55 protein-coding genes, 3 tRNA genes and 1 pseudogene (1 of these 59 running past the window's edge) are annotated in these 57,671 nt (G+C 35.6%); 10 read left to right on the forward strand and 49 right to left on the reverse strand.

What is annotated here, in order from left to right:
• From FG390_RS15825 to FG390_RS15830, 4 genes and pseudogenes are all read left to right on the forward strand, one after another.
• Positions 1-265: pseudogene (locus FG390_RS15825) on the forward strand (IS110 family transposase); the annotation flags it as partial.
• Between the two features lie 608 nt (positions 266-873).
• On the forward strand, positions 874-1,716 hold the full coding sequence (locus FG390_RS11710; RefSeq protein WP_141191227.1) for a ComEC/Rec2 family competence protein: 843 nt from the start codon (positions 874-876) through the stop codon (positions 1,714-1,716).
• 1 nt (position 1,717) lies between these two features.
• Complete coding sequence (locus tag FG390_RS11715) at positions 1,718-1,939, forward strand: DUF3006 domain-containing protein (protein ID WP_141191228.1); 222 nt, start codon at positions 1,718-1,720, stop codon at positions 1,937-1,939.
• 127 nt (positions 1,940-2,066) lie between these two features.
• On the forward strand, positions 2,067-2,213 hold the full coding sequence (locus tag FG390_RS15830; protein WP_181406484.1) for a hypothetical protein: 147 nt from the start codon (positions 2,067-2,069) through the stop codon (positions 2,211-2,213).
• 464 nt (positions 2,214-2,677) lie between these two features.
• Here the strand turns inward: FG390_RS15830 and FG390_RS11720 are convergent, their stop codons facing one another.
• The 19 genes from FG390_RS11720 to FG390_RS11810 form a co-directional block, all read right to left on the reverse strand.
• Positions 2,678-3,454, reverse strand: coding sequence for a hypothetical protein (locus FG390_RS11720; RefSeq protein ID WP_141191229.1), 777 nt, complete (start codon positions 3,452-3,454; stop codon positions 2,678-2,680).
• Between the two features lie 551 nt (positions 3,455-4,005).
• The gene (locus FG390_RS11725) at positions 4,006-6,195 is read right to left on the reverse strand and encodes a DUF3732 domain-containing protein (RefSeq protein ID WP_141191230.1); all 2,190 of its coding nucleotides are present in this window, start codon (positions 6,193-6,195) and stop codon (positions 4,006-4,008) included.
• Positions 6,192-6,707, reverse strand: a complete 516-nt coding sequence (locus FG390_RS11730; RefSeq protein ID WP_258311663.1) for a three component ABC system middle component — start codon at positions 6,705-6,707, stop codon at positions 6,192-6,194. The genes FG390_RS11725 and FG390_RS11730 overlap by 4 nt, the downstream gene beginning before the upstream one ends.
• Positions 6,704-7,873 carry an ABC-three component system protein gene (locus FG390_RS11735; RefSeq protein ID WP_141191231.1) on the reverse strand — a complete coding sequence of 390 codons (1,170 nt, stop codon included), beginning with the start codon at positions 7,871-7,873 and terminating at the stop codon, positions 6,704-6,706. The genes FG390_RS11730 and FG390_RS11735 overlap by 4 nt, the downstream gene beginning before the upstream one ends.
• 449 nt (positions 7,874-8,322) lie before the next feature.
• Complete coding sequence (locus FG390_RS11740; protein ID WP_141191232.1) at positions 8,323-9,696, reverse strand: restriction endonuclease subunit S; 1,374 nt, start codon at positions 9,694-9,696, stop codon at positions 8,323-8,325.
• Complete coding sequence (locus tag FG390_RS11745) at positions 9,680-11,500, reverse strand: type I restriction-modification system subunit M (protein WP_181406485.1); 1,821 nt, start codon at positions 11,498-11,500, stop codon at positions 9,680-9,682. Before FG390_RS11745 ends, FG390_RS11740 begins: the two co-directional genes overlap by 17 nt.
• 151 nt (positions 11,501-11,651) lie before the next feature.
• Positions 11,652-12,200, reverse strand: coding sequence for a recombinase family protein (locus FG390_RS11750; protein WP_141191234.1), 549 nt, complete (start codon positions 12,198-12,200; stop codon positions 11,652-11,654).
• 553 nt (positions 12,201-12,753) lie between these two features.
• Positions 12,754-13,233, reverse strand: coding sequence for a 23S rRNA (pseudouridine(1915)-N(3))-methyltransferase RlmH (gene rlmH, locus FG390_RS11755; protein WP_141191235.1), 480 nt, complete (start codon positions 13,231-13,233; stop codon positions 12,754-12,756).
• 82 nt (positions 13,234-13,315) lie between these two features.
• Positions 13,316-13,486: a CxxH/CxxC protein gene (locus tag FG390_RS11760; protein ID WP_141191236.1), complete on the reverse strand. Its 171-nt coding sequence runs from the start codon at positions 13,484-13,486 to the stop codon at positions 13,316-13,318.
• A gap of 253 nt (positions 13,487-13,739) precedes the next feature.
• Entirely contained in the window at positions 13,740-14,333 is a 594-nt protein-coding gene (locus FG390_RS11765) for a histidine phosphatase family protein (RefSeq protein ID WP_141191237.1), read from the reverse strand.
• A 238-nt stretch (positions 14,334-14,571) separates the two neighbouring features.
• Positions 14,572-15,813 (reverse strand): S1C family serine protease, encoded by a 1,242-nt coding sequence (locus tag FG390_RS11770; RefSeq protein WP_141191238.1) that lies wholly within the window; start codon positions 15,811-15,813, stop codon positions 14,572-14,574.
• A 609-nt stretch (positions 15,814-16,422) separates the two neighbouring features.
• Positions 16,423-17,217: an MBL fold metallo-hydrolase gene (locus tag FG390_RS11775; protein ID WP_141191239.1), complete on the reverse strand. Its 795-nt coding sequence runs from the start codon at positions 17,215-17,217 to the stop codon at positions 16,423-16,425.
• Between the two features lie 7 nt (positions 17,218-17,224).
• Positions 17,225-18,061, reverse strand: coding sequence for a two-component system regulatory protein YycI (locus FG390_RS11780; RefSeq protein WP_141191240.1), 837 nt, complete (start codon positions 18,059-18,061; stop codon positions 17,225-17,227).
• Positions 18,058-19,380, reverse strand: coding sequence for a YycH family regulatory protein (locus FG390_RS11785; RefSeq protein ID WP_181406486.1), 1,323 nt, complete (start codon positions 19,378-19,380; stop codon positions 18,058-18,060). The genes FG390_RS11780 and FG390_RS11785 overlap by 4 nt, the downstream gene beginning before the upstream one ends.
• Positions 19,373-21,214: a cell wall metabolism sensor histidine kinase WalK gene (gene walK / locus FG390_RS11790; RefSeq protein ID WP_141191242.1), complete on the reverse strand. Its 1,842-nt coding sequence runs from the start codon at positions 21,212-21,214 to the stop codon at positions 19,373-19,375. Before walK ends, FG390_RS11785 begins: the two co-directional genes overlap by 8 nt.
• Before the next feature lie 5 nt (positions 21,215-21,219).
• Positions 21,220-21,921 (reverse strand): response regulator YycF, encoded by a 702-nt coding sequence (gene yycF, locus FG390_RS11795; protein WP_141191243.1) that lies wholly within the window; start codon positions 21,919-21,921, stop codon positions 21,220-21,222.
• A 703-nt stretch (positions 21,922-22,624) separates the two neighbouring features.
• Positions 22,625-22,700 (reverse strand) — tRNA-Phe (locus FG390_RS11800).
• 448 nt (positions 22,701-23,148) lie between these two features.
• Positions 23,149-23,224 (reverse strand) — tRNA-Asp (locus FG390_RS11805).
• 7 nt (positions 23,225-23,231) lie between these two features.
• Positions 23,232-23,308, reverse strand: a tRNA-Met gene (locus FG390_RS11810).
• Between the two features lie 555 nt (positions 23,309-23,863).
• On the opposite strand from FG390_RS11810, the gene FG390_RS11815 reads away from it, so the two are divergent.
• Entirely contained in the window at positions 23,864-24,286 is a 423-nt protein-coding gene (locus tag FG390_RS11815) for a YndA family protein (protein WP_141191244.1), read from the forward strand.
• A 63-nt stretch (positions 24,287-24,349) separates the two neighbouring features.
• Here the strand turns inward: FG390_RS11815 and FG390_RS11820 are convergent, their stop codons facing one another.
• The 5 genes from FG390_RS11820 to FG390_RS11840 all read right to left on the reverse strand — a co-directional run bounded on the left by FG390_RS11820 (position 24,350) and on the right by FG390_RS11840 (position 30,684).
• On the reverse strand, positions 24,350-25,636 hold the full coding sequence (locus FG390_RS11820; protein ID WP_141191245.1) for an adenylosuccinate synthase: 1,287 nt from the start codon (positions 25,634-25,636) through the stop codon (positions 24,350-24,352).
• A 223-nt stretch (positions 25,637-25,859) separates the two neighbouring features.
• Positions 25,860-27,230 carry a replicative DNA helicase gene (gene dnaB / locus FG390_RS11825; protein WP_141191246.1) on the reverse strand — a complete coding sequence of 457 codons (1,371 nt, stop codon included), beginning with the start codon at positions 27,228-27,230 and terminating at the stop codon, positions 25,860-25,862.
• 20 nt (positions 27,231-27,250) lie between these two features.
• A complete protein-coding gene (rplI, locus tag FG390_RS11830; protein WP_141191247.1) occupies positions 27,251-27,694 on the reverse strand; it encodes a 50S ribosomal protein L9 in 444 nt (147 codons plus the stop codon).
• Between the two features lie 2 nt (positions 27,695-27,696).
• Entirely contained in the window at positions 27,697-29,664 is a 1,968-nt protein-coding gene (locus tag FG390_RS11835; protein WP_141191248.1) for a DHH family phosphoesterase, read from the reverse strand.
• Between the two features lie 81 nt (positions 29,665-29,745).
• A complete protein-coding gene (locus FG390_RS11840; RefSeq protein WP_141191249.1) occupies positions 29,746-30,684 on the reverse strand; it encodes a YybS family protein in 939 nt (312 codons plus the stop codon).
• Positions 30,685-31,200: 516 nt separating this feature from the next.
• On the opposite strand from FG390_RS11840, the gene FG390_RS11845 reads away from it, so the two are divergent.
• Entirely contained in the window at positions 31,201-31,689 is a 489-nt protein-coding gene (locus tag FG390_RS11845) for a chemotaxis protein CheW (protein ID WP_141191250.1), read from the forward strand.
• A gap of 248 nt (positions 31,690-31,937) precedes the next feature.
• On the opposite strand, the gene FG390_RS11850 is transcribed toward FG390_RS11845, so the two are convergent.
• The gene (locus FG390_RS11850) at positions 31,938-32,342 is read right to left on the reverse strand and encodes a DUF3021 domain-containing protein (protein ID WP_141191251.1); all 405 of its coding nucleotides are present in this window, start codon (positions 32,340-32,342) and stop codon (positions 31,938-31,940) included.
• Between the two features lie 12 nt (positions 32,343-32,354).
• Positions 32,355-32,789: a LytTR family DNA-binding domain-containing protein gene (locus FG390_RS11855; protein WP_258311667.1), complete on the reverse strand. Its 435-nt coding sequence runs from the start codon at positions 32,787-32,789 to the stop codon at positions 32,355-32,357.
• Positions 32,790-33,231: 442 nt separating this feature from the next.
• Between FG390_RS11855 and FG390_RS11860 the strand changes: the two genes are divergently transcribed.
• Positions 33,232-33,897 (forward strand): HD domain-containing protein, encoded by a 666-nt coding sequence (locus tag FG390_RS11860; RefSeq protein ID WP_141191253.1) that lies wholly within the window; start codon positions 33,232-33,234, stop codon positions 33,895-33,897.
• A gap of 279 nt (positions 33,898-34,176) precedes the next feature.
• Positions 34,177-34,737 (forward strand): DUF420 domain-containing protein, encoded by a 561-nt coding sequence (locus FG390_RS11865; RefSeq protein ID WP_141191254.1) that lies wholly within the window; start codon positions 34,177-34,179, stop codon positions 34,735-34,737.
• 446 nt (positions 34,738-35,183) lie between these two features.
• Here FG390_RS11865 and FG390_RS11870 read toward each other — a convergent pair whose 3' ends face one another.
• The 12 genes from FG390_RS11870 to FG390_RS11925 all read right to left on the reverse strand — a co-directional run bounded on the left by FG390_RS11870 (position 35,184) and on the right by FG390_RS11925 (position 44,874).
• Entirely contained in the window at positions 35,184-36,242 is a 1,059-nt protein-coding gene (locus FG390_RS11870) for an SIS domain-containing protein (protein WP_141191255.1), read from the reverse strand.
• Between the two features lie 18 nt (positions 36,243-36,260).
• Complete coding sequence (locus tag FG390_RS11875) at positions 36,261-37,070, reverse strand: PTS system mannose/fructose/sorbose family transporter subunit IID (protein WP_141191256.1); 810 nt, start codon at positions 37,068-37,070, stop codon at positions 36,261-36,263.
• The gene (locus FG390_RS11880) at positions 37,063-37,857 is read right to left on the reverse strand and encodes a PTS mannose/fructose/sorbose/N-acetylgalactosamine transporter subunit IIC (RefSeq protein WP_141191257.1); all 795 of its coding nucleotides are present in this window, start codon (positions 37,855-37,857) and stop codon (positions 37,063-37,065) included. The genes FG390_RS11875 and FG390_RS11880 overlap by 8 nt, the downstream gene beginning before the upstream one ends.
• 101 nt (positions 37,858-37,958) lie before the next feature.
• Entirely contained in the window at positions 37,959-38,441 is a 483-nt protein-coding gene (locus FG390_RS11885; protein ID WP_141191258.1) for a PTS sugar transporter subunit IIB, read from the reverse strand.
• Entirely contained in the window at positions 38,441-38,857 is a 417-nt protein-coding gene (locus FG390_RS11890) for a PTS sugar transporter subunit IIA (protein WP_181406488.1), read from the reverse strand. The genes FG390_RS11885 and FG390_RS11890 overlap by 1 nt, the downstream gene beginning before the upstream one ends.
• A 43-nt stretch (positions 38,858-38,900) precedes the next feature.
• Entirely contained in the window at positions 38,901-40,019 is a 1,119-nt protein-coding gene (locus FG390_RS11895; RefSeq protein WP_141191260.1) for an ROK family transcriptional regulator, read from the reverse strand.
• A gap of 407 nt (positions 40,020-40,426) precedes the next feature.
• Positions 40,427-40,654 carry a 30S ribosomal protein S18 gene (rpsR, locus tag FG390_RS11900; RefSeq protein ID WP_141191261.1) on the reverse strand — a complete coding sequence of 76 codons (228 nt, stop codon included), beginning with the start codon at positions 40,652-40,654 and terminating at the stop codon, positions 40,427-40,429.
• Between the two features lie 27 nt (positions 40,655-40,681).
• On the reverse strand, positions 40,682-41,179 hold the full coding sequence (ssb, locus tag FG390_RS11905) for a single-stranded DNA-binding protein (protein ID WP_141191262.1): 498 nt from the start codon (positions 41,177-41,179) through the stop codon (positions 40,682-40,684).
• A 22-nt stretch (positions 41,180-41,201) separates the two neighbouring features.
• Positions 41,202-41,492, reverse strand: a complete 291-nt coding sequence (gene rpsF, locus FG390_RS11910; RefSeq protein WP_141191263.1) for a 30S ribosomal protein S6 — start codon at positions 41,490-41,492, stop codon at positions 41,202-41,204.
• A gap of 527 nt (positions 41,493-42,019) precedes the next feature.
• The gene (gene ychF, locus FG390_RS11915) at positions 42,020-43,120 is read right to left on the reverse strand and encodes a redox-regulated ATPase YchF (RefSeq protein WP_141191264.1); all 1,101 of its coding nucleotides are present in this window, start codon (positions 43,118-43,120) and stop codon (positions 42,020-42,022) included.
• A 137-nt stretch (positions 43,121-43,257) separates the two neighbouring features.
• Positions 43,258-43,452, reverse strand: a complete 195-nt coding sequence (locus tag FG390_RS11920; RefSeq protein WP_141191265.1) for a DUF951 domain-containing protein — start codon at positions 43,450-43,452, stop codon at positions 43,258-43,260.
• A 42-nt stretch (positions 43,453-43,494) separates the two neighbouring features.
• Positions 43,495-44,874, reverse strand: coding sequence for a glycine--tRNA ligase (locus FG390_RS11925; RefSeq protein WP_141191266.1), 1,380 nt, complete (start codon positions 44,872-44,874; stop codon positions 43,495-43,497).
• A gap of 538 nt (positions 44,875-45,412) precedes the next feature.
• Here FG390_RS11925 and yyaC point away from each other — a divergent pair.
• Positions 45,413-46,012, forward strand: a complete 600-nt coding sequence (yyaC, locus tag FG390_RS11930) for a spore protease YyaC (RefSeq protein ID WP_141191267.1) — start codon at positions 45,413-45,415, stop codon at positions 46,010-46,012.
• Between the two features lie 392 nt (positions 46,013-46,404).
• Here yyaC and FG390_RS11940 read toward each other — a convergent pair whose 3' ends face one another.
• From FG390_RS11940 to rpmH, 11 genes are all read right to left on the reverse strand, one after another.
• Positions 46,405-47,265: a ParB/RepB/Spo0J family partition protein gene (locus tag FG390_RS11940; protein ID WP_141191268.1), complete on the reverse strand. Its 861-nt coding sequence runs from the start codon at positions 47,263-47,265 to the stop codon at positions 46,405-46,407.
• Positions 47,246-48,019 carry a ParA family protein gene (locus tag FG390_RS11945; protein ID WP_141191269.1) on the reverse strand — a complete coding sequence of 258 codons (774 nt, stop codon included), beginning with the start codon at positions 48,017-48,019 and terminating at the stop codon, positions 47,246-47,248. Before FG390_RS11945 ends, FG390_RS11940 begins: the two co-directional genes overlap by 20 nt.
• Before the next feature lie 649 nt (positions 48,020-48,668).
• Positions 48,669-49,520, reverse strand: a complete 852-nt coding sequence (noc, locus tag FG390_RS11950) for a nucleoid occlusion protein (protein WP_141191270.1) — start codon at positions 49,518-49,520, stop codon at positions 48,669-48,671.
• 83 nt (positions 49,521-49,603) lie between these two features.
• A complete protein-coding gene (rsmG, locus tag FG390_RS11955; RefSeq protein WP_141191271.1) occupies positions 49,604-50,311 on the reverse strand; it encodes a 16S rRNA (guanine(527)-N(7))-methyltransferase RsmG in 708 nt (235 codons plus the stop codon).
• 12 nt (positions 50,312-50,323) lie between these two features.
• Positions 50,324-52,219: a tRNA uridine-5-carboxymethylaminomethyl(34) synthesis enzyme MnmG gene (gene mnmG / locus FG390_RS11960; RefSeq protein ID WP_141191272.1), complete on the reverse strand. Its 1,896-nt coding sequence runs from the start codon at positions 52,217-52,219 to the stop codon at positions 50,324-50,326.
• An 86-nt stretch (positions 52,220-52,305) separates the two neighbouring features.
• Entirely contained in the window at positions 52,306-53,682 is a 1,377-nt protein-coding gene (gene mnmE / locus FG390_RS11965; protein WP_141191273.1) for a tRNA uridine-5-carboxymethylaminomethyl(34) synthesis GTPase MnmE, read from the reverse strand.
• A gap of 653 nt (positions 53,683-54,335) precedes the next feature.
• Positions 54,336-54,518: a Jag N-terminal domain-containing protein gene (locus FG390_RS11970; RefSeq protein WP_141191274.1), complete on the reverse strand. Its 183-nt coding sequence runs from the start codon at positions 54,516-54,518 to the stop codon at positions 54,336-54,338.
• The gene (gene spoIIIJ / locus FG390_RS11975) at positions 54,515-55,288 is read right to left on the reverse strand and encodes a YidC family membrane integrase SpoIIIJ (RefSeq protein WP_141191275.1); all 774 of its coding nucleotides are present in this window, start codon (positions 55,286-55,288) and stop codon (positions 54,515-54,517) included. The genes FG390_RS11970 and spoIIIJ overlap by 4 nt, the downstream gene beginning before the upstream one ends.
• A 110-nt stretch (positions 55,289-55,398) precedes the next feature.
• Positions 55,399-55,653 carry a membrane protein insertion efficiency factor YidD gene (yidD, locus tag FG390_RS11980; protein WP_141191276.1) on the reverse strand — a complete coding sequence of 85 codons (255 nt, stop codon included), beginning with the start codon at positions 55,651-55,653 and terminating at the stop codon, positions 55,399-55,401.
• A 20-nt stretch (positions 55,654-55,673) separates the two neighbouring features.
• Positions 55,674-56,012, reverse strand: coding sequence for a ribonuclease P protein component (rnpA, locus tag FG390_RS11985; protein ID WP_141191277.1), 339 nt, complete (start codon positions 56,010-56,012; stop codon positions 55,674-55,676).
• Positions 56,013-56,387: 375 nt separating this feature from the next.
• On the reverse strand, positions 56,388-56,522 hold the full coding sequence (gene rpmH / locus FG390_RS11990) for a 50S ribosomal protein L34 (protein WP_141191278.1): 135 nt from the start codon (positions 56,520-56,522) through the stop codon (positions 56,388-56,390).
• Positions 56,523-57,081: 559 nt separating this feature from the next.
• Between rpmH and dnaA the strand changes: the two genes are divergently transcribed.
• Positions 57,082-57,671, forward strand: the beginning of a protein-coding gene (dnaA, locus tag FG390_RS11995; RefSeq protein WP_507236253.1) for a chromosomal replication initiator protein DnaA. 793 nt of this gene lie beyond the right edge of the window; the window shows 590 of its 1,383 coding nt (coding positions 1-590); it begins with the start codon at positions 57,082-57,084; the stop codon falls past the right edge of the window.

Here is a 57,671-nt window from a genome sequence, read left to right on the forward strand (position 1 = left end):
GTCTCTAGCTATAAATAATCCAGAAATGAAAAAGAGATATCTCGAATTAAAAGAGCGTGGAAAACATCCTCGCCAGGCCTATGTCGCTTTAGGGAATCGTATGATCCGTCTAGCTTTTGCCATGATACGAAATCAAACATTGTATCAGACCAATCGGGAAGACTATGTGTTGTTAAATGAATTGAAAAAGAAGTTGCACAAGCACAGCGTGCAAAGATTTTACGATCGATATACCTTATTATCAACAATCTGTCCATCAGCTTAAAAAATGTAGATTAATTAGTGAACAAATAGTTGGAAATATAAAGCTTTTGATTTTAAAAATAAGAACGTCCCTAGGACGTTAGATCACATTGTTTCATCGTGCCTGAGGCATATGACCTCGAGTGTCAGCGAAATGGATCTTGTCCTACAAATACGAATAATACGTGAAAATTTAAGTTTATACTTGCTAGGTGGTATCCCTGTAGGATGAAAATCCAAGATCCTTTTCACGTTCTAGAGACGTTCTTTATCCTGTTCTGTGATAGATGTACTCTTCAAAAAAATGGAATTGAGAGTATTAGTTAAGGTCGGTCTTTTTTAAGGGAATTTAACCCTTGACTTATTTACCATTATACGCTGGCACTTCGACAATATTCAACAAACTTCGGGTGGTGACAGTAGATTGCGCCCCTTATAGATTACAGTTTAATTTCAGAAATAGCAAACAACCCCTTCACCATTGACGATAGTCCATACTTCTTGACGTAATTCATTCGTTTGATGATTGATATTATAGGGATACGTATTATTTTTCATAACAAAACTATAATTACCTCCTATCTATTTTTTACAATTAATATAAAATAAGGTTTGGAGGGGAATTTGTTTATGAAACTACAAAAAATATTAATCAGTCTATTTTTATTATTTTCACTGCTTGTAATCCCACAAGCAAGTTTTGCAATCAGTAATTTAACAGTCCATTTTATTAATGTTGGTCAAGGTGACTCTGCCTTAATAAAAACTCCAAGTGGAGAAAATTTTCTTATCGATGGTGGTAAAAAAAGTCAAGGATCAACAGTTATAAATTATTTAAAGAAACAAAAAGTTAAAACATTAAACGCCATAATTGCAACCCATCCTGATGCGGATCATATCGGTGGTTTAGAACAAGTTATACGCTATTTTAATGTAAAAAGTGTTTATGCGCCGAAAGTTTCTAATAATACAATTACATATAAAAACTTTCTCTTAGCAGTTAAGAAAAAACACCTTACCATCAAAACTGCTAAAACTGGAGTAACTATTCCTATTAAAGATAAGAAAACATCAGCTAAATTCATTGCTCCGGTTCGATCATATTCAAAATCAGATACGAATAACTGGAGTGGTGTACTTTTGTTGAAACACAATAAAAAGTCATTCTTATTCACAGGTGATGCTGAAAAAGCTTCTGAAAATGACATGTTATCAAAAAGACTAGTACCTGATATTGATGTACTAAAAGTTGGTCACCATGGTTCTAAATATTCATCTAATACAAATTTTCTAAAGAAAGCACGTCCAAACTATGCGATAATAAGTGTAGGAAAGAATTCTTACGGGCATCCTACTAGTGATGTACTCAAAAGGTTAAATTCAGTTCATGCAAAAATTTATCGTACCGATAAAAGTCATAATATAATTGTAACTTCCACAGGGACGAAATTAAGCATAAGAACGGTGAAATAATATGATTAAGGGAATCGTAGATCGCTTTGAAAAGGATATTGTCGTAGTTGAAATTAAGAATGGTGATGACACTCAAGATTTTCCTCGCTCTATATTTCCAAAAGATATCGAGGTTGGTCATGTTGTCTATATTGACGGTGACAAAGTTAGAATCGATAGAGAAGAAACAGAAAATCTTGAAAGGGAAATAAAAGAATTAATGGATGATGTCTGGGAAGATTAACTAGTTCTCTCTTGTGTCTAGTTTCTTTCTTAAATTCATCAAATTAGTGAACTCTGCTAAATGTAGCAGGGTTTCTTTTTGCATTTACAGAATTATTTATATAATCTAATTATAAGGAGTGATTTGTATGAAAGAAGATTGGTATGAAGAAATTAAGAAGATCATCGAGAATCCAGACATGGTGATTGATTATTTTGCTATGCATTATACAGATGAACGTGGAGAACATAACGAAGTCGCGATTATTAATGAGAGTCTTGAATTACAAGTATAATATAACCTTCTCCCTTCAATAATGAAGGGATTTTTTTATGTAAATAATATAAGGAGTGGTTGCTAACGAAATGATGAAAATTGGTAGGAAATTACCTCCCTATTTGGATAGAATGTAAAAAGCTTCAAATCCCATGAGAAGTATTCTATAAATATTTAAAATCAAAGAAGAAAGAAGAAAAGAAACAAAATGTGTAAAATAATAACTTCGGGTGGTGCCAGGTACGGAAATTACCAAAAAATATAATAATCAAATATAGGAGCTATCTCATAAAGCCAGTTTAATAACAAAGGTAGCAAAAATGAAAACCAAAGAATCTTAATACACATCATTCTTTGGTTTTTATCTCTTCAAGGTTTTGTTAAAAAACTACGCCTTAGACAGTCCCTGTTTAAAAAAACCTCATTTACTTATTATAAGGTTCACCTTAAACCCTACCTCGATAAGTTTAAACCAAAGCCGATTTAGCTAATGGTCCACTTCTTTTTATTGATTATTTCTGCTTTACTATAATCATAATTGTAATGTTCAAAAAGCTCTCTTAAACAAGGATATAAATTGTATTCATATTCGATATCTTCAATAATTGTCGCCAGCACTCTGATAATTTGAAGTAAGTAATAAACGGCATAACCTTGAACCAATTGAGCCTTATCAGTTTCTTCAATTAATTCTTTTGCATCCTTTACTAACTTATTCTTTTCACTATACACAATAACATAACTATTTTCATTCAAAATTTCTTTCAGACAATCATTTTTCTTCTTTCTTTTTTTTATTGTACTTACATACCTATTCAGTAATTCATCTTGGATATTAGCCCATTGAATTAGTGGATCTTCTGTCATTCTCCGTCCTGTTAGATAGTCTATATTATAATAACGATCACTCATGGCAAATTCAGATAAGAATTTCAAAAGTTTCATAGATATTTCAACATTTTTTAGCAACTTTTTGTCTGTCGTAAATTCTACAACAGAATTAAATAGTTCCAACAAATTGTGACTATAGGACCGCATAGTCTTATTATCAGGAAACGTATAATTATTTTTCCCTCTATGATTTTGGATTATTATTAATTTCATCATCCTTTCTAGTCCAATACTTAATAGAAAGAATGCTTGATAATACTCACCCTTTGATTGAATACCCGCCTTTTTTAGAGAAGTGAGACCATATCCAATTGAAGTTGAAGCTAGGTATCCTTCTTTGATTAACAGAGAATCATGTAATGTATTCATTGTATAGTCCTTTCAGGTTTGATGAAAATGAATTACGTTCGAGTAAATCCAAACCATTACCGACATAAAAGTCGCATAACTGGACCATGATGCAAGTTGTGGTGCTGAGTGTTAGTCTGAATTACGCTTTTCCTAAACCGCTTTCTTGCGAAGCGAAGAGTATCAGCCTCGAAATGTGACTACCCTGTTAAGCCATCATTTGGATTACTATGTTGACCCACTTAAACATTGGGATTCCATTATCTAATCGTTAAAAATCATTTTGAAACACTTGAACTATTTAGATTGTATAGCATACAAGCTGCTACTGAACTTGCAGACACTAAACAAATATTTTATAAGCTATATCACTCTGCAGGATCGGTTGCTGTAAGTAAGCAATTTTTGGACAGTGCTTGAAAGCTGTAAACAGAAACACCTTAATTATTGGAAAACTGCGTTGTATCATGCCCTTTCTCAAGACAGCTGGTTCCACAATATTGGTGTCATACAATGAGATAATATCAATATTAACAGTCCACCACTTATTACAGTGACGGACTGTTTTGTTTTTACATTGTTAATTCTAGTTTAACATTTAAATCAAAATCAATGAGTCCTGAAAAAAGCACTTTTTTATCACCTAATAATTGAGCATTAAACGAAAGACCCTTTTCTTCAAAGATAGCATCAATTATTTCTATCTTTCCTTCTTGATACCCAATCTCTCTAACAAATGTTGGTTTAATTATTGTTTCAAGCAAGTCTTCTGCTGCAAATTGTCCATTTGAATTCTCGCCTAGCAATTCAATTGGCATCTCATCATTCCAGTGCCAAGGTATCAATTTCCTTCCATAACGCCATCTCTCTACGATATTCACATTCTCAAGATCACCGATAACATCTTTACCCGCATGCTCACTAACAATTACTTGTAGTTTTCCATTTGTTCTTTTAATACCGGAAGAAAGAGCTTTGAATACCTTATTTACGGCATGAAGCTCTTCATACTCAGAATCTGAATCAGTTCTATCCGGAAAATGAGTTTGACTTGGTTGATCAATTGCTAAAAGACTCGGAACATATGGTATATCCTGACTAATAAACAATTCATGTAACGATAATAATGTCGCAATATGATAACCTAGCCAGTTAGCACCACTACCAATCTCACGCATCCAAGCCGCTCTACCTTTATCATCTATCACTCGTATTGACAATTTGTTGGTATCGAGTTGAATTAAGTCGTCCCCCGTTTCCAAATCCAAAATGTTCCCATAATGACCTGCAAATCTTGAAAACTTAAACAAAGCAGTTTCTTTCCTTTGTGCGAAAGCTTGAAAATTTACAGACTTTAACAACTCAGCCTCCTCCTCTTTCAATGTGGCTATTTCATTTGCAAATGTACCCTCATCATTCAAAGATTCATGTAGGTTAATAAACTCCGTGAGGCGTCCAATGTACATCGCACGTTGTTCCTTTGTGGCTTGCATTTCTTCCGTTTCTTCCTGTAAGTATTCACGTTCAGCCTTTACTTGTCGTAGCTTTAATTCCTTAGCAGATATTTGTTTTCGTAGTTCTACTTCTTCAGCATCTAACATGGGAGGAACAAGCTCAATTGCTTTCCATTGAGCCTCAACTTTTTTAGTTGTTTCAACTAGTTTCGTAAGTTCTTTAGTATGGGTATTGGACTCATTACCACATAATGGGCATTCATGTTGAGATACCAATTTTTCAACAAGCCAAGAGGTAGAAGAAAGCCGATCTTTTTGTCTTAAAATATTTCTTTCTGAGGTGGCTCTAGCTAAGGATAACTCTTTCAATTGAGTGAGCCTAACACGTAAAGTCATTATTTCTGCCTGAAGGGTACTTTCCTCTTCACGCAAAGATGAAAGTCGTCCAGTATTTAAATCATGTCCATCTGCGTCCCAGTAATTGTTGTCAGATTTCCACGTCGAGACCAAATTTTTAAGTCTTTCGAACAAAACCTTTGTATTTGTGTCTTTGATACTTAATGCGGGGATTAGCCCATACTGACTTGCTGCAATGTATCTCCCTCTTACTTCCCCAGAGAAATTTTCAATATTAATTTTCAATGCTTCCAATTGACGCTGTTTACGTTCGATTATTCTTCTTACTTCTTGGAGCAGATGTTGTTTGATCAATGTCTCAGCATCTACAACCCCTAATACAAGAGGAAATATTTCTCTAAGCTTTCTGGCATGCTCTTCAATGTCTGCTTCAAAAAACATAGTCTCATTATTTGCAACAATCCTTTGTGGCTGAAACATAAACGCAGTCATATCCGAAATAGATGCTCTTCCTTTGTAACCACTACCTGATTCGTTAAAGTCTGAATTCGACCGTGGAATCTGGGCAAGTCTTTCTAATATTCCCTTTGCATGATCACGATTAGCATTTTTCTCAGGAATATCCGGAATAGTAATAGGACTTCCTTCTACGATAAAATAATCATCTGTTGAAGCCTGTTCTAGCGGATCTCGTCTTGCGAACAATTTTTCCCCTTCGGCTGTACTTAATAACAGTCCATACCAAGATGAGTATCTCCGTATCGGACCGATTTTAGGAATTGAACAACCTCCTGATCCTAGGCAATAATCTATTACTTCGATAATCGCGGATTTCCCACTGCGACTAGAACCTGTTATATAGTTAATTGCCCCAGGTTTAAATTTTAAAACTCGAGGGGCTTTATCCACTTTTTTCGACCAAATAATTAACTTCAATATTGAAAAGTTCATTTTAAAGGCTCAACCCCTAACACACTCAAATATTCAAAATCAGACATTCCTCCTGCCCATATCCCTAGCTTATATGCTGCCTTCAATACTTCTTTAGTTTCAACTGAAACATTCTTAGGAAGCTTGAATGGTAGTGAGGAAGAGAAATAACCATCTTCAAGAGATATTAACTTAGACGTAATTGCTATATTTAAAGAGCGAAATGTCCTTTCCTCCATAGCCTGCAATCGTGAATTAATATCAAAAACTGCTTCGTTTTGGGCTATAGAATTTTTTATGTCACGATCCAAGATAGATCGCAAACCGGAAGCTTCTCTCCTCTTTAAGATCATTTTCCTGCTAGTTTCTTGATAAACAAGAGGGAGAATACTAACTAAATGCCATAGTGTTAGCAACCTCTTGTTTTCTGACTGCCTAGATAAAAAACCTTGTGAGAATGCCCAAAGTGCATTTGCCCCAAGTGCAGGATTTTGCATTATCTCGTATTCACGAAGTAATGTTCCCATCATCATTCAGATATTCCTTTCGATAATGATTTAAATTGTGGGTGCCAACCAATAGCAGGTTCCTGCTTTTCGGTAAAATGCGCTAGTGCATGAAAGTTACCGCAAGTAATGGTCTTTGGCAAAATTTCATTATGAATATAACTATCCTGCTCCACCGTTAAGTCTAAACATTCCTGGCCTTTAAGTTCATCTGTCTCAAGTGACTGCCTAAGTGCTCTTCTTCGTGCGGTTGCCCATGATTTTTTGAGATCTCTTTCGTATAGCGTAAGTGCAGTTTCCGAAACCACATTTTTATCGGTCCAGATAATCCTTGTATCTTGTGCATGGATATAATCCAAAATAGCTTCCTTTATTGAATCCTCATCAATATTTATCCAATCTAGTTGTTTAACAAAACCATGTGACTCATATTTGCTAATATCAACATTTGAATCAAAAGGTACTACGAGCGCCGATAAACGTGCTACTGACACCCTTCTCACTAGCCCCTTAAGCTCTTTATCAAAATCTTCCCGTCTTATTCTTGGCTGGTGTCCGGTTTGAACTAATTCCCTTATCTTCCTCTTTACCCATCCACCCATCTGGTCAAAAAGACTTACTTTTATCTCAGGGTCAAACACTCGAATAGCTTGAATTTCTTCAAGGTTACCTCCAAATTTAGGGCACATATTATCGAATACAGAGATTTTTGTTAACATGTCCCTTAATAATTTATTACTTAATTTGCTTAACGTACTACCATATGGAACCAAATCTTCTCTTAGTGTTGTGATCATAATGCGTAATTCATCGCATACGACTTTTGAAGACTTTTCATCTACGGTATCATTTATACTCCGAGCAAGACATTTTTTCGATAAAGTTCCATTTGTCACTAAATGAAACTCCACATTATTAAGGATTGTCGGGTTTTTCACAACTAATTCAGCCCATATATGTAATGTTTTCCATAATGCTACACTCCGGTCTGACAAAGGTGATCCCGTATTTACGGTTGATTTGTCTTGTTCATGTATTTCCTTTCCACTAACTTTGTGAATACTGACATCATCTATATCCTCAATCCCTATTTCAATTACATCGACTTCTGATTGAAATAGTCTATAGGTTGCGCGGTCAAATTGATACATATATCCTAATGCCTGACCTGAAGCAGAATGGTCTATAGCCATTTTTATCACCTACCAATCTAGGACTCTTGTAGTAATTTCGACATTTTCATTGTAATTTCCTCCTTTTTACTTTTTCTTAGACACAAATTGCACATACTTTAAGACCCTTGGAAAGTAAAACGTCAAAAAGTCCCCACCTTTCAGAAGGTCGGGACTTGGAGTATTATTTAGGTAACTTGTTAAAGGCTATGCAAGTTACAGGAAGTGTTATTGACCAAGGCAGTTATTGGTCCAAGGGTTTTTCTTCTGTCGTATCCAAATTGGGAAGCTGCTCAAATAGACAGCGAAGATAGTACATAAACCTAATTTACTTATGATACGGTTCACCGAATATCACCAAAGAACATAATAAGATTTGAAAATAAAATCTTTATTAAAATATGATTAATAGACGTAAAAAAGACTTGTATATTTCAGGTCTTTTTACGTCTATTAAAATGTTCCATTTTTTATAATTCTAGGCTATCATCAAGTAATTTCCTTGATTTATCTATCAACTGTTTACTTTTCTCTTTTAACTCAAAACCTTTTTTAGCAAGATTTATTATATTATCTTGGTTCGGTACGAGAGGTATAATAAAATCTGAAATTCTATCCATTCTTAAATGTGGCAAAGTAGAAGCAATTACAGTTCTTTGTTTTGCTTGGTATAAACCAATTTGTTTCACTGAAAGTGCCGTAAAAAGATAATATGGGTCGATTTTATTAGTGTCAGCAATAATTCTTAGGATTCCACTCCCGACTATACACTTATCAGACTTTGTTGTTAACGCAACTAATCCAATCTTTCCATCTTTTGAAAATAGGATTTCGTTAGGTTCAATAGCTTGGTCAAGGTTTTGGTAAATCTCATTTTCTACATAAAAATCAGGATATCTATCCACTTCATAATTTAGAATATCTGTAGTACGAATAAATGATACATCATTTTCTTGCTTATCCAAATAAAGTTTATAATTCCCTGATCCAACTTCATCACCAGATTTAAAAGAAGCTACTGAACCAAGAGTTTTCCAATCGTGTTTTTCTTTAATCGCTTCAATCGTATTAACATACAATGGTCTATAATATTCCGGTGTGATTATATCATTATTTTTAATATCAGATTGTTTGATTCTGTAATTTAGTTTATTGGGGATTTTAGTAAAATCAATATCTAATGATTTTACTAATTCTTCCCTCGCTTTATCTATGTTTTTTAAACCATCTAAAGCATATTTTTCTGCTAATATAATATTTGTAGTAATCTCATCATGTATTGTTTTGTCCTTAATAAATACTTTAAGCGATTTGATTTTCGGATAAGTAAGAATAGGATGTGTATTTCCAGTAAATAGAGTGTCAATTTGGTATCTCGCTACTTTTGAATTTAGATAAAGAGATAAATATTGAGGACTTACTAAACTGTTATCTATTCTTAATCTAACTACATTTTGGTTTATATTAGCACCGACTAAACTTTCATTTACAACAGCTGATACACCTAAATATTTTCCTATCGTTGTAAAAAGTACATCATGTAATTCTAATTGTGAACGTTGTAATAGATTATTTTTCTCATGGGTGATATAGAACCCATCGTATTCACTTATTACGTACCTTTTAACTGCCGAGTTTTTAATAAACTTTGCTCCTGATTCAACAAAAACTTGACCAGCGTGTTCCCCATCTGTTAATACTTTAATTACACCTTTATCTCCTAGACTAAATGAAGTTATATCATCTCTTGCTGAAAATTCTTTTATCTTCTTTTTAAATCTATATAAATTTGGGTAGAGGTGGTTTTCAAGTTCACTATGTTTAATCCTAATCGTTTTTAGCATTACTTCTCTCTCCCCATGATTTAACTTCCTTTTTATATAGAGAACTTACTAATGATATATCATCCTCATCAATCAATTCTCCTCTTCTATTATGACCACAAGTTTCACAAATCGCCATAAATACATTATGTTCTTCAGGTATATCAATACCTTCCTTAATTTTTTCTGCAATTAGAACAGTTGTCTTAGTTGAAGTATTTGGTTGAAATGTTTCTTTTGGGATATCAATTATCGCTAATATTTTCATATTATTTTTAATAAATTGTCGGATATATCCTAATTTGTCATTACCATATATCCCATCAGGTAAGACAATACCTAGTTTTCCACCAATTTTTAAAAATTGAATACATCTCTCAATAAATAAAATTTGAGGTGCAACTCCCTTAGTTTTGCCCTTATTATTCAATATATTTTGTTTCTCCCAAGTATCCTCCTTTTTATCAAATTTCCACTTATAACCCAAATTGAATTGTTTAAGTATCTCTTCTTCTTTTATCGGGATTTTTGACCCAAATGGAGGGTTAGTTAGCACTAAGTCAAATTTACCTAAATCAATTTTATCTTGACACTTACTACTCCAATTTTTAACTGGTTCAAGACTATTCTCGCAGAATATTCCACCTCTTCCATCACCAATTATAGCCATGTATGCTTTAGTTACTTTAGCTACAAATGAATCCTTGTCAATTCCTCTAAAATAGCTAGTTGCTACATACTGCTTTTCTTCATCAATCCTTCTCTCAGACCAACCAAGTTTCACTGCCTTTTCGTCAATCTTATTCCAAACATATCTTAATGATTCTATTAAGAATCCCCCTGTACCACATGATGGGTCAATTACCATAGTATTTTCATCTGGGTCTACAATCTCAACAATCATTCTTATAACATTTCTTGGTGTAAAAAATTGACCTTCATCACCTTTTAACGCTTGGGAAACAAAGACTTCAAAGGCATCACCAATTACATCTCTCTCAGATTCAGTAATACATAACTCCTGTAATTGACCAACAAAAAAGACAATAGAGCCTGGGTTTAAATCAATAGTTTCCTCTGCTTCAAAAACATCACTATATCTTCTCTTAACTTCATTAAATAAATTTACAATTCTAGTTTTTACTATACCTTTATCTTCATGTACACCTGCTCTGAAGGAAACTTCTTCTTCTAAACCAGTATATTGTTCATCGTATATTTTACAAAAGAGAAGATTGATTATTTGTTTTGCTCTATTTCTTGTTGATGTATCCTGCTGTTTCATATTTCCATAAAGGTAATTATTAATAACCTTAAAATGTACTTTTAGATTTTTTGCAGGTTTTAAATCTTTTCTTTTGTATTTACCAATATCTTCAATCCTCTGACCCTTTTTAGGGATATTTGGAATTTCAGAATAGATTATATCCCCATCAATCTTCCTTTTTTCTAAATTAATTTGTTCTTTTCCATTAAACCATACTCCCCATTTAACTGTACTGCACATATCCATATAAAGTTTTAACTGCTCAATTCCATCTTTTCGAGATTCTTTTTTACATTCAACTACTCCTATTAAATCACTTTCTGCTCGACTACTACCATTAAAGATACCGATATCTATAGGGTATTCTTTTACTTCATCAGATGGAGTCTTTCTTACATAGTATTGGGGTCTGGTCTGAATTTGTCCTATTTCATATTCATATTCTTCTACGAGCCTTTTGGCAAAAACTTGTGTAGCCTGAATTTCCTCTGGTGTTCCTTTAATTTGCAGACCAGAGATATAATCGATAATATATCCATCCTTTAAAACTTCTGTCATATCAATAATCCTCGTTTCTATTTTTATCATCTTGCAATGAAAATTAGCTTTTTATATTAAAATTTTATCATATAATCCATTTTTACTATAATATAATTAGACATCGTTACCATTAATTCTCTAATTTTACTACAATTCTCACTTTACCTTTTTAATTTGTCCTCATTCTTCTATATATAGTAGCTTTAGACACTCCTGTCATATTTTCTATTTCTTTAACTGTGTATTTCTTTGTATCATACAATATTAAAGCCTGTTCTACTTTACTGCTATCCTTCTTAGGTCTTCCACCTTTCCTACCTCTTGCTCTGGCACTCTCTAGACCTGCTCTAGTTCGTTCGGAGATTAAGTCACGTTCCATTTCAGCTAATACAGCCAACATTTTAAACATTGCTTTGCCAACTGCTGTAGTAGTATCAATGCTATCTCTTATACTTACTAATTCAATACCTCGTTCTTGAAGCTCTTGAGATAACTCAATTAATCTCTTTGTAGAACGACCAAGTCGGTCGAGTTTATAAACAACTATTACATCTCCTTCTCTAGCGTACTCAATTAATCGGTTTAATTGAGGTCTATCGTCTTTCATTCCACTCATTTTCTCTTGATATATTTTTTTACATCCTGCTTTTTCCAAAGCATCTAATTGTAAATCTAAAGATTGCTCGTGTGTACTAACCCTCGCATATCCTATCTTCATATGTATCACCTTTAAGCTTCAATTTGTTATCTCTATTGTATCAAAAACGGTTATATAAATAAATAAAGAAACAATGTTTTTGATACGGATTTTGATACGGATTTCCAGCTATAATTATATGTTTTATACAAGTTTTTCAACTAGTATCATAAACAGTCGTTTTTGATACTTCAGAAAAGGAAAAAATCCCCTTAATTAAGAGGATTTCAATTAGTTTTATGTTTGGAATTTAATTTAGATTGTGGGATTGGTAGTGCTTATATGTTATTGGTATTGTACGTTGCTTCTTAAGATAGGTGCCTGGCACTTCGACAATATTCAACAAACCGTCGGGTGGTGACAGACACGAAGATTAAGATGCAGAAATACTGATGCGTATGCTAAAAAATAACTCAACTTTCCTACTGACCTGTATCAATGGTAATGGGGGATACTTCAAGTTCTTTGTGGCAATGGATAAAATTAAAAGTTCCTTCCCCAATAATTATAACAAGCAAAAAATATGCAAGTTTCTATACACAACTTGTTATTCTCATGATTTAAGAAACCTCCCTCACTTATGATACGGTTCCCCCCTCATAATCTTAAACGCCCGGTACACCTGCTCCATCAACACCAATCTCATCAATTGATGCGGAAATGTCATCTTAGAAAAAGACAAGTGATAATCCGCCCGCTTTAATACTTCATCACTCAATCCATTCGATCCGCCGATGACGAAGGCGATTTTACTTTTTCCATAGGTTGCGAGTTCATCGATGTGTTTTGCGAGTTGTTCAGATGTGAGTTGTTTTCCTAAGATGGCAAGGGCAATCACGTAGGTATCTGGTGTGATTTTATTTAATAGTTTGTCGCCTTCGATTTTTTTGACTTGTTCGATTTCGGCGTCGCTCATGTTTTCTGGGGCTTTTTCATCGGGGATTTCGATGATGTTGATTTTGGTGTAGGCGCTGAGGCGTTTTTTGTATTCGTTGATGCCTTGTTGAATGTATTTTTCTTTTAGCTTTCCCACAGTTAAAATGTTGATATTCACAAGTTATCCCGTCCTTTCCACATGGTTATGCACAGTTTTTATCCACATATCCACAACCAAATCTATATCTTGTATGAAAACATTAGTTTGTTACTAAATAATCCGCTGGGTTTGAACAATACACACATCTTGTGGATAACTTGTGTTTATCTTCTAGTTTTTCAAAGTTTGGTGCTTGCTCATATTCTTCTATAACTTCTTCGAAAGCGAGCTCAATGTGCTCAAAACAGCAGTATAATCGCATTTCCGACATATTTCTCCTTTATTTTCTATAATTATTATGTATTCGTTTTCTTATTTTTTTTATTTGTTCAAGTTTATTTGTCTGAAAAATCATTGTGGATATCAACTGCTATTATCCACAGTTATCCACACTGTTATCCACACCTGTGCAAAATTTTCATTCAATTCATAATCGATTGTGTATAACTTGATTGTTTCTTTAGTTATCCACTTTAAAAGAGGCATTATTAAAGCTCACGAAAAATAAGGTATGACTAATATTGTCATACCCTTCCTCTGTCATTATAATGCGTTAAATGTGACACTTGATTAAAGTCCTTGATTTCCCAAATGTTATCATGGAATTCAATATTACTAATGCAAGCATTAATGAGCTTTGTGTTTCTAATCTCTTCACTGTGATTAGATAAAATCGAGAGTATTTCATGAATCACGCCGCCATGAGCGACAAATAGTATTTTTTTATCTGGATAATTTTCAGAGAGGGTTCTGAGGGCTCCCATAATACGTTTTTGAAAAACATCCGTTTGTTCTTTATTTGGATAGTTACGATCTGGGTATTTTGCTAAGCGTTCTTCGATCGTGAGTCCTTCAGCATCACCAAATCCACGCTCTTTGATGTCTTCCATTTCAATGAGAGGCAAATTCAAACGCTCATTAATCGCTTCAGCCGTTTGCTTTGCTCGTTTAAGTGGACTACAGACAATTAAGTCCCATTCTGAGCCTTCAAAATAATCCGCCGTTTCTTTTGCTTGTTGGTAGCCAACCTCATTAAGTGGGATATCTGTGCTTCCTTGCAATCGTCCTTCAGCATTCCAATTTGTTTCACCATGTCTAATTAAACAAACCGTTGTCATCGATCCATTCCTTTCTTCTTGCATGTCCTTTTATTGTGATCATACCATAAATGGATCGTCGCTTCTAAATAACTAACGCTCTGTCACAACACTTTCATATTTATATTGATGTTCATCCACATTAATTTTCTTAAAGAAAACTTGCCAATTGCGGGGCCTATAAGGTGCAGACAGAGGCCCAGTTGCACTTATGCAAAAAAATCCCTACCAAATGTGATAGGGACCCTTTTTTCAACTTTTAAGAAAAGACTTTACTGCCAAGAGTGAGATACGTTGTATGTTTCTTTCCATTACGGTAGTAAACAATTTTTACTTTTTGATTTGGTTTCAATTTAGTATACAGATACGTTGAGAAGCTGACATAGTCTTTAATTTTTTCACCGTTAATTTCTGTGATGACATCGCCAATTTTCAAATCGCTATCTGCCGCTGGTTGACCTTGTTGAATTTGAGAAATGACAAGACCATTTTTAACACCGCTTGGTAATTTTAATTGTGAGACCTGATTTGATGGAATGGTTGTTAAATCAACAATCCCAACACCGAGGAGCGGTCTTTCAATTTTACCGTTTTTCTCTAAATTATTGATAATCGGTTTAGCTACATTGATAGGAATCGCAAATCCAATGCCTTCAACTTGTTCTTCCGCAATTTTAGAAGAATTGATTCCGATGACTTGACCTGCAATATTAACAAGAGCCCCGCCACTGTTACCTGGATTGATGGCTGCATCTGTTTGAACAAGATTTGCTTCAATAGAGACATTTCCGCCTTCAATCGGCATGGTTCGATTGGCTGAGCTGACAATGCCTTCTGTTACTGAACCACTGAAACCGAGTGGATTTCCGATCGCTATGGCTGGTTCGCCGCGTTTCAAAATACCTGAGTTACCAAATTCGGCGACACTATTTACACCAGAATCACTAATTCGGAGGACAGCTAAATCGTAAAGCGAATCTTTACCAAGAACCGTCGCTGAGACTTTCTTATTGTTTTCGAGTCTGACTTCAACTTTGTTCGCACCTTCAACGACATGGTTATTTGTTACGATGTAGGCATACCCATTGGCTTTTTTATAAATAATACCTGATCCAAGCCCCGATTCGGTATATTGATTATCGTAGAAATTGGCTCTCTGATAGTTAATGACAGCAACAACGCTAGGTGATACCTTATCCACCGCATCTGTGACCGATGAATTGACTTTCACATTCAACTGCCGACTAATCGCATTATTTGCATTAGAAGAACTATTGACTTGATCCAATCCATTTCCTGTTGTTACTGAGTAGGGAAGAACCCCAAGATTAGACAAAACGGGGGCAAGAATTAAGAAAACAACGATGCCTATAATCGCACCGAGAAATCCAGCAAAAAACCAACCTTTACGACCACTGCGTCCTTCTCGACGATCTTCTGTAGGCAAGCGATCACGTCTTGTTTCTTCCTCATTTTGATTTTGGTCATCAAAATAGTCCATCTTATCAACACCTTTCTATGTAACGTACTATTTTATAGATCAACTATAACATGATCAGAACCTATGGATTTCGATTGTGTGACAATTTCGATAAACGTGTGATTTTAGACCTTTTTTATCGAAAAAAATGGACAAACGTCCAAATTTACATACTATTAACAGTCTAGAAGCCATATCTTCTTAAAATGTGTGTTCAAAAAGGTGACAAATGAAAAAAGGTTTACTGGCTAAGTACGCTCGCATCCAGGACACCAGTACTAGCCCGTCCTGGGCGTCGGAGGCTAAGAGCGGCGCTGTTACCTTAGGACCGGCATTCCTTGCGTTATGGTAGCTTCAACTTTGCTTACAGAACGTGAGCAATTTTAGCTAGAGATCCTCTTGTATCCACTACATGAGGACCGCAATGTAGGTTTTTGCTACATGAGGACCGCAAAAACGAGCGGGCGCCGAGATTCGTAGCTTATCATTTGGTGGCTTTTTGAACATCCTCTTAAAGTCTATTCTTACATTATGTATCTTGTTCCTATATTAAGAAGAGGTCAAAAGGCCATGAAATTAGCCCAATGACCATACTCTATTATTAACCAATTTATGAAAGGTTAAAACTACTCAAATGGCACATAATCGTGTCGGAGTGTCTGGATCGGTATCAAAAAGACCAATGTCCTCACCTAATTGAATGCCGTATTGACCTAATTTCTGTTCAACACTCATACGTGCTAAATCCTTCATGTTATTATCTTTGCTCAAATGAGCTAAATAAATACGCTTTGTATTATGACCAATCACTTCACTTAAAGCGAGTCCCGCATCTTCATTTGAAATATGACCTGAGTCTCCAAGGATTCTCCGTTTTATATTCCAAGGATAACGTCCCATCATCAGCATTTGAATGTCGTGATTCGCTTCAATAATATAAGCATCCGATTCACGGATAACGCCTTTAATACGATCTGAAACATAGCCGAGATCAGTCAGTAAGGTGAGTTTCTTATCTTCATGATGAAAACTGAAAAACATGGGTTCAGCAGCATCATGAGAAACGCCAAAGGATTCAATTTGAAGTGAACCAAATTCTTTCACGGTACCTGTTTCGAAAGTGAACTTTTGATCATTATCTATTTTTCCAATGGAATCACTCATGGCTTGCCATGTTTTTGTATTGGCATAGATAGGAATTTGAAAGCGACGAGCAAAAACACCGAGTCCTTTAATATGGTCACTATGTTCATGCGTCACTAAAATTCCATCAAGATCTTTTGGATCCCGGTTGATGTGACTTAATAACTCGACCATTCTCTTCCCGCTTAAACCACAATCAACCAGTAGTTTGTGCTTTTCAGTTTCAATATATAGTGAGTTCCCCGTACTCCCGCTTGCTAAAACGCTGTATTGTAGAGACAAATGTCGTTCACTCTCCATTCCCTAATGTTTGTACCTCACTTGACACGGCATTCACAAAATAATGATGTGTGTCTTTTTCTGTTTTTACTTGCATATGCCATGTAGGAAAGAAAACCATCGTGTCATTTTGGTCGACATTTCCGATTGAATTGAAATACGCTAAATTAATCTTTTTAAGCGTAATGTTCTTCTTATATCCTGATAAAATATTATTTTGTATTAAATTATCATAAGCTCCTGTTGCATTAATAATATCGACTTTGTTTGTTTTTGTAAAAACAAAGTATCTCTGTGTATAACTTATGATTTGATGGTTTTTTACCTTTAAATTTAAAAACGTAAATCCGTTATGATCTTTAATATAAACAGGTGTAGAATCAAATACTTGGATGAAATGAAGATTCCCGTCCTTATCTGTTGAAGAATACGTATACTCATTCCCTTTATAAATCAATTTTTGAATAATTTGTTGATAATTTTTATTTTGTTTTGGTATGTCAACTGGATGTTCAAATGTCCCTTCGATCGTTCGTCCATTATTCGTTACTTTAATCGTTTGTGCGGAATAGTCCTTCGTGTCCTGTAAACTCTTTAACGAATCTATCAAGTCGTTCTTATCATTTTTCACAAATGACTGCTGTTCTCCTATTATAAAGGTTACATTTTCAGGAGTTTTCGGTATTTCTGTATCTATTTTAACGTTGTTTTTGGTCTGTGTTATATCTTGTGTTGGACTGTCCATTGTCAATTCTTCACTTTGTCTTTGATAAAATTCATATGCTAAAAAAATGTTGAGGAGAAGAAAGCAGATAATGAATATGGTTTTTGTTTTACTCCAATTCATTCAAATCCCCTCCTGTTTATGGAATTCTTTTCATCCGTAAAAACGGGATACCACTGGCCGTTTTGTTTATAAAACCAACCCGGTGTGAGTTCAATCTGATCTGAATTTGAATCTGTCACATTGCTTAGATTGTAACCGATTTTAATGTCTTCTAATTTGGAAGGTTGGATATGTTTTGATACTAACTCAACAATGACCTCATTAGCCCCTTCTAATTCATAGGTTGTTTTTGAATAGATTGGATCCATGTCGATTAAAGTAGAATACAGCTCCGTAAGTTGTCCACTCTTCCAATTCAATTTAACCGTTGGCAAATATCGTCCCAAATAATCCGTATTATAAATCAAGTAATTTCCCAGTTGAATGCGGAAACCTGCTTCGCCGTCTTGTGAATGTTTTTTAGATGGTTCAAATTCATCATAAACGAAACTGTTTGTCCAACCCTTATACCCATTAATAAATTCATAACTACGATAGATGACACTATCTTGGTTATTCTTGTTTTTATTAATACCAGGATTAAATTTAATATAATGAAGAACATTCCCTGGATTTTCTTCTAATTGACTACCTCCATCCGAGTAGACCGCGTTCTTTGTACTTGAAACACTATCGGGATCTTTATATAAAACAGAAATATATCTTTTAAGATCTAGCGTTCGATAAAACACCCGCTCACTATTCACTTTTGTCTTATCTATTGGTAAGTAGACATGTTTCTCGTGACTTAATGATTGACGAAGATATTGCCTTAGATTTTCACTCGTGATCGCATCACTTAATTGTTTTGTACTCATACGATTAACCGAGGCATAAAACACTGCTGAATCATTTTGCGATCGAAAAACAGCTGTTACTTTCCCTTGGTTTCCATTGCTCTGAAAAACTTCGATCCGATCAACATACAGGTTATTTCTAACTATGAAATTATCATTGAATGTAAATAATCGTTTCAATGTATCGATGGTCAATGGGGCAGGGAAAACAATTTCATAAGATGGATTTTGCCCTCTTGAAGGCAAATTTTTTTTCACATCTGTTGAGACATTCGTATATTGACCCTTTTGAAATAATTCATATAGTTTTGAGACACTTTCTGCTGAGTCCTGTCCCAGTATTTGATGGCCACGATAGTTCACGGCAAGATAGGGTTTAATGACATCATGGATATTTTTTGATTCGGCAATACTAACCGTTGTTGTATTAGGTGGTGTAATACTTTCATAATCGGTTTGATAGAACCAAATACTAAACGTTAAGGTGATACTAAGTAAAACTAAAACCGTTAGAAAAATAGATTTAAAAGCTTCTTTAGTCACGATGATCTCCCCCTTTATCTAATGGGAGTGTAAAAAGAATGCTTGTCCCTTTGTTCCATTCACTTTCCGCCCATATTTCCCCGCCTTGTGCCTCAATCATTTCCTTGGCAATAGCAAGTCCAAGACCTGTACCGCCAAGTTTACGAGATCTAGCTTTATCTACTCGGTAAAAGCGAATGAAAACCTTAGATAAATTTTCTTTTGGAATGCCAACACCTTCATCACTAATGCATACTTTAAGGTATTGACCTTTCTTTGTAACTTTAAGAGTGATCGATCCGCCTTCTGGTGAATACTTCATTGCATTAGAATAGATATTATCAATAACCTGAGTCATCTTATCGCGATCAATATCCACGTAAATCGGTTTTTTGGGTAGCTTTCTTACAAAATGGATGTTTTGTCTTTTTGACATTTCAAAACGATCGACTATATGATTGCAAAAGGCAATGAAATCGGTCCTCTGTGGTGTAATGGAGTAATCCTTTGCATCCAGTTTGGAAAGTTGAAGGAGATCATTTACTAATCGAATCATTCTTTCCGTTTCCATCTGTGTGACGTCAATAAACTTTCGAGCTAGCTTTTCATCATTGACTGCACCGTCTTGTAAGGCTTCTAGATAGCTCTTCATTGTTGTGAGTGGTGTACGAAGCTCATGTGACACATTTGCTACGAATTCACGCCGTTCCATCTCAACCTGTTCTTGCTCCGTTACATCGTGGATAACCGCAATTATACCGTTGATCCTTCCGTTTTCTTTTTTTGTCGTAGAGAAATTCGCTCTTAAAAGCATTTTTTTCTCTATGGAACTAAAGTCTAAAATAATCGAATCCGTTATTTTATAGAGATCTTCAATGGTATAATCTTCCTCAATCTTAAGTAAAGAGAGAATGGAGATGCCTGAAATACGATGACGATAAACACCAAGTAGACTTTCCGCACGGTTATTCATTAAAATGACGTGGCCTTTACGATCTGTTGCAATGACACCGTCTGTCATGTAGGCAAGCACAGATCTTAATTTTCTTCGTTCTGCTTCAGCTATGGCATTCGCTTCATGAAGACGATCTGTCATATCATTAAAAGCATTGGCTAACTGGCCAATCTCATCATCATCGATGGTTTCTACTTTTTTTGTAAAATTACCTCTAGAAATGGCATAAGCCTGTTTTTGCATTTGAGCTAAAGGTTTTGTGATCGTCCGGGCTAAAAACATCCCAAGCGCTGCCGTAACTAATAAGGCGATCACAGTTGCTGTTGCCAATATTTTATTTATCGTAAATAACTGACTATAGATATTTTCCATTTTTCCTTCTAAATAAAGAATTCCGTAACGTTCAGAATCGACATAGATGGGCGTGGTAATCGCCATCACACGTTCACCTGTATCACGTTCTTTAAATAGATAAGGCTTGGGTACCGTAGATGAAAGAACATCTGGCATAATGGTTGAATTAGATGTATATTTCCCAATTTGATCACTATTTCTTTGATCTGCAGCGACAATTTTTCCTGAATCATCTATGACTTCAACTTTTTTAATACCGTTACTCTTCTTTAATTGATTATCCATTTCAGATAATTGGTCATTTATCTTATTCAAAACGGTACTTTGATTATTATTTTCTTCTTTGACTTCTCTTATCGCTTCACCAACGTTATAAGCCATAATTTTTGATTGGTTGATCAATGATTGTTGGTAAGTTGAGATAGAATTATCTCTCAAACGATCTGAAAAGGTCACCCCAATTAATTGTAAAGCCAATAAAAACAGCAACGTATAAACTAATACAAATTTAAAATGAATCGATTTAAAAAAACCGACTTTCTTCATAATATTTACTCCTGCTCTGGATTTCTTAAATAATAACCCACCCCACGCCGTGTAACAATCCACGCTGGACGACTTGGGTTATCTTCTACCTTTTCTCTTAACCTTCTTACAGTCACATCCACTGTCCGTACATCACCAAAGTAGTCATAGCCCCACACGGTTTGTAGTAAGTGCTCACGTGTCATGACTTGTCCTAGGTGCTTACCTAAATAATGTAATAATTCAAATTCACGGTGGGTTAATTCAATCGTTTCATCTCGTTTAGTCACGATATAGGCTTCAGGATGAATAACTAAATCGCCGATAACAATTTCATTTCCACTTTCTTCTTTTCCCGCCTCTTGATGGTGACGTCTTAAGTTTGCTTTAACTCTGGCGATGAGTTCACGATTACTGAATGGTTTTGTCACGTAATCGTCGGCACCCATTTCGAGACCAAGGACTTTATCAATTTCTGAATCCTTAGCTGTCAACATAATAATTGGCATATTGTAAGTTTTACGGATTTCTCGGCACACTTCCATACCATCTTTTACTGGTAGCATAACATCCAAGAGGACCATATCTGGTTTCTCTTCTTCTACTTTTTGTAAAGCTTCTTCTCCATCATAAGCACAAACAACGGTGTATCCTTCTTTTTCAAGATTAAATTGTAAAATATCAGCAATAGGCTGTTCGTCATCTACAACGAGTATTTTTTTATCCATAGAGGTCGTTCCTCCTCATTTTTCACGGGTTTAATAAAAATAAACATCTTAATAATTTTAACACACTACGCTTTGTCCTGTCATAATGCGGCTTATTATAGAAGTTAAAGCGGAATGTATCTATATAAATAGGTCATTCGTCACAAACATTTGAAAGTCCTTTGTTTAACATAGTTAAAAATGTTGATCATTCAGAGATTAACCGTATTTTAAATCGAATGATGACGATTAATACATTAATTTCTTATATGCGACCGAAATTTCGTATTTTTGACCTGGGATTGAGCGACTCCAAACCGGAATTGAGCTACTTTGACACAGAATTGAGCCACTTCTGCAGGAATTGAGCTACTTCGACACCGAATTGAGCTACTTCGACACAGAATTGAGCCACTTCTGCAGGAATTGAGCTACTTCGACACCGAATTGAGCCACTTCAGCCGGAATTGAGCTACTTCGACACCGAATTGAGCCACTTCTACAGTAATTGAGCTACTTCGACACCGAATTGAGCCACTTCAGCCTGGAATGGTTACTTTAGAAATTAAGAAACAATTCCTTACTATAATATGATTCGCTTTTTGTTTAAAAAATAGAGGCAAAAAATATTATTTTTGAGGGATTGAAACACTGTAGAGAAACAAGAGGTTTTTTTCCAAATATAAAAATAAACATGCCTTATGACATGCTTTAATAATAATAGTGGTGGCTCGAGACGGAATCGAACCGCCGACACGAGGATTTTCAGTCCTCTGCTCTACCGACTGAGCTATCGAGCCAAATGAATATGAATATTACTTATGTTTATTTTCTTCGATGTTGTTTCTTTTGTGTACCTACGGCTTTGCCTTCGGTACAACTCGATGCGGATTCGATGAAGGTTACGCTGGTTGCTCTACCGACTGAGCTATCGAGCCATAATTGATATAAAAGTGTAGAACTAAATTGTTTCCTGATGCTTATTCGATGATGCTAAAATTTCTGTCCCTCCAGCTTCGCTTGCGGGACAACTCGCAGCTTATTCGAAGAAGGTTATGCTGGTTGCTCTACCGACTGAGCTATCGAGCCAAATGAATATGAATATTACTTATGTTTATTTTCTTCGATGTTGTTTCTTTTGTGTACCTACGGCTTTGCCTTCGGTACAACTCGATGCGGATTCGATGAAGGTTACGCTGGTTGCTATCAATCCTAAATAAAATTTTCAAGTTCATTATGTATTAAAAATGGCGGATCCGACCGGATTTGAACCGGCGATCTCCTGCGTGACAGGCAGGCATGTTAACCCCTACACCACGGATCCATATGTTTGGTTGCGGGGGCAGGATTTGAACCTACGACCTTCGGGTTATGAGCCCGACGAGCTACCAGACTGCTCCACCCCGCGATAGTAAATAAATATTTAGTTTTAAATCTGTTTGATGTTTTAAAGACTGTCACTACGGCTCTGCCTTCGTGACAACTCGTAGCTTACTCGAGGATGTGTTGCTCGTTGCTCCACCCCGCGATAGTAATAATATTTAATTTTAGATCTACTTGATGTTTCAAAGACTGTACCTACGGCTATCGCCTACGGTACAACTCGAAGTTTTATTCGAGGAAGCTTTGCTCGTTGCTCCACACCGCGATAATATGAAATGTTTAATTTTATATCTACTAATTGTTTAATGACTGTACCTACGACTTCGTCTTCGGTACAACTCGCCGTGGATTCGAAGAGGTTGTCCTCGTTGCTCCACCCCGCGATAATATGATGATTCAAGAAACATAATTTCTTTGTGACACAAAAAGTATCTTACCATGTAATTAGAAACATTGCAAGTGCTTTTTTATATGTTTCATTTATATTAAGGGTCAATTACATTTTTATCCTTTTATGGTACATGCTTTTTTTCTCATGTATAATGAGCAAAGACGATCTCAATCATCAGGAGGGATATTAATGAAAACTCGTCAGTCAGTTGTTTTTCTGCTATTTTCGATTCTCCTAATATTAGTATATCCCGCTAAATCATTCGCTACTACATCGCTTGTAGGCACAGGTGATTGGGACAAAGTAGGTCAAGAGGACATCTCGCTCAAAAAGTATAGGAATGTTTATACTAAAAATTATAGTTCAAACGGCGGTAATTTTAAAATATGTATTTCTGGATTACAAAGGGATAATGCTTTTGCCGTTATGGCTTATGAATATGATCCTGCTGCTGACGATAAAAGAATAGCTACCTTTATTGTGAATTCCAGTTCCTGTTACTCTTTTAGTACTTCAAAATATATTGATGGGAACAATCGCAAAGCCGAAGTCTATTTTAAAATTAATTCTCCTAATTATGAACAAAATATAATAGCTAAATTTTATGATTAATAAACAAGACATCCAACAAATGATGGTGGATGTCTTATTTTTTATAAGTTTACGATTTGATTATTAAGCAAATACGCCTCGTACTAATCGAGTTTGTGTACGATCAGGACCTACAGAGAAAATGGTAAGTGGGATACCTGTAAGTTGAGACACGCGCTCTACATAGTGCCTTGCATTCTCAGGAAGATCAGATAGCGTTTTGGCTCCTGTAATATCTTCACTCCAGCCTGGTAGTTCTTCAAAGATAGCTTCACATTCCGCTAAGACATTCAAGCTAGCTGGGAATTCATGAATGATTTCACCTTTGTATTTGTAAGCAACACAAATTTTGACAGTCTCAAGTCCTGAAAGAACGTCAAGACAGTTTAAAGATAAATCTGTGATTCCGCTGACACGACGAGCATGACGAACGACGACACTATCATACCACCCCACGCGGCGTGGACGACCAGTGACTGTACCATATTCATGACCGATTTCACGAATTCTATCCCCAACTTCTCCTTCAATTTCTGTTGGGAAAGGACCGTCTCCAACACGTGTCGTATAAGCTTTTGTAATACCGACAACGTGATCGATTTTAGATGGACCAACGCCAGATCCAATCGTTACACCGCCTGCAACAGGGTTTGAAGATGTAACAAAAGGATACGTTCCTTGGTCGATGTCAAGCATAACACCTTGAGCCCCTTCAAAAAGTACACGTTTTCCGTCATCAAGTGCATCATTTAAAACAACGGACGTGTCACAGACAAGGTGACGAATACGGTCAGCATAACCAAGATATTCTTCATAAATATCTTCAAGTTTAAATCCTTCCGTTTCGTACATTTTTTCAAATAGTCTATTTTTTTCTGCAAGGTTTTTTTCTAGTTTTTCTTTAAACGTATCAGGTTCAAGTAAATCGGCAATACGAATACCGACACGAGCCGCTTTATCCATATATGCTGGGCCGATCCCTTTTTTGGTTGTACCTATTTTCAATGAACCTTTACGTTCTTCTTCCAATATATCTTGCTTAATGTGGTAAGGAAGAATAACATGTGCCCGATTACTTATGCGTAAATTGTCAGTTGTTACGTTTTTTTCATGTAAATAATCTAACTCTTCTACTAGTGATTTTGGATTAACAACCATGCCATTGCCAATAACACAAATTTTATCACTATAAAAAATTCCTGATGGGATCAAACGTAATTTATATTTTACTCCATTAAATACGATGGTATGTCCAGCATTATCTCCGCCTTGATAACGCGATATAACCTCCGCTTTTCCTGATAAATAGTCCGTTATTTTACCTTTACCTTCATCGCCCCACTGGGCACCAACAACAACTACAGAAGACATCCATAGGCCCCCTAAAATGTATAATAATATTTTGACCATAGTAAGTGTAACAGGTTTAGCGTGCTAAAGTCAATGCAAAAAAGCGAACGTTATCATCCACTAGGGATATATTTGTTCGGTTATTTTTATTTGTTATTCCATAGTATTTACGATTTACCCCTGGTTATTAAAAATACTTCCTACAAAAAGACACCGTCTAATCGAGACGATGTCTTTTCAAAAATTAGGCTCCTGGAGGCATGTCACTTACATCATGCTTTCGGTCCAAATTCACAAATTTATTGTATTCTTTTATAAATGCGAGTTCGACTGTCCCTACAGGACCATTACGCTGTTTCGCTATAATAATTTCGATAATATTTTGTTTTTCGCTTTCTTTATCATAATAGTCATCTCGGTAAAGGAAAGCGACGATATCGGCATCTTGTTCAATACTTCCTGATTCTCGAATATCAGACATCATCGGTCTCTTATCCTGACGGGATTCTACACCCCGTGAGAGCTGTGATAGCGCAATAACAGGGACTTCAAGTTCCCTAGCAATAGCTTTTAGTGTCCGAGAAATCTCTGAAACTTCTTGTTGTCTATTTTCTGATCGATTCGAACCGCCATTGCCTAGGATCAGCTGAAGATAATCTATAACAATCATACCAAGACCTTTTTCTTGCTTCAATCTTCTACACTTTGCTCTGATGTCATTCACTCTGACACCTGGTGTATCATCAATATAAATTCCAGCGTGAGATAGGCTTCCCATGGCCATGGTCAACTTCTGCCAGTCCTCTTCATCTAGGGCACCTGTCCGAAGTTTTTGTGCATTGATGTTACCCTCGGCACAGAGCATACGCATAACGAGTTGCTGTGCGCCCATCTCTAAGCTGAAAATAGCTACCGTTTCATCTGTCCGTGTGGCGACATTTTGGGCGATATTTAGTGCAAAGGCCGTCTTACCTACTGAAGGTCTAGCTGCAACGATAATTAAATCGTTTTTTTGAAAACCTGCCGTCATACGGTCTAATTCAATGAAGCCTGTCGGTACACCTGTAATATCACCTTTGCGGTTCTGCAGCATTTCAATATTATCATAAGTCGCCATAAGGACATCTTTAATAGATTGAAATTCACTTGTTCGCTTACGCTGGGCTACTTCTAATATATTCTTTTCCGCATCATCTAAAATAGATGAAACATCATCCTCACGAGTATAACCATCTGAGACAATGGACGTTGCGGTACGTATTAAACGCCTTAGCAGGGCCTTTTCCTCTACAATACCTGTATAATATTCAATATTTGCAGCTGTTGGCGCTGAATTAGCCAGCTCTGCGAGATAAGAAATCCCTCCGACTTCTTCTAAACGTTTTTCATTTCGCAATTCATTTGTCAAGGTAATGACATCAACCGGCTCCCCGCGTTCTGATAATGTTAACATAACAGAAAAAATGAGTTGATGACTCGTTCTATAAAAGTCTTCTGGCAAGAGTGCCTCAGAAGCAACCGTAACAGATGATGGCTCAAGAAAAATAGCACCTAGGACAGCCTGCTCAGCCTCAATATTATGAGGCGGTGTACGATCGGCAAATAAGTCACTCATAAAAATCCTATCCCCTTACTTTATTTCTCTGTGATGTGTACCTTCACTTTCGCTGTAACATCTGAGTGCAATTTAACAGGTACATCCGTAAAACCTAACGAACGTATCGGTTCATCCAATTCTATTTTTCTTTTATCGACTTCAATATTTTTCTTTTTAAGTTGCTGTGCAATTTGTTTACTTGTAATCGAGCCAAACAGCCGGCCGCCTTCTCCTGCTTTTGCGGTCAATTCAACGGTTAATTTCTCAATTTTTTCCTTTAATTGAACCGCTTCTTGCTTTTCATTTTCTGCCCGTTTTTCCTTGCCTTTTTTCTTCAATTCAAGTTGTTTTAGATTACTAGCATTTGCTTCAACAGCTACTTTTCGAGGGAGTAAATAGTTACGTGCATAACCCTCTGAAACTTCTTTTACTTCCCCTTCAGTGCCTTTTCCTTTCACGGTTTTTAAAAAGATCACTTTCATTGTTACATGCCTCCCTGTAAATATTGATCTATTGCTTGCTTTAATAAATCATAAGCTTCGCCTATGGTTTCATCTTCTAGTTGTGTTGCAGCATTGGTTAAATGACCTCCGCCTCCCACACTCTCCATAATAAGCTGTACATTGATTTCACCGAGTGATCGAGCACTAATTCCCACTTTATTGTCTTCTCTCATACAAATGACAAACGATGCTTTGACACCTTCCATCGTTAATAAAGTATCAGCTGTTTGGGCAATTAAGACTTGATCATAAATTTGATCCTCTGCTCCAACTGCTATAGCGATATGATCTTTATAAACCGTTGTATCCTTAATGAGTTTCGCTCTCATATTAAATTGATTTAAATCATCGCGAAGAAGCTTTTGAACAAGTATGGTATCCGCTCCATGAGATCTTAATTGGGAAGCGGCATCGAATGTCCTAGAGCCTGTTCGAAAGGTAAAACTTTTCGTATCCACTGTAATGCCAGCTAGCATGGACGTTGCTTCAATGACATCTAGTTTAAGATCTTTGGGCTGATATTCTAGTAATTCTGTCACGAGTTCACATGTTGATGAAGCATACGGCTCCATATAGACAAGCACAGGATCTTTAACAAATTCTTCTGCCCTTCGATGATGATCGATAATGACCACACGATCCGCCATAGGTAATAATTCGGCATCCATCACCATAGATGGTTTGTGCGTATCAACGACAACAACCAGCGTCCCGCGTGTCATTTTCTCCTCAGCTTCCTCTGGAGATATAAATTTGGACCAGAGCTCTTCATTTTTTCTCAGCTCTTCCACTAATTTTATCACACTTGCGCCATAATTTTTTGGATCTACTACAATTCTCGCTTCTTTTCCATTCGCTTCAGCAATTTTTAAGATTCCAATACATGCTCCAATCGCATCCATATCCGGATATTGATGACCCATGACAATGACTTGATCACTTTCTACCATGAGTTCAGACAAAGCATGAGAAATAACTCTGGCTCGGACTCGCGTTCTTTTTTCAACTGGGTTTGATTTCCCACCATAAAATTTCACTTTACCATCAGGATGTTTTATGGCAACTTGATCTCCACCGCGTCCTAATGCCAAATCAAGAGCAGATTGAGCATATTGACCAAGTTCAGGCAATGAGGATGTCCCTGAACCCACACCAATACTTAAAGTTAATGGGATATGACTGACCAATATTTTTTCTCTGATCCGATCAAGAATAATAAAATGGTCCTCTTCTAGTTCTTTCAAAATTTTTTCATTTAATATACCAACGAATCGATCAGATGATGTTCTTTTTAAATAAATCCCATGTTCAACGGCCCAATTCTGAATCGTTGACGTCATGGCATTGTTGATATTGCTACGAACTTGATCTTCAACGCCTTGTGTGACTTCATCATAATTATCTAAACATATAATGGCAAAAACGGTTTGTTCATCAAAATGTTTCTGTTTTAATTCTATAAATTCGGTTACATCGAAAAAGTAAAGTAGCCTTTCCGTTTTGCGACTAATAACTTGATATTTCAGGTCCTGTATCGTAAGAAAAGTATCCGTATCATCTGATTGAATAAATTCTGGAAGGTCTTCAGAAATTTTATCGAGAGGCTGATTTAAAAAACTATCCCCTTCTGATTGTGCAGTCATATAATGATTAATCCATTCAATATGCCCTTTTTCATCATATAGAACAATGCCAATGGGCATCTCTAATAACGCCTCTTCACCAACTTTTTTTAAGCGATAGGACAAAGTCGTTATATATTCTTTTAAATCTTCTTCAAATCGTGCATCGTTCCTTACATACCAAATTACCAGAGCGATTAATAAGAGGAAACCTGCTAGTCCGACCACCCAATTAATTATAGCAACAATAATTAGGAGTAAGAGGAATAACAGGCCAAATATCAGCAACTGGTCATTTCGCCAACGATGTTTGAATTGGTTCGACATATTGTCAGCTCCCATGACACTGTATATGTTTTTAACGGCTGTTTAAAAAATGTAAGGCTGCCTCTTTTTCAAACAAGCGAGTTATTTTTTCTTTTTAATTCGATTTCTAATATCGAAACCTAAGTCAATTATACCCAATAATCGGATAATCTGCAGTAAATACGGCACTAATAAACTTACAATTAATATAAGAATGGGTATGACCGTGGGCCATTCTTTACGGTGGGCTACATTAAAGATCAAACTAAGCCCTTGAATGACGACGACAACATCAAGAATTAAAAGACCATTCACAACAACTAAATAAAGTCCTGAGTTTGGTTCGATGTGGCCGACTAAACTGATAACCAATAAAATAAGAAAATACCAAATTAATGATTTAGGAAATTTCCATAATCGAAAAGGAGGAAATTTAGGAAAGTCCACTCGAAGCCTTTTAATAATTAATCCACTAAGAATTTGAGTGATAAAGGCATAAAAGACACTTGTCATTACAATAAAGAAAGGTGTCATTTGACTTAATCTGTTGATGGATTCAGCTAACAGTTTGGTTGAATCACTTGTATCAATATTCATCGATTGATACATCTTTTCTGCTGTGTCCAATGTTGATAACATGGTTTTTTCAAGAGCCTCTACAGGGTCAAAATGAAATAAACCGATCGAGATGGCATACGCCAAAAGGAACATCGAAATATTCGCTAAGCTACCTCCAAGTAAAACCGCAAATGCCGACTTCTTCTTGTTTATGAGTGTTCCCATGACTAGTGCTTGAATAAGAAAAAAAGCTGAAAATAACATACTAAATACATTAGTAAGGAAAAAAGCGACACATAGGCAAACGACAATAGCTACAATTCCCATTTTCAATCCATTTCGACTCGAATAGTACATAATCGGAGTAGCAAGAAACCATAGTGTTATAACCCCAATAATCGGTAAATAAAAAGTTATAATTAAAAGACAAATAAATAAGGCAATGGACACTGCCCCTTCAACAAGACTTCGTGATTGTTTCATTATATATCGTTACACCCCATATTCCCGTGATGCTTGTCAATCAACATGACTTTAGCATACTTAGTTATCCTTAAATTATAATATAAAAAGGGACGAGAAGAAATCTTTGTCCATATTTGATCTCTATTCCGTCTTTTTTTGCACCTGAAACAACCGAGTACATGCTTTGTTAAATTAAATTAATTTGTTCCTTTCTTATTTACTAGTTTGTCACTTGTTATGTTTTCGAATTCAATATTATCCGATATAATTTAAGAAAGATCCTTAATAATGCGTGTTCAAAAAGATGACGAATTAGAAGCAAGAAGATCAAAGCGGCGCTGTTTTGAGGATCAGCATTCCACAGGATGTGGTAGCTTCAGGCGCCAGCCACAGGACGGGAGCTATTTTAGCCAGCGATCCTCTCGTATCCACTACATGAGGACCGGAATAAACAAGCGGGCGCCGAGATTCGTAGCTTATCATTTGGTGACTTTTTGAACGACCTCTAATAATTAAAGGAAGTGAACGATTAATATGCAACAAACAAACAACGATACCCTTTCTGTCTCTACCTATATTTTCTTTGATGTCGGTAAGCATCGTCTAGGATTATCGCTTCAATATGTTCAAGAAATTATTCAACCTCTCCCGTACTTTTCTGTTCCTGATACACATGACTATCTTAAAGGTTTTATTAGACTGAGAGACCAAGTGATTCCGCTTATTGATCTGCCAAAATTAATTCAAGTAGAATCAAACTCGCATAATCCAGAAGATCAAAAATATATCATTTGTAAGATAGATCGTCAAACGGTGGCATTCGATATTCATCAGATTCATGATTTTGTTGATCTTAAACTGGACCATATACAGAAAAGTTCATCTAACACAATAGGCTCGTCAACGATAGCTTCTATGGAATATATGATGGATGACCATTCGATCCCGCTTCTTAATCCTGATCAAATCCATCGTTTGGTTACAGAACTCAACAGGCAGGTACGACAACGTCAAATAAAATGAAACTCCATCAGTGGGGGTTTTTCGACGCACAGGATGTGCTAGTGCAGGCGTTGCGACAGGACGCCTGGTTTTTAGCCTGCGTCATCTCCACTGATGGTAAGCCTGAACCACTCGGACCTTTACGAGCAGATGATCCCCATCTATCTTCTTTGAATACTCAGATCTTGAGGTGGGGATCTTTTCTAGCCGTTAAGGCAGGTTAAAACAAAAGGATTTTCCGGCCTCTTTGCTGGAAAATCCTATAAAAACTATTTTGTTAATTCATTTAGATCCTTAGCTAGTTTTTTATGATAAGCATAGAAACTTAGCCATATGCAAAAATAAATGAAAATAAAGATGAATAAAGGGAGAATCATGGTTGATAGGGTAAACCAACCTAGGATGGTCCCCGTCACCATATATCCCGTAAACAGCAAAATAAAATGAATCATCAATTGCAGCAAACGAATGAACATTTTCAACTCATATATTAATGCGGTTAAACCACAAAAAGCCCCGAACACCATTGAACCAATTTGTTGTCTTAACATATATTCCGTACTTAACGTCTCCAATTGATAATGCATCGAAAATAAAAGAAATACTAACATAGAGATAGCGGCCATTCCAAAACCAATAAGTGAATTTCTGATGACTTTCCAAAGTAATTGCATTTTTTTCCTCCTTTAATTTAAACGTCTTTTAAGTTCTTTTACATATTTTCTAGACACATATTCTTTCCAATCATTTTTAAATTTCAGAACTAATTGACCACTAAATCCCACTTCAAAGTAATGAATCCACTTAATATTAGCGATACAATTTTTGGAAATGCGAATAAAATGAGAGGATGGACTATTTTCTTCAAAATACTTTAGTGAATGTTTATAAATATACTTTTCTTGACCGGCGACAAGATAACATGTTTTATTTTCGACATAGAGGTGAGAAATTTGATCTAAATTCAAAATATATGATCGGTCTTCTTTCATAACAGTGATGATATTCATCTCTTCTTGGGAATGAACGAGCTTGACAATTTGATCGATATTTGGCGTCATCTCTTTAACCCATATTTCAATTTTTTCTTCTTCAATGTTTGGATGGACATTTAATATCACCTTCAATAACGTCACCCCTTTCTTTATTTTTATTTTAAAATATTTTGCTGCCATTGTGAGCAAAATGGAGATAAGAGGAGCTTTTTTGGATTTAACATGTCTTTAAATTTGTTTAAGGTGTTGTTCAAAAAGTCACCAAATGATAAGCTACGAATCTCGGCGCCCTCTTGTTTTTCCGGTCCTCATGTAGTAAAAACCTACATTCCGGTCCTCAAAACAGCGCCGTCTTGTCTTGATCTTCCGACGCCCAGGACGGGCTAGTACTGGCGTTCTGGCAGGATGCCAGCGTACTTAGCCAGTAACCCTTCTAATTTGTCACCTTTTTGAACACGCACTATAACGTGAATATATATGTATTTTATTTGACTGTCTGTATGCGACCTAGTATACTATTCAAAATAATTTCGAGCTGATTAATTTGACTTCTTAGAGGAGGGTTTGTATGGGTATCCATAGATATTTTCAAAGCTTGTCAGATTTAGAAGGAATTTATCGCTGTCCTGGAGTATTTAAATATCAGGAGCATTCCGTCGCAAGTCATTCTTTTAAAGTGGCTAAGATTGTTCAATTTCTTGCTACCGTTGAAGATGCTCACGGTAATAAAATTAACTGGAAAGCCATATATGAAAAAGCAATTAATCATGATTACTCAGAATTGTTCACTGGGGATATAAAAACACCCGTTAAATATGCCCTTCCAAAATTACGTGAGCTTTTCTCTCAAGTTGAAGAATCCATGACGAATGATTTTCTTGAGCATGAGTTTCCTGCTCAATTTCGGAAAGCGTATGCTGAACGATTTAAAGAAGGAAAAGATGATACCCTTGAAGGAAAAATTCTTGCAGTGGCTGATAAAATTGATTTACTGTATGAATCGTATGGGGAAATCCAAAAAGGGAATCCTGAACCTTTATTTGTACAAATATATAAAGAAGCACTTGAATCCATCTTAGCATTTAAGGAACTGGCTTGCGTTCAATATTTTATTGATGTTGTATTAGACGAAATGATGGATGACGAAATCACATCCCATCAACAAATTAAAACAATCACAGAGATGCTGCTTGCAAAAAAAGATTATACATCTCAGGCAAATCCGAATGAATAATCTATTCTAATAACACCATTCTCGTTGTTTAAATTGACCTTCCCGACTCATAAACTATGATCATCGTTTTTTCTACAAAAATTTAAGTTGCTTATATTTTTTTCTCCTTCGTGATTTTGCTATACTAATTGTAGAACATTTAAAGACATATGATTAAGAGGCAGAAAAAACTTTCATTTAACCCCTTTGTTGTTCAAGGCATTGTTTCACAGCATAGATCCTAGTGACACATTAATGAGTTTTGATATCTACTAATGTATTCCTAAAGGAGAAAAATTAATGGATAATACGGATAAAAAAAAGTATACGCCTACCAGTAACAAAAATTTTACTGGTCTCATCATTAGTATCGCCATTATCGCAAACATTGTTATTTTACTCTTGTTTTTTACCCCGATTGGTTATCATGGAAATGTCAACTTTGATATTAATTTATTACCAAGGTTTAACGCTGTATTTAATAGTTTTACTTTTATTTTCTTAGTCGGTGCCCTGATTTCTATTATGAAAAAGAATATCAATGTACACCGTGGTTTTATTTTAGCTGCCTTTACGACGACGTTTTTATTTTTAATCTCCTATCTCACCTTTCACTATCTGTCACCTGACACAGCGAGATTTGGAGGACAGGGTGTTGTTCGCCCGATTTACTTTTTCATCTTAATTTCGCATAGCTTTTTAGCCGCTGTCATCGTCTTTCTTGCTCCATTCGCTCTCGTATGGGGATGGACCATGCAAGTGGCAAAGCATAAGAAAATTGTACGCTGGACAATGCCAATCTGGTTATATGTGAGTCTTACAGGCGTCATTGTCTATTTAATGATGGCTCCATATTATTAAAGAGACATGAAAAAGACGACTACTGGTTAATCTAGCAGTCGTTCTTTTTTTAGTTCTGTTAAATTATTTCGTGGGCAATAATTTTCAAAGCCAAAAACCCCATAACTGTTTTGGTCTTTGAATCTTTCATAGCCAAAATATCGCTAAAATGTATTTAAACCAGCCAATACAAGTAAAACGGTGTAACTGCCTAATCAATCTCTCTTAATGCATACCCTATGAGCAGCAAATAAAGTTTTAGATATCAAGTCAAGACTAGCAAGGAAAACTTTTGAATAGGAATCCATGAATCCATGGCATAATAATATCCCCTTTAAAAGAAAATTATTTGAGAACATCAAATGTTTATCTAAAGGGGATACGATTTAAGTATGTTTTTTAGCAAGATTTCCTATGAAACGAATATTGCCTAAACTAATGTCCTAATTATTACACTGTAATTATAGTTAACGATTGAGTTTCTTACTTTCAAGTTTCATATGAAATTGTGGATCTTTTGGTCTGCTAGGATCAATTCCTTTCAATTTTGGGACTACTGCACATATTAATTGAATGGCAATAGGATAAACAAATGAATTATATAAATAGTTATCGCCACTCTCGATAACAAAATTCTTCTCTTCTTCTAAACCTTCCACCTTAGTACCAATAACATAAATATTATTCGTCCATTCAGATAAAACGTTAATTAATTTTTCAATCCTTGGGTCATTACTTGGATTCAGAACTATTATAGTTGAATCTTCATTTACGGCGTTATATATACCATGGATAAATTCTTCAAATTCATATCCAGTTACCGGGACACGCATGGTTTCAAGTAATTTCAATGCACTTTCTAATGTATCTCCATATAATTCTTTGGTTCCAACAATTCTAATCTCTTTTGCATGTTTTAGACGATCAGCATTATTGTTTACCCACGTTTCAGCAGAATAATAAACATTTAAGAAATGATCGGCTGTATTTTTTAAAGTTTCTATAATTTCATCGTACTCATCTTGATTTAAAGTTCCATTTTCTTGTCCAATAGAAAGAGCAAGAAGAAGTAGATTTAACTTTGTAGAATAGAAACCTTTTGTTTTTGCACCTGCTTTTTCTTCACCACAAAGAACCGTAAGTATATAATCCGATGGCTCATCAATAAGAGCATTTTCAGCACCTGCCATTGAGGCTACTTTACATCCTAGATCTTTAGCCATTTTCATAACATTATATGTTGAGTAACTGCTTCCTCCTTGAGATATACCAACAAATAATGTGTGATTTGCATCACTAGCTAATAACTCTTTAGTTATGAGAAAAGGATAGTATGCCTCAACTGATATTCCGCTTATTTCTCTCATTTTTTGTTGAACCTGTGCACCAGAATGGTAACTTGTCCCTGAACCCGTGATAATAATTCGATTAATATCTTGTTTTTTCACTTCCGCAAACAAATCTCTTGAATTCTCAATTATTAATTTTAATTTTTCCGGTGTTTCTTTAAGATACTCCGTAATCATCCGTTTATCTCTCCTAATTTATAATATTCCTGCCCAATGGACAATGATTCCAAAAAATATAATAGCGATAGTCAATTTCGAAATACTAAATTTCTTTCTGATCATCCAAAAAATGACGAGGGTTAATACTAAAGGTAATAAATTTGGCAATATTTGATTTAAAATATCTTGTATAACGACCTTAGCACCATTTACATTAAATTTTAATGGGGTTGAAACTTTCAACATCGTAGCTACCATAGCTCCTACAACCACTAGCCCGACGGTGGTTGCAATTGACATAATTTTATCCATTAATCCTTCTTTTTGAATTCTTTCAAGTGAATTGACACCAACGGAATAGCCAAACTTCAAACCGTATATTCTAACTAATAAATTGGGAACATTATAAAGCAATAAAAAGAGTAATGGACCAATTAAATTACCTTGAGTTGCAAAAGATATGCCAATTCCTGCTGCAATAATTCTCAATGTACCCCAAAACAACGAATCCCCAATACCTGCTAAAGGTCCCATAAGTGCGGTTTTTACTGCATTTATTGAACTTGTATCAAAATCTTGATGATTTGCATTTTGTTCTTCCATTGCTGCACTAATACCAGCAATGGTTGGAACAGCAACCGGTGTCGTATTAAAAATTTCTAAGTGTCTTTTGAGTGCCAAAGATTGCTCTTCTTCTTTGTCATATAGTCTTTTGATAGCAGGAATCATTGTGTAACAGAAACCCAGATTCTGCATCCGCTCATAGTTGAAGGCACCTTGCAAAGCAAATGAACGCCATAAAATACTACGCAAGTCTTTTTTTCTTAATTTTTTTTCCTCACTCAAAGTTAATCTCTCCCTCCGTTAAACTATCTGCATCATTCCCTTTTTTTGATAACTGATTTCCTTCATTGTTAACGAAAAAGTTTAGGATAATCGCAATACATACTCCCATTAATGCAATAGCCATAACGTCTATTTTTAGGTAGGATGCAGCTAAAAACCCAATAAAGAAAAAGACTGACATTTTCTTTGAAAATAACATATCCATTAAAAGAGCAAATCCTATAGCTGGAAGAAGATTTCCTGCAATCGTCAATCCATCTAAGATAACTTTAGGTACTGCATTTATCAAAGTTGTTACTTTATCTGCACCAAGTAAGATCGCTAAAAACGTTGGCACAAATACACTTAAGAAAAACAGTACTACCGGAATCCACATCATTAAGGTTACTTTCTTAAAATCTGCCTTTTTAGCATACTTATCTGCTTTGTGAATAAAATAAGTATTAATAACTCTGACTAAAACACCAAGAGATTGAGCCAATACAGCTATTGGTACGGCAAGAGCTAACGCAACTTCTGGACCTTTACCAGATAATATGGCAAATGCTGTTCCAAGAACCCCTCCTGTAACAACATCTGGTGGCGTCGACGAGCCAATACCAGCAATCCCCATCCAAATTAATTCGAGTTGGGCACCTATAATGATACCTGTCTTAAAATCACCAAGTACTAATCCTACCAATGCCCCTAGTACAAGTGGGCGCTCTAACATTAAAACACCAAATATTCTGCCATCTAATATTCCTATTCCTGCTATTAATCCAAGAAGTAATGCTTGAGTTAACAATTTTCTCCCCCCTTTTTAGAATAAAAACAATAATTTATTATTTGTTAATCATTTTGTTCTTGATAATTGAACAATAGAATGATAGAAAAACATTGTATACATCAATTTTTTACTAAATCTTTAAATGACTGTTTCTTATCTCTTGGCAATATTCTGAAATCTAAATTTATACCTAATTCCTGAATCTCCTTGAAGTTATCAATATCTTGATCACTGACAGCAATAAGATCTGTTAACTTCTTCTTCCCTTCTTCATAGCGCAGCCCTCCAACATTTATTTCTTTTATGGCACCATTCGAATTTTTTGCTAATTCTAAGGCATCATCTGTGTTTCTAACTAATACGAGTACATTACTTTTTTTCGCTTCAGAAAATTTACTGATAATTTCCCCAGATTCTTTTACTCCTCTAATATATAACTTCACATTATTTGGTTTAGCTAAATCTAAAGCCATTGCTTTTACTTTGTCGTTTTTTGCTTCGTCATTAACGACTAAAATGACATTTGCGCTAACAGCAGGTGACCAACCAAACGCGACTTGTCCATGGAGTAAACGTTCATCAATTCTGACTAAAGATATCATTATTCAACAACTCCTTTAAATAGATCATTAATGTACTTTATACCGTTATGTGCTTCTTGAATGCTCTCATTTAAAACTTCTTTCATGGAGTTAGAGGGTCCAGAAAGAGCGGTGGTTAGAATCATTGGAAGATTGACGCCAGAAACTAAGTGGAACTTTTTATCTTCCGGCTGTCCTAATAAAATTTCAGAACAAATGTTATTGACACTTCCACCAAATACATCTGTAAAGACAACAAGTTCTTTTTCATTTTCTTTAAAGATTAATTCTTCTAACTCCTTCTTTCCTGTTTCTCCAGATTTTGATTTGGTCATGCAAAAGTAGTCAATATTATGTCCCTGTCCAATGATTAACTCAACAGTTTCTACTAATGTTTTGGCTAATTCGCCATGTGTAGCAATAATGATTCGTCTCATAATAGAGAACACCTCCATACAAAATTTAAAAATATATAAATTGTTAATTACTTTCTACTTGATTAAACATAAAAGCAATGGCTCCTAATGATCCTGCATTTGCTCCTAAACTTGCAAGTTGTATTTTTGTTTTAATTGGCGTAAGGTTCATAACCATTTCTTGAATTTCATTTAGGACCACATCCATTGATTCTGATACATATCCGCCAATAATTACTTTTTCAGGATTTAATAAATTGATCGCATTAGCAATAAAAACAGATAATTCAGTGACAAAACTTTCTATAGTTTGAATAACTTCTTTTTCGCCTTGTGAATACTTTTTAAAAAGAATTTCAGGAGAATAACCGCTTTTTTCTAATGCTGTACCTGATATTTTTGATTCAAATACACCCGGCTGACCTAACATATTAAATTTCTTGTTTTTAATGTCACTTGTGCTAATCTGATAAGCGATTTCTCCAGCTTGATAGTTATAACCATATACCAGATTTCCGTTTGAAATAATCGCACTTCCGATACTGTGACCAATCTCTATAAAGAAAAGATTTTTTGTACTAGGTTCTGGATCTAACCACATTTCACCTAAACCAGCACAATTAACATCATTATTTGTGAAGGTTGGAAATGAAAAATAAGGTTTAAACATTTCCCCAATATGAAGATTTGTCCAATTAAGAGCTTTTGCTCTGAAGACTGTTTCATTATCTGTTCTTCCTGGAACCCCGATTCCCATACCTATTATTTTTTCCTCTGGTATTTTAGATTCTTTAATGCATTCCTTAATAATATTAATAATTTCCATCACATGATTAGTTGATGGAACTTTTTTTCTAAAAACAATGTTACCAACTAAGTCTGTGATAATTATTAATATATTTGCTCTGTCAATATCTACTCCAATTCCAAATGCTGATTTTGGGTTAAATCCCAACATTAAAGCAGGTCTGCCACCTCCTTTTACCGGACTTTGTTCTCCTAACTCGATGACAAATTTTCTATTCAACAACTCATCAACAATAGTTGAAACGGTTGATTTGCTTAATGAGAGTTTTTTGGCGATTTGCGCTCTACTAATGGGTTGCTCTGTTTTAATCTTTTCTAAAATCAAAGAACGATTAATTTTTTTTATTAAGTCAAGATGTGCAGCTGAATTATTCATATAAAATTCCTCTTTAAAGATTTAGTTCCATGCCTATACTAAATATATCCCTATATTTAAAGGCTTGTAATCACTATAATTTAGTTAATCGATTTAATTAGTTCTATCATTGAATTAATTATAGTATTACATAATTTTTCTGACATTTCAATGTTTTTTTAATAAAAAAACAAAATTTCTTTCATAAAAATAAACTATACTAGTGTTGTTTTCTTAACTTTAAAAGTAAGGAATTAGCCTATGAATTAGAAGGTAATAGAGGTAACCAATACTGAAGATAGTAGAGCCCCGGAAAGTAAAAAGATATATACTAACATACTATTAATTCAATACATTGAATTAAATATAATACAAAAAAAACCACAAGAGAATGCTTTGAGCATTCCCCTGTGGGTTCTTTATAAACCTTATTCAGTCGTATATGGAAGTAAAGCCATTTGACGAGCACGTTTGATTGCTACAGTCAAACGACGTTGGTATTTTGCGCTTGTTCCTGTTACACGACGAGGTAAAATTTTACCTCTTTCAGAAATAAAACGTTTCAAAAGATCTACATCTTTGTAGTCGATGTATTTAATTTTATTAACTGTAAAGAAACATACTTTACGACGTTTTCCGCGTCCACGACGTACCATGCCAATCCCTCCTTATTTTATATGATTTTAAAACGGCAGATCATCGTCCGAAATATCGATCGGCTTTCCATCATTTGCAAATGGATCTTCAAATGGAGGATAGTCTTGGTTCGGATGATTGCTGTTGTTATTATTGTTGTTACCGCTATTAGGTGGTCCTTGTTGAGCAAAGTTATTTCCAAAGTTTCCGCTGCCTTGTTTAGCTCCTTTTGGTTCTAGGAACTGCACGCTGTCAGCGACGACCTCTGTAATATAAACTCTGCGCCCTTCGTTATTTTCATAACTTCTGGTTTGGATCCTTCCATCCACGCCGGCAAGACTGCCTTTAGTTAAAAAGTTAGCCGCATTTTCAGCTTGTCTACGCCAAACTACCACTTGTATAAAATCCGCTTCACGTTCGCCTTGTTGATTCGTAAATGTACGATTCACAGCTAGTGTGAAGTTTGCTACGGCCACACCTGTAGGCGTATAACGCAACTCTGGGTTCTTCGTCAATCGTCCAACCAAAATAACTCGATTAATCATCAGAACCTCTCCCCTATATTAGTTATTCTCTTTCGTCTTTGATTACCATGAAACGCATTACATCTTCATTGATTTTCAAAAGACGATCAAATTCATTGATGGCTTCGTTCCCAGCCGTTACATAAAGAACTGTATAAACACCGTTATTTAGATCGTTGATTTCATAAGCTAAACGACGTTTACCCATTTCTTTAACCTCATTGATGACTGCGCCATTATCAGTTAAAATAGCTTGAATTCTTTCTTTTGTTGCTTTTTCTTTTTCTTCGTCAAGATCTGGACGAAGGATTGTCATGATTTCGTATTTACGCACGATTGTCACCTCCCTTTGGACTAAGCGGCTCCATTACAGAGCAGAGAGTAAGTCTTCTCACTCACATTTTGATATTATATCATACTAATTCCCATCAATGCAATGAGAGTTTTATTTAAAAAGTGATGAAATTTGAAATTTAAATAAGAGATAGAGACGATTGAATAGGTTGCTTAAGTGGCTTTAAAACAAGTGGTTATAATTAAAAGCGCAGTTGTTAATAGATCGTATCTTTAAAAAATATAATTGGATTTTGGGAATGATAGGTAGTAGTGGATGAAAATTGAGGAAAGATTGAATCGTTGTTACAGTCATCTAGTCTGAATCTATGTATCACACATCTTATTCACCTCCATTTAACTCTATTATAATAAAAATTTTCAGAAAAATAAAGATAAAATTTAATCATAAATGGGTTTTACTTCTCACTAATAGAATAATTTATATTTCAATTCTATTAAATTGAAAATAGAAATAATCCTTCCCATTCTTCTCCATTAAGAAGGATTATTCTCTACTCTATTTATTTAGACATTAAAACGGAAGTGAATAACATCGCCGTCTTGTACGATATATTCTTTACCTTCTAAACGTAACTTACCTTTTTCCTTTGCCGCCTGAAGTGATCCCGCTTCCATTAAGTCTTCATAGGAAACGACTTCAGCTCTGATAAAACCTCGTTCAAAATCTGTGTGAATAATACCGGCTGCTTGCGGCGCTTTTGTCCCTTGATGAAACGTCCAAGCCCTTACTTCTTGTTCTCCAGCTGTAAAATAAGTGGCAAGTCCTAAGAGTTTATAAGATTTTTCGATTAATTGATCAAGTCCTGATTTTTTGATTCCAAGTTCTTCCAGGAAATTTTGTTTTTCTTCGCCTTCAAGTTCAGCAATCTCAGACTCAATTCTTGCCGATATAACAACAACTTCTGCTTTATCCTTCTCTGCAAATGCTTGGACTTGTTTTACATAGTCATTCACATCAGGCGATGCAATGTCATCTTCTGACACGTTAGCAACATAAAGAACGGGCTTACTCGTTAAGAAATTTAATGATTTGACCGCTGCTTTTTCATCATCGCTTAATTCTACATGCCTTGCAGGTTTTTCGTTTTCGAAAGCGTCTTTCAGTTTCGTAAGAGCTGAAAATTCTATGACGGCATCCTTGTCCTTTTGTTTAGCTAGCTTTTGGACGCGATCAATACGTTTATTAACGGATTCCAGGTCAGCTAAGATTAATTCAAGATTAATTGTCTCAATATCATCAATTGGATCTACTTTCCCAGATACATGCGTGATGTCTTTATCATCAAAACAACGCACCACATGAGAGATGGCATCAACCGAACGAATATTAGCCAAGAACTGGTTACCTAGTCCCTCACCCTTACTGGCCCCCTTAACAAGTCCAGCAATATCTGTAAATTCAAATGTCGTTGGGATAACCTTTTTGGGGTTGTACATTTGAGCGAGCTTTTCTTGCCTTTCATCGGGAACACTCACAATACCGACGTTTGGATCAATGGTACAGAATGGATAGTTTGCCGATTCAGCACCAGCTTGTGTTATCGCATTAAAAAGAGTTGATTTACCGACGTTCGGTAAACCCACTATACCTGTTGTTAAACTCATCGAATCACTCCTCACATAACCTTCAGCTATGCTTTCTATTCATCATCTATTGAGGGAAGAGACATGCATCATTCTCTCCCTAAAGAGGTCTTTTACTTTTTATATCTTACCTCAATGAATCATGTTATCAAACTTTTTTATTCGGATAGAATTCTTTTAACTTTCTTTTGGAACTCTTTCCTTGGCATCATGACACTATGATCACATCCGAGACACTTAATTCGAATATCCGCACCTAATCGAATAATTTTCCATCTATTCGTTCCGCATGGATGTTGTTTTTTCATTTCAACCACATCATTAAGTTCAAATGTCAACTGCGGTTTCACCATAATCATCTCTCCTTGCCAATCATTTTAAAAAAGATGGATGGATTAATAAGTTAGTTTTTCTTCCAAGAAATGGACTAATTGATCAATAGAAACACGTTCTTGTTCCATTGTATCTCGATCTCGAACGGTTACTTTATGATCATCTTTTGAATCAAAGTCAAACGTGATACTAAATGGTGTTCCGATTTCATCTTGGCGACGATATCTCTTTCCTATTGATCCCGTTTCATCATAATCAACCATGAATTTTTTGGCGAGTAATTCATATACCTTTCTAGCGTCATCACCTAATTTTTTAGATAATGGAAGAACGGCTGCTTTATACGGTGCAAGTGCAGGATGTAAGTGCAATACCGTACGTGTCTCTTTTTCATTAATTTCTTCCTCTTCAAATGCATCAATAAGAAAGGCTAGTGATACACGATCTGCCCCGATGGATGGTTCAATAACATATGGTATATAACGGTCATTGGTTTCTTGATCAATATATTGTAAATCTTCACCGGATAACGCCATATGTTGTTTTAGGTCATAATCGGTTCTAGATGAAAGACTAGATAGTTCACCCCAGCCAAACGGGAAAAGATATTCAATATCCGTTGTCGCATTACTATAGTGAGGAAGTTCTTCTTTTTCATGATCTCGGAGTCTTACATGGTCTGCTTTCATATTAAGAGAAAGGAGCCATTCATGACTGAACGTTCTCCAATAATTATACCACTCACGATCATCTCCTGGCTTACAGAAGAATTCAAGTTCTAGTTGTTCGAATTCTCTTGTACGGAACGTGAAGTTACCTGGTGTAATTTCATTTCGAAACGATTTACCAATTTGACCTATACCAAATGGAAGTTTTTTTCTCATGGTTCTTTGAACATTCTTAAAGTTGACAAAGATACCTTGAGCTGTTTCAGGTCGTAGATATAACTCATCTTTACTTGTTTCTGTAACCCCTTGGAATGTTTTAAACATAAGATTGAATTGTCTAATAGCCGTAAAATCATGTGCGTCACATTCCGGACATTTAACAGCATGTTCATTGATTAATTGTTCCATTTGAGAGAAAGATAAACCGTCAACTGGACCAGGTAATGCATTTTCTGGTATGCTGCTTTCAATTAATTTATCTGCTCTAAATCGTGACTTACATTGTTTACAATCAATCATTGGATCATTAAAGTTGCTTAAATGTCCAGATGCTTCCCATGTCTTTGGATTCATTAAAATTGAAGCGTCCAACCCGACATTATAAGGTGACTCTTGAACAAACTTTTTCCACCATGCTTTTTTTACATTATTTTTAAATTCTACACCTAGTGGACCGTAATCCCAAGTATTCGCCAGTCCGCCATATATTTCTGAACCAGGAAAAATAAAGCCTCTCTGTTTTGCTAAATTAACGACTTGTTCCATCGTTGCCATGTGATACACTCCTTGTCATAAATTAATTCTTATATTTTTTTAAAATCATACTTTGTTAATGTTTTTGACTTACCTATACACCACTAAAATGATGGTATCAGTGGAATTTGTCCATTGGTAAACCAATCTTGCTCTTATGGAATAAAAAGAAATAAGCTCTCATCCTTAGGTCAGTTAGACCTAGGGACGAGAGCTTTGCTCACGCGGTTCCACCCTAGTTGATAGCACAAGTTCATGACAACTTATGTATCCCCTTTTCATATACAGTTCAAGAATGCCTTTCTCTAAATACCTTTTTTGGGCTCTCACCATTCCCAAATCGCTTAATAAGGTTTTCTTTAGATACTTCTTTCTCTCATTACTGCATGTTTAATTTAGTTAACGTCTACTCATAAGCTATTATATCCCATTTAGCAAGAAAAAGATAACCCTGATTTACATTTTCTTTGCTTGTTTTCAAACATTCCATGTATAGAATGTTTAATTGCTCCGTATACTGATAATAGTATATTAACATAAAATTGAGGGAGCGTAACCTATGAATCTTAACCCAAAGTGGCATGTTTCAAAAAACAATGTAAATAGAGTTCACTATAAAGATTATGGTTCACATTTTACCATTGTAAAATTGATTAAGGAATTACTCCCTTCAATTGATAAACATATTGTTGTTGTATGTATCGGTACCGATCGTTCCACGGGCGACGCTCTTGGTCCTATTGTAGGAACAAATTTATCGGAATTAGATATCCCAAATACGAGTGTATTAGGAACATTAGAGCATCCCGTTCATGCTGTGAATTTAGAAGAAACATTAGCGGATATAAATAATCAGTTTGATTCTCCTTTTGTTATTGGAATAGATGCATGCCTTGGGAAGTATAAAAGCATTGGAATGATAGGCGTCTCTGATGGTCCAGTACTACCTGGAGCCGGTGTGAACAAAAAACTTTTACCAGTAGGCGATATGAATATTACTGGTATTGTTAACGTTAGTGGCTATATGGAATATTTTGTTCTTCAAAATACACGACTTAACCTTGTCATGGAAATGGCAAAAGTGATATCTGACAGTCTCTACCTCGCTATATCACAGCATGCAAAACATCGTTATTTAACAAGAGTCCGGATAAAGTGAAACTTCCATCAGTGGGGGTTTTCCACTGATGGTTAGCTGAACCAATCGGACCTTTACGGGCAATTGATCCCCCTCCTATCTTCTTTGAATACCCAGAATCTTGAGGGGGGCTTACTGCCCGTTAAGGCGGGATAAAGTGAAACTTCCATCAGTGGGGGTTTTCGATGCACAGGATGTGCTAGTTGCAGGCGTTGCGACAGGACGCCTGGTTTTTAGCCTGCGTCATCCCCCATTGATGGAAAACCTGAACCAATCGGACCTTTTTGGGCAGTTGATCCCCCACCTATCTTCTTTGAGTACTCAGAATCTTGAGGGAAGGTCATTTCTAGCCGTTAAGGCAGGATAAATAAAGCCTCAAATTAAATGAAAAAAGTGAAGCATGTATGTTTGCTTCACTCTTGTCCTTCTAATAATTCAATTAACCTCGATAGATCATCTTGAGAATAATATTCAATTTCTATTTTTCCTTTATCCTTGTTTTTCGCCTGTTTAATCAATACAGGGGTACCAAAACGTTCACGAAGTACGGTTACTTTCTCCCTTAGCATAGGATCCAATTTCATTGCCATTTTTCTCGATGTTTCACGTGGAACATGATTATTTAATTTTTGAATCAATTCCTCTAGTTGACGTACATTCATATTTTCCTTAATGACTTTCTCGACAAGTAGTGGTAATTTCTTTTTGTTTTTTAAGCCTAGTAACGTTCTGCCTTGGCCCATTGATAGCTTACCTTCAGCAATTAAACTTTGCACTGGCTTATTTAGTTGTAAGAGTCTGAGATGATTGGTGATATGTGGACGGCTTTTTCCTACTTTTTTAGCTAACTCTTCTTGGGTAATTTCTAACCCTTCCATAAGTTTTTTATAGGCAATAGCCTCTTCTATAGGATTTAAGTCTTCTCTCTGTAAGTTTTCAATTAACGCAATTTCCATCATTTGTTTATCAGAGAGTTCTTTTATAATTGCTGGAATGGTCTTTAACTTAGCTTCTATCGCTGCACGATATCGTCTTTCTCCTGCCACGATGTCATAACCTTTTAACCCTTTTCGAACAATGATTGGCTGTATGATCCCATGTTCTGCAATCGAATTTTTAAGATCCTGCAATGATGATTCATCAAAATTTTTTCTTGGTTGGTAAGGATTGGGTCTAATATCATTAATCGAGATGTCTTGAACTGAATAAACTTCTTCCTGTGGAAGAGATTCTGGAAAGAAAGCACTGATTCCTTTACCTAACGCCTTGTTCATTCATAGCCACTTCCTTTGCTAATTCAAGATATACTTCGGCACCTTTTGATTTGGCATCATAAATGATAATCGGTTTTCCATGACTTGGCGCTTCGCCTAATCTTACATTTCTCGGAATAATGGTTGAGTAAACTTTATCTCTAAAATATTTTTTAACTTCATCAATGACTTGGAGTCCTAGATTGGTTCTAGCATCCAGCATGGTTAGCAAAACGCCTTCAATAGCAAGCTGATGATTTAGGTGTTTTTGAACAAGTCTAACAGTGTTCAAAAGTTGACTAAGTCCCTCGAGTGCGTAATATTCACATTGAACCGGGATAATGACAGCGTTTGCTGCTGTTAAAGCATTTATTGTTAATAATCCCAAAGATGGAGGACAATCAATGATAATATAATCATACTGGTCTGATACTTTTTCTAAAGCCCGCTTTAATCGGATCTCTCTCGAAATTGTAGGAACGAGTTCAATTTCAGCACCTGCTAATTGTATTGTTGAAGGTATAATATCAAGCTTTTCAATTTCTGTTTTAACAATGACGTCTTTTGCTTCAATGTCTTCAACAAGAACATCATATACACATTCATCAATGTCGCCTTTATCTACGCCTACGCCGCTCGTTGCATTGCCTTGTGGGTCAATATCGACTAATAAAACCCGCTGGCCAATATAAGCTAAGCAAGCACTCAAATTCACAGATGTTGTTGTTTTGCCAACGCCACCTTTTTGATTTGCTATGGCTAAAATTTTACTCACGATGTCACCTACCCTTACTTCCTCTTTCTGCTATCTTCCATTTTACCATGAAAATGCACATTTGAGAGAGTTACAAATCTATTTCTAAAAAAAATAGTTTGTTAATATACTGTAATCCCGCTAATTTGCCCATATTATATTAAATTTTTTGAATATATAACCTATCATAACTGCCTTATAAAGTGAAACTTCCATAAACTAAATCTATTAGGTGTGTTTGTCTCTCTATTCAGAGGAGTAGTACCAGATGATGAGCCGTGAGGAAGAAAAAATAAAGTGAAACTTCCATCAGTGGGGTTTTTCAACGCACAGAATGTGCTAGTGCAGGCGCCAGCCAGGATGCCTGGTTATTAGCCTGCTTCATCCCCTCACTGATGGAAAGCCTGAACCAATCGGACCTTTACGGGCAGTTGATCCCCCTCCTATCTTCTTTGAATACTCAGAGTTTTGAGGTGGAGTGCTTTACTGCCCGTTAAGGTGGGATAAATATTTTCAAAAAACGTGTCAAAAACAACAAGCAACAATTTCTTAGAAAAAACTTGCCGATTGCGGGGCCAAGCGAGGACAGAGGCCTAAGCCCGCACTTATACTTTATAACTTAAATTTTTCTTAAAGTGTAAAAAAGGACTCCTACTGGAATCCTATTAATCTATTTATTTTTTGGGATTCGAATCGTGAATTGATAGTAATCTCCCATATCTTCTTCATCTGTATCTATATTTAGTCCTGTGTCTTGTACCATTCCAACCGATTGTCTAATGGTATTCACGGCAATTCTCGTATCACGGCTTAGTGAAAGTCTTTTCCTCTTTTTTGGCTTTTGACCCTTTATTTCAAGAAGTTTTTTTACTCTTTCTTCAGTCTGTTTCACATTGAGATGTTTTTCTATAATTTCATTTAATATTTTTTCTTGCTTTTCCTGATCTTTCAATACAATGAGAGCCCGTGCATGTCGTTCTGAAATTCTTTTTTCTAGTAATGCATTTTGAATTAAACTAGGAAGTTTTAAGAGTCTTAATTTATTCGCAATGGTTGACTGTCCCTTTCCTAGTCGCTGAGCAAGACTTTCTTGTGTTAAACCATGTATATCGATTAGTTTTTCGTAAGCCATCGCTTCTTCTATAGCTGTAAGTTCTTCTCTTTGAAGATTCTCTATTAAGGCAACAGCCGCTGTTTCAGCGTCGTTAAATTCTTTTATAATAGCCGGTACATTTTCCCAGCCTAAAAACGTGACGGCCCGCCAACGTCTTTCACCGGCTATAATTTCATATTTATCTCCCTGAATAGGTCTTAAGACAATCGGTTGAATAATACCATGTGTTTCAATCGTTTGGGCTAATTCTTTTATTTTATCTTCATTAAAAACGGATCGAGGTTGAAACTGATTTGGAATAATGGCCTTTATAGGTACTTCTTGAACATGTTCATATTCGATTTCAGAACCATCTGTTTCGATGTCTTTGTCACTTTGACCAAATATTTTGGAAAAAGGATGCTTCATCTCATTACACCACCCTTTATTGTTCCTCCATTAGTAATATTTCGCCTTTTGCAATAAAAATCCTGCATGTTTCACGTGAAACATTACAAAGGGCTTTTACTTGGAGTGCCTGGTTTTCTTGGATATTTTTTTGGCGTTTGTTTATTTTTTTCAATAAAGATAATATGACGTAAGCTGTTTTCTTCAGGAAGAATCAAAGATTCAATCTTACTCATTTTCCCACCCAAAACGGTTAATGCGTGCTCTGAATTCTTTAGTTCATCCTTTGCTTGTGCCCCTTTTAATGCAATAAACTGACCACCTATTTTTACAAGAGGTAAACAATATTCACTCAATACAGATAAATGAGCCACAGCACGTGCAGAGACAATATCAAACGATTCACGAATATCAGGCCTTTTCGCAAACAATTCCGCTCGATCATGATAGAGGGTAACCTGATTAAGTGCTAACTTGTCAATAACCTCTTGAAGGAATGTTAACCGTTTCTTCAATGAATCAACAATCGTCACCTTAATTTCTGGAAAAACAATTTTAAGAGGAATACTTGGAAAACCAGCGCCAGAACCCACATCGCATAAGGATAGGTGATCCGAAAAAGGATAATAAAAACTTGGTGTAATGGAATCATAAAAATGTTTGAGGTAAACTTCATCCTTTTCTGTAATAGCAGTTAAGTTCATTTTCTTATTCCACTCAACGAGTAATTCATAGTATGTATGAAATTGTGTTAATTGATGAGGAGAAAGAGAAATCCCTTTCTCCTCTAATAATTTCGTAAATTGTTCCATATATTCCTCCGATTAGGATTCTGCAATTTTTGCAAGTTTACCTTGTTCTAAATATACAAGCAAAATAGAGATATCACTTGGATTGACACCTGATACACGTGATGCTTGGCCAACAGAGAGTGGTCTTACTACACTTAACTTTTGCTTTGCTTCCGTAGCAAGGCCATTAATTGCAAAATAATCGAGATCTTCTGGAATTTTTTTACTTTCCATACGTTGCATTCTTTCTACTTGCAACATTTGTTTTGCTATATAGCCATCATACTTTATTTGAATTTCAACTTGTTCTGCTGCTTCCGCGGAAAGAGGTTGTTCAGGAGGTGTCATCGCTGCAATATCTTCATAATGAATTTCAGGACGTTTTAAGAAATGTTCCGCAGTAACGGATTCTTTGAGTTCACCTGCTCCTCTTTCTTTTAGCAAGGCTTGCACTTCTTCTGTAGGTTTGATCATAACAGAAGCAAGTCTTGCTTTTTCCTCGGCAATGATGGCTTTTTTATTTTTGAAAGCTTGGTATCTTTCTTCAGAAATCAATCCTAAATTATGACCAATTTCGGTTAATCTAAGGTCTGCATTATCATGTCGTAACAAGAGACGATATTCCGCTCTTGAAGTAAGCAAGCGGTATGGTTCATTTGTCCCTTTTGTTACGAGATCATCAATGAGAACGCCAATATACGCTTGTGAACGATCTAAAATAACTGGATCTTTACCTAGAGCTTTACATGCGGCATTAATTCCGCCGATAATCCCTTGGCCAGCAGCCTCTTCATAACCTGATGTACCATTAATTTGGCCGGCTGTAAATAACCCTTTAATTTTCTTTGTTTCAAGCGTTGGCCAAAGTTGAGTTGGTACAATGGCATCATATTCAATAGCATAACCTGGACGCATCATCTTAGATGCTTCTAATCCTGGTATAGACATTAAGATTTTTCTTTGAATCTCTTCAGGTAAGCTTGTTGATAGACCTTGTACGTAAACTTCTTCTGTATTTTTTCCTTCTGGTTCAAGGAAAAGTTGATGTCTTGGTTTATCATTAAAACGAACAATTTTATCTTCAATTGACGGACAATAGCGAGGACCTGTTCCCTCAATCATTCCAGAATACATTGGTGAACGACTTAAGTTACTATTAATAATATCATGTGTTTCTGGGCTCGTATACGTCAACCAACAAGGAATTTGTTCGGTAATAAATGTCGTTGTTTCATAGGAAAAAGCTCTTGGTTCATCATCACCCGGTTGAATTTCTGTTTTAGAGTAATCAATCGTTTTACCATTCACTCTTGGTGGTGTTCCTGTTTTGAAGCGAACAATATCAAAACCAAGCTCTTTCAAGTGGTTCGAAAGCTCGACTGAGGCTTGCATATTATTTGGACCACTTTGGTAAGACAATTCACCAATAATAATCTTTCCTCTTAAATAGGTTCCTGTTGTTAAAACAACCGATTTAGCTCGGTATTCGGCATTTGTATTTGTAATGACTCCCTTACATACACCATCTACGACAATTAATCTCTCGACCATGCCTTGTCGAACCGTTAAATGTTCGGTATTTTCAAGGGTTCTTTTCATTTCATGTTGGTAATCAAATTTATCTGCTTGAGCTCTTAGTGCCCGAACAGCAGGACCTTTTCCGGTATTTAACATTCGCATTTGAATATGCGTTTTATCAATATTTCGTCCCATTTCTCCACCCAAGGCATCAATTTCTCTCACTACGACACCTTTAGCAGGACCGCCAACAGAAGGGTTACATGGCATGAAAGCAATAGCATCTAAATTTATCGTGAGTACAAGTGTTTCAGCTCCCATCCTGGCAGAAGCTAGTCCCGCTTCGACTCCCGCATGACCCGCACCGACGACAATAACATCATATTGACCTGCCAAATATGTTGTGGTCATTTTATTATCTCCTTTTCTTTTAAACTTTTTATTAAAAATTAGACTCTCACAATTCATAATGTTACGTGTGCGAGCTTCATTAAATTTTATTTTCCTAGACAAAATTGAGAAAATAACTGGTCGATCAAACTATCTGAAACGGTATCACCTATTATTTCCCCTAGTATTTCCCACGTTCTTCGAAGGTCAATTTGCGCCAAGTCAACCGGCATGCCGTCTTCAATGGATGAAATGGCATCGCCGATCGCGCGGCTGGCTTGATTTAACAAGGAGATATGTCGACTATTTGAAACATACGTCATATCTTGGCTTTCGATCCCTTGTTCAAAAAATAGATCTCTTACAGCCTCTTCTAATTCATCAATTCCTTCTTCCTTTAATAAAGAGGACGTTATCACTTTGGATGGACCAGCCAAAGTCCGAACCTCATCAAGGGAAATCTTTTTCTCTAGGTCCGTCTTATTTACAACAATAATAGCATCCATTCCTTGGATAGCCTCAAATAATTGAATGTCTTCAGGCAGGAGTTCTTGGTTGTAATTGAGTAATAGTAAAATGAGATCCGCTTTTTTTAATAATTGTCGTGATCGTTCTACTCCCATTCTTTCGACGATATCTTCTGTTTCACGAATACCCGCCGTATCAATTAATTTAAGCGGTACGCCTCGAATATTTACATACTCTTCAATAACATCACGTGTGGTCCCTGGAATATCAGTCACAATGGCTTTGTTCTCATGAATTAAATTATTTAATAATGATGATTTTCCAACGTTCGGTCTTCCGATAATGACGGTCGATAAACCTTCTCTTAATATTTTACCCTGTTTTGCGGTTGTTAATAGGTCTTTGATTTTATTTTGTACGTATCCAGCCTTTTCTTTTAACATCCGGTTAGTCATTTCTTCAGCATCATATTCAGGATAATCAATGTTTACTTCAACATGGGCAATGATTTCTAATAAGGTTTGTCGTAGACTTTGAATAAGCCTTGATAAGCGTCCTTCCATTTGTCCCATGGCAACATTCATGGCCTGGTCCGTTTTAGCTCTAATGAGATCCATAACGGCTTCAGCCTGAGATAAATCAATCCGACCATTAAGAAAGGCTCGTTTTGTGAATTCTCCTGGTTCGGCAAGCACAGCTCCAACCTCTAAAACCAATTCTAGTACACGTTTAACCGAAACCAACCCACCGTGACAGTTTATTTCTACAACATCTTCTCTAGTGAACGTTTTTGGCCCTCTCATGACACTGACCATGACTTCCTCAATGGTTTCATCTGTTTTAGGATCAATGATCTTTCCATAATGAATCGTATGCGTTTTAACATCTTTTAAAGATGCTTTTCCTCTATACAAGCGATCGGCAATGTCAATGGCTTTTGATCCACTTAAACGAATAATTGAAATTGCTCCCTCTCCCATTGGTGTGGATATAGCCGCAATCGTTTCATATTCCAAGTCTATCACCTCTTTCCTTCAAATTCATTAATCTATATAAAATAAAAGCGTTTGTTAGCTTGTTTTTTAAATAAGAGACCATTTTATTAAGTCATTTTATCCACAGTCTAACGAAATCAGTAGTCTCTAACATAACAGGATACCACAAAACGACCTGTGGATAAAGTGGTAGAATTTTATACACATGTGCATAACTTTCCAATTTCATATTTATTCACAATGAACGATCTAACTTTGATCTTTATCAATGAAAATAAAAATAAACATAAGTTGTGGGCATGGTAGACTGCGTGTCAAAGTCAAATATATCTTAACTGTATAATGAATCATGCCATGTATCTTGGCTTCTTACAGCCTTCATCGGCAACAGCCACTGCAATTTTTTCTTTTGATACGTTTAAACCGACGTATTTTTTGTTATCCTTCATAGTAACTAGCTCCTTTCGTTTTGTAGCTCTGTTTTGGTTCTGGATTGAGTATTCTTAAGTAGCTTAACTTATTAACTCAGCTTAACCGATTTAACCTACGTTATAACGAGTACGGGGCTAGTTTCGTTTATGATAACTTTATACCTTAAACCTTTATACTTTCTTAAAGCGCATAAAAAAATCCGCACAACCTTTAACTCGTTGCGCGGATTCTCTATTTTTAAATTAAACCATTTTTGAAGTTAATTCGACTTTAACTAAAGCTCTTTTTTTACCGATGCCTAATACACCTTTTCTCGGTTTTTCTAAAATTTCAACGGTTACTTCATCTTTTGTCGCATTTAATTCCTCAAGTGCTGTTTGCATTGCAGCTTCAACAGTTTCACCATATTTTTCTACAGTGTTCACTTTTTAGTGCCTCCTGAAGGACTTTCTTTTGGTCCCTTTTTTTCTGCATAAATAATATAAGTTTGGAAAATCATAAAGATGTTACCAACTACCCAATAAAGAGCAAGGGCTGCTGGGAACGCAAAAGCCATACCTGCGATAAAGATAGGGAAAATATAGACCATCATCGCCATTTGAGGATTGGCATTACCCGTTTTTCCTAGCATTAGTTTTTGCTGAATAAACGTTGTTATTCCTGTTACGATTGGTAGTATATAGAAGTGGTCTGGCATCCCTAGATTGAACCACAAGAAGCTTTGATGCTTGATGGCTTCCGTTCGGCTAATCGCATGATAAAAAGCAAGCAAAACTGGCATTTGAACAATTAATGGTAAACAGCCTGCAAGAGGATTAATCTTGTTTGCTGAGAATAATTTCATTGTTTCTTCTTGCAATTTACGTTGTGTTTTCTGATCTTTTGAACTATATTTTTCTCTCAATTTTTTTATTTCAGGTTGAATATCTTGCATTGCTTTTGAACTTTTTACTTGTTTAAACATTAATGGCATAAGAACTAGTCGAACAATTAGCGTTGTAATGATGATGGATATACCAAACGAACCATTGAAAAGATCTGCAATTGTTATGATGAACCAAGATAACGGATAAACAAAATAATGACTCCAAAAACCCGTCGTATGTTCATCAATCGGTTGATTCATACTTGAACATCCCGCCAATAAGGCGATAAGTGCCATCAATCCTAAAACTAAAACTATTTTCTTTCGCAAAATCTTTCCTCCTCTATTCAATAAACCTAACTTCTCTTTCATTTATTTTTAAAAAGACATAGGAAAGATCATTTTGACTTAAAACATCAAAACAATCCACTTTACACTCATCATTTGATGATTTTTTGAATATCCTCTTTTTGAAGATTTTTCTTCTCAGGAACTGGATCAAATCCTCCAGGATGGAAAGGATGGCATTTTAAAATACGTTTTAACAAAAGAAAACCGCCTTTCACTATGCCAAAACGGGAAATAGCTTCCACGCCGTAACTAGAACATGTGGGATAAAAACGACACGTTGGTGGTTTTAGCGGCGAAATGAAACGTTGATAAAAACGGATCAACTTAATAACTAACCATTTCAATTCAATCACCTAAACCTTATTTATTTTAAAACTTTTGCTTTTCGTAAAACGTGTTTGAGGCTTTTTTCCATTTCTCGATAATTCATATTGGCCACAGGCTTCCTTGAAATAACAATATAATCATATCCCGGGTCTAGCTTGTCCTCTAAGTGCCTAAAGACTTCTTTTATCACTCTTTTTATACGGTTTCTCATCACGGCATTACCCATTTTTTTGCTAACAGAGAGCCCTAACCTTGAAAACTCTCGTTCAGGCTGAGAAAACAGATAAACAACAAATTGTCTATTGGCAAAGGATTGTCCATTTTTAAATACATATTGAAAGTCTACATTTTTTTGTAATCGTCTTAACTTATTCATCTTGTCACTCCGATAAACGGATAACTGACGTTTGGCCAGTCTCTTCAATTCATTATATATAACATAAGAAAATAATAAACCTTTTTTATTTAAAAGTCTTCTCCCTCTTTTTCGTTTCAAGGGAATTTTCAAAAAACCATCAATATCTAAATTCTTAAAAAATAGGCTATGTCGTACTAGGGTTGAGTTACCCCAAATAATTAACATAGCCTAGTATTATTAAAACTATTTACAACCACTATACGTAGTTTAAACCTACAATGTTTCACCGTGAATTTAGATCTTCATTACTGTTTTTGTAAAATCAATCATTTATGACTTTGATCCTTCTTTTTTCACTAGTGTAAAAAAGACCACTGTAGGTCTCACAGTGGTCTAAGCTGATAGTACTTTTCTTCCTTTACGACGACGATTAGCTAAAACTTTACGACCGTTTTTCGTTTGCATACGGGAACGAAAACCATGTACTTTCTTTCTTTTACGATTATTCGGTTGAAATGTGCGTTTCATATTATTACACCTCCTAGAGGACTATTACAAAAATCAGTCTGGCTAATTATAAATAATTTTTCTAATAATGTCAAGCCATCACATAAATTGACTTACTGTGGATAATTTTTATTTAGAAAATATTTTTCCGAAAATTTATCAACAACCTTTAAACAAACGCAATGGCTGTGGAAAACTTTTATTCACACCTAAACTAACTTGTGGATAACGTTTTAAAGTCATTGATTTTACTTAATATTTTTGATATGATCATTGTGTTTTCCTTTTTGAAATAAGCTTTGTTACTTTTTTTATTCACACCCTGTGGATAAAAATGTGGATAGTTATTCACACTTGTCGATTAATTTATTAACATTATCGTAAAAGTTGTCGATAAATATATTAAAACCAATATTATTGTCGAATGAAGCCTTCTTTATCTTGTGGATAACAATTTTCCTCTACTAACTCTCGTCATGATTACACTCATTTAGTTTTTACTCATTTCCTCGATTAGAGGGATTAGTATGTACTTAAATGGTTTCGGTATGTGTAAAAACTCATCCAAAATAAACTAAAGGTGGCGAACATCCTTTTGGAAAATATACATGATTTGTGGCGAGCTGCGCTGGATGTCATTGAAAAAAAGGTCAGTAAGCCAAGCTTTGATACATGGCTAAGAGAAACCACCGCAAACTCAATCCAAAAAGATACATTTATCATTAATGTACCTAATGATTTTGCAAGGGATTGGTTGGAATCTCGTTATTCTAATCTTATTTCAGAGACCATTAAAGATATTACGGGCTCACATCTAGATGTTAAATTCATCATTCCTCAACAGCAAAGTGAAGAGGATCTATTTGAATTTAATTCATCAAAAGTCCAATCAAATAAAAACAAGGGACCGCAGAACGAAGAACTTAACAATAGTATGTTAAATTCAAAAAATACGTTTGATACCTTTGTTATTGGATCAGGAAATCGATTTGCTCACGCAGCTTCATTAGCCGTGGCGGAAGCTCCGGCAAAGGCCTATAATCCACTTTTTATTTATGGCGGCGTTGGGCTGGGCAAAACACATTTGATGCACGCCATTGGCCACTATGTGATTGAACATAATCCAGCAGCAAAAGTGGTCTATCTTTCTTCTGAAAAATTTACAAATGA

The sequence above is a fragment of the Terrilactibacillus laevilacticus genome (assembly GCF_006517395.1).
In the GTDB taxonomy this organism is placed as follows: domain Bacteria; phylum Bacillota; class Bacilli; order Bacillales; family Sporolactobacillaceae; genus Terrilactibacillus; species Terrilactibacillus laevilacticus.

Coding starts and splice junctions, on each gene's coding strand:
- FG390_RS11710 (WP_141191227.1), top strand. CDS start 874: ATGAAACTACAAAAAATATTAATCAGTCTATTTTTATTATTTTCACTG.
- FG390_RS11715 (WP_141191228.1), top strand. CDS start 1,718: ATGATTAAGGGAATCGTAGATCGCTTTGAAAAGGATATTGTCGTAGTT.
- FG390_RS15830 (WP_181406484.1), top strand. CDS start 2,067: ATGAAAGAAGATTGGTATGAAGAAATTAAGAAGATCATCGAGAATCCA.
- FG390_RS11720 (WP_141191229.1), bottom strand. CDS start 3,454: ATGAATACATTACATGATTCTCTGTTAATCAAAGAAGGATACCTAGCT.
- FG390_RS11725 (WP_141191230.1), bottom strand. CDS start 6,195: ATGAACTTTTCAATATTGAAGTTAATTATTTGGTCGAAAAAAGTGGAT.
- FG390_RS11730 (WP_258311663.1), bottom strand. CDS start 6,707: ATGATGATGGGAACATTACTTCGTGAATACGAGATAATGCAAAATCCT.
- FG390_RS11735 (WP_141191231.1), bottom strand. CDS start 7,873: ATGGCTATAGACCATTCTGCTTCAGGTCAGGCATTAGGATATATGTAT.
- FG390_RS11740 (WP_141191232.1), bottom strand. CDS start 9,696: ATGCTAAAAACGATTAGGATTAAACATAGTGAACTTGAAAACCACCTC.
- FG390_RS11745 (WP_181406485.1), bottom strand. CDS start 11,500: ATGACAGAAGTTTTAAAGGATGGATATATTATCGATTATATCTCTGGT.
- FG390_RS11750 (WP_141191234.1), bottom strand. CDS start 12,200: ATGAAGATAGGATATGCGAGGGTTAGTACACACGAGCAATCTTTAGAT.
- FG390_RS11760 (WP_141191236.1), bottom strand. CDS start 13,486: ATGTCGGAAATGCGATTATACTGCTGTTTTGAGCACATTGAGCTCGCT.
- FG390_RS11765 (WP_141191237.1), bottom strand. CDS start 14,333: ATGACAACGGTTTGTTTAATTAGACATGGTGAAACAAATTGGAATGCT.
- FG390_RS11770 (WP_141191238.1), bottom strand. CDS start 15,813: ATGGACTATTTTGATGACCAAAATCAAAATGAGGAAGAAACAAGACGT.
- FG390_RS11780 (WP_141191240.1), bottom strand. CDS start 18,061: ATGAATTGGAGTAAAACAAAAACCATATTCATTATCTGCTTTCTTCTC.
- walK (WP_141191242.1), bottom strand. CDS start 21,214: ATGAAGAAAGTCGGTTTTTTTAAATCGATTCATTTTAAATTTGTATTA.
- yycF (WP_141191243.1), bottom strand. CDS start 21,921: ATGGATAAAAAAATACTCGTTGTAGATGACGAACAGCCTATTGCTGAT.
- FG390_RS11815 (WP_141191244.1), top strand. CDS start 23,864: ATGAAAACTCGTCAGTCAGTTGTTTTTCTGCTATTTTCGATTCTCCTA.
- FG390_RS11820 (WP_141191245.1), bottom strand. CDS start 25,636: ATGTCTTCTGTAGTTGTTGTTGGTGCCCAGTGGGGCGATGAAGGTAAA.
- dnaB (WP_141191246.1), bottom strand. CDS start 27,230: ATGAGTGACTTATTTGCCGATCGTACACCGCCTCATAATATTGAGGCT.
- rplI (WP_141191247.1), bottom strand. CDS start 27,694: ATGAAAGTGATCTTTTTAAAAACCGTGAAAGGAAAAGGCACTGAAGGG.
- FG390_RS11835 (WP_141191248.1), bottom strand. CDS start 29,664: ATGTCGAACCAATTCAAACATCGTTGGCGAAATGACCAGTTGCTGATA.
- FG390_RS11840 (WP_141191249.1), bottom strand. CDS start 30,684: ATGAAACAATCACGAAGTCTTGTTGAAGGGGCAGTGTCCATTGCCTTA.
- FG390_RS11845 (WP_141191250.1), top strand. CDS start 31,201: ATGCAACAAACAAACAACGATACCCTTTCTGTCTCTACCTATATTTTC.
- FG390_RS11850 (WP_141191251.1), bottom strand. CDS start 32,342: ATGCAATTACTTTGGAAAGTCATCAGAAATTCACTTATTGGTTTTGGA.
- FG390_RS11860 (WP_141191253.1), top strand. CDS start 33,232: ATGGGTATCCATAGATATTTTCAAAGCTTGTCAGATTTAGAAGGAATT.
- FG390_RS11865 (WP_141191254.1), top strand. CDS start 34,177: ATGGATAATACGGATAAAAAAAAGTATACGCCTACCAGTAACAAAAAT.
- FG390_RS11870 (WP_141191255.1), bottom strand. CDS start 36,242: ATGATTACGGAGTATCTTAAAGAAACACCGGAAAAATTAAAATTAATA.
- FG390_RS11885 (WP_141191258.1), bottom strand. CDS start 38,441: ATGATATCTTTAGTCAGAATTGATGAACGTTTACTCCATGGACAAGTC.
- FG390_RS11890 (WP_181406488.1), bottom strand. CDS start 38,857: ATGAGACGAATCATTATTGCTACACATGGCGAATTAGCCAAAACATTA.
- FG390_RS11895 (WP_141191260.1), bottom strand. CDS start 40,019: ATGAATAATTCAGCTGCACATCTTGACTTAATAAAAAAAATTAATCGT.
- rpsR (WP_141191261.1), bottom strand. CDS start 40,654: ATGGTACGTCGTGGACGCGGAAAACGTCGTAAAGTATGTTTCTTTACA.
- ssb (WP_141191262.1), bottom strand. CDS start 41,179: ATGATTAATCGAGTTATTTTGGTTGGACGATTGACGAAGAACCCAGAG.
- ychF (WP_141191264.1), bottom strand. CDS start 43,120: ATGAGTTTAACAACAGGTATAGTGGGTTTACCGAACGTCGGTAAATCA.
- FG390_RS11920 (WP_141191265.1), bottom strand. CDS start 43,452: ATGGTGAAACCGCAGTTGACATTTGAACTTAATGATGTGGTTGAAATG.
- FG390_RS11925 (WP_141191266.1), bottom strand. CDS start 44,874: ATGGCAACGATGGAACAAGTCGTTAATTTAGCAAAACAGAGAGGCTTT.
- yyaC (WP_141191267.1), top strand. CDS start 45,413: ATGAATCTTAACCCAAAGTGGCATGTTTCAAAAAACAATGTAAATAGA.
- FG390_RS11940 (WP_141191268.1), bottom strand. CDS start 47,265: ATGAACAAGGCGTTAGGTAAAGGAATCAGTGCTTTCTTTCCAGAATCT.
- noc (WP_141191270.1), bottom strand. CDS start 49,520: ATGAAGCATCCTTTTTCCAAAATATTTGGTCAAAGTGACAAAGACATC.
- rsmG (WP_141191271.1), bottom strand. CDS start 50,311: ATGGAACAATTTACGAAATTATTAGAGGAGAAAGGGATTTCTCTTTCT.
- mnmG (WP_141191272.1), bottom strand. CDS start 52,219: ATGACCACAACATATTTGGCAGGTCAATATGATGTTATTGTCGTCGGT.
- rnpA (WP_141191277.1), bottom strand. CDS start 56,012: ATGAATAAGTTAAGACGATTACAAAAAAATGTAGACTTTCAATATGTA.
- rpmH (WP_141191278.1), bottom strand. CDS start 56,522: ATGAAACGCACATTTCAACCGAATAATCGTAAAAGAAAGAAAGTACAT.